This is a genomic window from Stenotrophomonas sp., from assembly GCF_032066555.1.
Lineage (GTDB): Bacteria > Pseudomonadota > Gammaproteobacteria > Xanthomonadales > Xanthomonadaceae > Stenotrophomonas.
The window spans coordinates 1-46,191 of the sequence record NZ_DAMBKV010000026.1; the positions used below are offsets into that span (position 1 = coordinate 1).

The 46,191-nt window shown below is 65.5% G+C and carries 38 protein-coding genes, 1 tRNA gene and 1 pseudogene; 9 read left to right on the top strand and 31 right to left on the bottom strand.

Features of this window, described 5'->3' with window-relative positions; all coding sequences use genetic code 11:
- The coding region (locus RT131_RS18520) for an RQC domain-containing protein (protein WP_313174339.1) at window positions 1–900 on the top strand (900 nt) is incomplete at its 5' end.
- A gap of 24 nt (window positions 901–924) precedes the next feature.
- On the opposite strand, the gene RT131_RS18525 is transcribed toward RT131_RS18520, so the two are convergent.
- A complete protein-coding gene (locus RT131_RS18525) occupies window positions 925–3,684 on the bottom strand; it encodes a protein kinase (protein WP_313174340.1) in 2,760 nt (919 codons plus the stop codon).
- Window positions 3,685–3,707: 23 nt separating this feature from the next.
- Window positions 3,708–4,259, bottom strand: coding sequence for an ECF-type sigma factor (locus tag RT131_RS18530; RefSeq protein ID WP_313174342.1), 552 nt, complete (start codon window positions 4,257–4,259; stop codon window positions 3,708–3,710).
- Window positions 4,260–4,615: 356 nt separating this feature from the next.
- On the opposite strand from RT131_RS18530, the gene RT131_RS18535 reads away from it, so the two are divergent.
- Window positions 4,616–5,692, top strand: coding sequence for a DUF5694 domain-containing protein (locus tag RT131_RS18535; RefSeq protein WP_313174344.1), 1,077 nt, complete (start codon window positions 4,616–4,618; stop codon window positions 5,690–5,692).
- A 219-nt stretch (window positions 5,693–5,911) separates the two neighbouring features.
- On the opposite strand, the gene RT131_RS18540 is transcribed toward RT131_RS18535, so the two are convergent.
- The 17 genes from RT131_RS18540 to RT131_RS18620 all read right to left on the bottom strand — a co-directional run bounded on the left by RT131_RS18540 (window position 5,912) and on the right by RT131_RS18620 (window position 22,132).
- Window positions 5,912–5,987, bottom strand: a tRNA-Lys gene (locus tag RT131_RS18540).
- Window positions 5,988–6,047: 60 nt separating this feature from the next.
- On the bottom strand, window positions 6,048–6,719 hold the full coding sequence (gene queC, locus RT131_RS18545) for a 7-cyano-7-deazaguanine synthase QueC (RefSeq protein WP_313174345.1): 672 nt from the start codon (window positions 6,717–6,719) through the stop codon (window positions 6,048–6,050).
- A 79-nt stretch (window positions 6,720–6,798) separates the two neighbouring features.
- Entirely contained in the window at window positions 6,799–7,488 is a 690-nt protein-coding gene (queE, locus tag RT131_RS18550) for a 7-carboxy-7-deazaguanine synthase QueE (RefSeq protein WP_313174347.1), read from the bottom strand.
- A 33-nt stretch (window positions 7,489–7,521) separates the two neighbouring features.
- Entirely contained in the window at window positions 7,522–8,331 is an 810-nt protein-coding gene (gene ybgF / locus RT131_RS18555; RefSeq protein WP_313174349.1) for a tol-pal system protein YbgF, read from the bottom strand.
- A 3-nt stretch (window positions 8,332–8,334) separates the two neighbouring features.
- The gene (gene pal / locus RT131_RS18560; RefSeq protein WP_057628800.1) at window positions 8,335–8,853 is read right to left on the bottom strand and encodes a peptidoglycan-associated lipoprotein Pal; all 519 of its coding nucleotides are present in this window, start codon (window positions 8,851–8,853) and stop codon (window positions 8,335–8,337) included.
- Between the two features lie 62 nt (window positions 8,854–8,915).
- Window positions 8,916–10,235, bottom strand: coding sequence for a Tol-Pal system beta propeller repeat protein TolB (tolB, locus tag RT131_RS18565; protein ID WP_313174353.1), 1,320 nt, complete (start codon window positions 10,233–10,235; stop codon window positions 8,916–8,918).
- Between the two features lie 157 nt (window positions 10,236–10,392).
- On the bottom strand, window positions 10,393–11,460 hold the full coding sequence (gene tolA, locus RT131_RS18570) for a cell envelope integrity protein TolA (RefSeq protein ID WP_313174354.1): 1,068 nt from the start codon (window positions 11,458–11,460) through the stop codon (window positions 10,393–10,395).
- The gene (tolR, locus tag RT131_RS18575) at window positions 11,450–11,878 is read right to left on the bottom strand and encodes a protein TolR (RefSeq protein ID WP_057628798.1); all 429 of its coding nucleotides are present in this window, start codon (window positions 11,876–11,878) and stop codon (window positions 11,450–11,452) included. The genes tolA and tolR overlap by 11 nt, the downstream gene beginning before the upstream one ends.
- Window positions 11,879–11,916: 38 nt before the next feature.
- A complete protein-coding gene (gene tolQ, locus RT131_RS18580) occupies window positions 11,917–12,699 on the bottom strand; it encodes a protein TolQ (RefSeq protein ID WP_313174356.1) in 783 nt (260 codons plus the stop codon).
- Between the two features lie 20 nt (window positions 12,700–12,719).
- Complete coding sequence (ybgC, locus tag RT131_RS18585; RefSeq protein ID WP_313174358.1) at window positions 12,720–13,145, bottom strand: tol-pal system-associated acyl-CoA thioesterase; 426 nt, start codon at window positions 13,143–13,145, stop codon at window positions 12,720–12,722.
- The gene (gene ruvB / locus RT131_RS18590; protein ID WP_313174360.1) at window positions 13,135–14,181 is read right to left on the bottom strand and encodes a Holliday junction branch migration DNA helicase RuvB; all 1,047 of its coding nucleotides are present in this window, start codon (window positions 14,179–14,181) and stop codon (window positions 13,135–13,137) included. Before ruvB ends, ybgC begins: the two co-directional genes overlap by 11 nt.
- Window positions 14,182–14,402: 221 nt before the next feature.
- Window positions 14,403–16,322 carry a potassium transporter Kup gene (locus RT131_RS18595; protein WP_313174362.1) on the bottom strand — a complete coding sequence of 640 codons (1,920 nt, stop codon included), beginning with the start codon at window positions 16,320–16,322 and terminating at the stop codon, window positions 14,403–14,405.
- A 35-nt stretch (window positions 16,323–16,357) separates the two neighbouring features.
- Window positions 16,358–16,945: a Holliday junction branch migration protein RuvA gene (gene ruvA / locus RT131_RS18600; RefSeq protein ID WP_303747170.1), complete on the bottom strand. Its 588-nt coding sequence runs from the start codon at window positions 16,943–16,945 to the stop codon at window positions 16,358–16,360.
- A gap of 10 nt (window positions 16,946–16,955) precedes the next feature.
- Window positions 16,956–17,477, bottom strand: a complete 522-nt coding sequence (gene ruvC, locus RT131_RS18605; RefSeq protein WP_282269162.1) for a crossover junction endodeoxyribonuclease RuvC — start codon at window positions 17,475–17,477, stop codon at window positions 16,956–16,958.
- A 73-nt stretch (window positions 17,478–17,550) separates the two neighbouring features.
- Entirely contained in the window at window positions 17,551–18,282 is a 732-nt protein-coding gene (locus RT131_RS18610) for a YebC/PmpR family DNA-binding transcriptional regulator (protein ID WP_313174366.1), read from the bottom strand.
- Between the two features lie 64 nt (window positions 18,283–18,346).
- The gene (locus RT131_RS18615; protein ID WP_313174367.1) at window positions 18,347–19,015 is read right to left on the bottom strand and encodes an alpha/beta fold hydrolase; all 669 of its coding nucleotides are present in this window, start codon (window positions 19,013–19,015) and stop codon (window positions 18,347–18,349) included.
- A gap of 36 nt (window positions 19,016–19,051) precedes the next feature.
- Window positions 19,052–22,132 carry a TonB-dependent receptor gene (locus RT131_RS18620; protein ID WP_313174369.1) on the bottom strand — a complete coding sequence of 1,027 codons (3,081 nt, stop codon included), beginning with the start codon at window positions 22,130–22,132 and terminating at the stop codon, window positions 19,052–19,054.
- 195 nt (window positions 22,133–22,327) lie between these two features.
- Between RT131_RS18620 and RT131_RS18625 the strand changes: the two genes are divergently transcribed.
- Together RT131_RS18625 and RT131_RS18630 are read left to right on the top strand one after the other, a co-directional pair.
- Complete coding sequence (locus RT131_RS18625; RefSeq protein WP_313174370.1) at window positions 22,328–22,810, top strand: sigma-70 family RNA polymerase sigma factor; 483 nt, start codon at window positions 22,328–22,330, stop codon at window positions 22,808–22,810.
- Complete coding sequence (locus tag RT131_RS18630; protein WP_313174372.1) at window positions 22,807–23,814, top strand: FecR domain-containing protein; 1,008 nt, start codon at window positions 22,807–22,809, stop codon at window positions 23,812–23,814. The genes RT131_RS18625 and RT131_RS18630 overlap by 4 nt, the downstream gene beginning before the upstream one ends.
- A 41-nt stretch (window positions 23,815–23,855) precedes the next feature.
- Here the strand turns inward: RT131_RS18630 and RT131_RS18635 are convergent, their stop codons facing one another.
- The 3 genes from RT131_RS18635 to aspS form a co-directional block, all read right to left on the bottom strand.
- Entirely contained in the window at window positions 23,856–24,119 is a 264-nt protein-coding gene (locus RT131_RS18635) for a transposase (protein WP_313174374.1), read from the bottom strand.
- Between the two features lie 360 nt (window positions 24,120–24,479).
- Window positions 24,480–25,001 (bottom strand): GNAT family N-acetyltransferase, encoded by a 522-nt coding sequence (locus tag RT131_RS18640; RefSeq protein WP_313174376.1) that lies wholly within the window; start codon window positions 24,999–25,001, stop codon window positions 24,480–24,482.
- Between the two features lie 3 nt (window positions 25,002–25,004).
- Window positions 25,005–26,762, bottom strand: a complete 1,758-nt coding sequence (gene aspS, locus RT131_RS18645) for an aspartate--tRNA ligase (protein WP_313174377.1) — start codon at window positions 26,760–26,762, stop codon at window positions 25,005–25,007.
- 155 nt (window positions 26,763–26,917) lie between these two features.
- On the opposite strand from aspS, the gene RT131_RS18650 reads away from it, so the two are divergent.
- Window positions 26,918–27,901 carry a DUF3011 domain-containing protein gene (locus tag RT131_RS18650; protein WP_313174378.1) on the top strand — a complete coding sequence of 328 codons (984 nt, stop codon included), beginning with the start codon at window positions 26,918–26,920 and terminating at the stop codon, window positions 27,899–27,901.
- 50 nt (window positions 27,902–27,951) lie between these two features.
- Here RT131_RS18650 and RT131_RS18655 read toward each other — a convergent pair whose 3' ends face one another.
- The 4 genes from RT131_RS18655 to bla all read right to left on the bottom strand — a co-directional run bounded on the left by RT131_RS18655 (window position 27,952) and on the right by bla (window position 33,552).
- On the bottom strand, window positions 27,952–28,548 hold the full coding sequence (locus tag RT131_RS18655; RefSeq protein ID WP_313174400.1) for a hypothetical protein: 597 nt from the start codon (window positions 28,546–28,548) through the stop codon (window positions 27,952–27,954).
- Between the two features lie 77 nt (window positions 28,549–28,625).
- Window positions 28,626–31,274, bottom strand: coding sequence for a serine/threonine-protein kinase (locus RT131_RS18660; protein ID WP_313174380.1), 2,649 nt, complete (start codon window positions 31,272–31,274; stop codon window positions 28,626–28,628).
- Window positions 31,275–31,343: 69 nt separating this feature from the next.
- Window positions 31,344–32,588: a cation:proton antiporter gene (locus tag RT131_RS18665; protein WP_313174382.1), complete on the bottom strand. Its 1,245-nt coding sequence runs from the start codon at window positions 32,586–32,588 to the stop codon at window positions 31,344–31,346.
- Between the two features lie 67 nt (window positions 32,589–32,655).
- The gene (gene bla / locus RT131_RS18670; RefSeq protein WP_313174384.1) at window positions 32,656–33,552 is read right to left on the bottom strand and encodes a class A beta-lactamase; all 897 of its coding nucleotides are present in this window, start codon (window positions 33,550–33,552) and stop codon (window positions 32,656–32,658) included.
- Window positions 33,553–33,718: 166 nt separating this feature from the next.
- Here bla and RT131_RS18675 point away from each other — a divergent pair, with 166 nt between their 5' ends.
- Window positions 33,719–34,594, top strand: a complete 876-nt coding sequence (locus RT131_RS18675; protein WP_313174386.1) for a LysR family transcriptional regulator — start codon at window positions 33,719–33,721, stop codon at window positions 34,592–34,594.
- 175 nt (window positions 34,595–34,769) lie between these two features.
- On the opposite strand, the gene RT131_RS18680 is transcribed toward RT131_RS18675, so the two are convergent.
- On the bottom strand, window positions 34,770–36,644 hold the full coding sequence (locus tag RT131_RS18680) for an ATP-binding cassette domain-containing protein (RefSeq protein WP_313174387.1): 1,875 nt from the start codon (window positions 36,642–36,644) through the stop codon (window positions 34,770–34,772).
- Between the two features lie 312 nt (window positions 36,645–36,956).
- Between RT131_RS18680 and RT131_RS18685 the strand changes: the two genes are divergently transcribed.
- Window positions 36,957–39,335 carry a TonB-dependent receptor gene (locus RT131_RS18685; RefSeq protein ID WP_313174389.1) on the top strand — a complete coding sequence of 793 codons (2,379 nt, stop codon included), beginning with the start codon at window positions 36,957–36,959 and terminating at the stop codon, window positions 39,333–39,335.
- A 372-nt stretch (window positions 39,336–39,707) separates the two neighbouring features.
- Entirely contained in the window at window positions 39,708–41,420 is a 1,713-nt protein-coding gene (gene ybaL, locus RT131_RS18690; RefSeq protein ID WP_313174390.1) for a YbaL family putative K(+) efflux transporter, read from the top strand.
- Here ybaL and RT131_RS18695 read toward each other — a convergent pair.
- Both RT131_RS18695 and RT131_RS18700 read right to left on the bottom strand, forming a co-directional pair.
- Complete coding sequence (locus tag RT131_RS18695; protein WP_313174392.1) at window positions 41,396–42,274, bottom strand: GyrI-like domain-containing protein; 879 nt, start codon at window positions 42,272–42,274, stop codon at window positions 41,396–41,398. The genes ybaL and RT131_RS18695 overlap by 25 nt on opposite strands.
- A gap of 43 nt (window positions 42,275–42,317) precedes the next feature.
- On the bottom strand, window positions 42,318–43,244 hold the full coding sequence (locus RT131_RS18700; RefSeq protein ID WP_313174394.1) for a LysR family transcriptional regulator: 927 nt from the start codon (window positions 43,242–43,244) through the stop codon (window positions 42,318–42,320).
- Window positions 43,245–43,364: 120 nt separating this feature from the next.
- Here RT131_RS18700 and RT131_RS18705 point away from each other — a divergent pair, with 120 nt between their 5' ends.
- Window positions 43,365–44,015, top strand: coding sequence for an NAD(P)H-binding protein (locus RT131_RS18705; RefSeq protein WP_313174396.1), 651 nt, complete (start codon window positions 43,365–43,367; stop codon window positions 44,013–44,015).
- 263 nt (window positions 44,016–44,278) lie between these two features.
- On the opposite strand, the gene RT131_RS18710 is transcribed toward RT131_RS18705, so the two are convergent.
- Complete coding sequence (locus RT131_RS18710) at window positions 44,279–45,565, bottom strand: aminotransferase class I/II-fold pyridoxal phosphate-dependent enzyme (RefSeq protein ID WP_313174398.1); 1,287 nt, start codon at window positions 45,563–45,565, stop codon at window positions 44,279–44,281.
- 273 nt (window positions 45,566–45,838) lie between these two features.
- A pseudogene (locus RT131_RS18715) lies at window positions 45,839–46,191 on the bottom strand (type VI secretion system ATPase TssH); the annotation flags it as partial.

Below are 46,191 nucleotides of genomic sequence, written 5' to 3' on the forward strand. Positions count from 1 at the left end.
GCGCATACCGACCTGCCCAAGTCGATGGAAGGCTACTACCAGGAAACCGGCCGCGCCGGTCGCGACGGCGAGGCCGCCGAGGCCTGGCTCTGCTATGGCCTGGGCGACGTGGTGCTGCTCAAGCAGATGATCGAACAATCCGAGGCCGGTGAAGAGCGCAAGCAGCTGGAGCGCGCCAAACTCGACCATCTGCTTGGCTACTGCGAGTCCATGCAATGCCGCCGCCAGGTGCTGCTGGCCGGCTTCGGTGAAACCTATCCCAAGCCCTGTGGCAACTGCGACAACTGCCTCACCCCGCCCGCGGCCTGGGACGCAACCATTCCGGCGCAGAAGGCATTGAGCTGCGTTTATCGCAGCGGCCAGCGTTTCGGCGTCGGCCATCTGATCGACATCCTGCGCGGCAGCGACAACGAGCGCATCCGCCAGCTTGGCCACGACAAGCTCAGCACCTATGCCATCGGCAATGACCTTGACGCACGCGCCTGGCGCGGGGTATTCCGGCAACTGGTAGCCGCCAGCCTGCTGGAGGTCGACCCGGAAAGCCACGGCGGTCTGCGCCTGACCGACGCCAGCCGCGATGTGCTCACCGGCCGCCGGCAGATGATGATGCGCCGCGATGCGGCACCACCCCGCGAACGCGAGCGCGGTGGCCCGCGTACCGGCGTGCCGGTGCAGGCCGGCGATCTGTCGCTGTTCCAGGCCTTGCGCGGCCTGCGTGCGGAACTGGCGCGCGAACAGAACGTGCCCGCCTTCGTGATCTTCCACGACAGCACCCTGCGCAACATTGCCGAACAACGCCCGACCAGCGTCGAGGCGCTGGGCAAGGTCGGTGGTATCGGCGGTAGCAAGCTGGCCCGCTATGGCCAGCGCCTGGTCGAGATCGTCCGCGAACAGGGTTGAACCCGGCGCAGCCGCGTTCGCTCGCTAGCGCCGGGACAGGTTCTGTTCGGCCAGCAGCAGCAGGCCTTCCACCTTGCGACGGTCGGCTGATCCGGCAACCTGCAGCCGACCGATCTGCAGCAGCACCCGCTGCAACTCCTCCTTGGCCAGCTGCGCATGGCCCAACTGCAGCAGGCACTCAGCCAGGGCCAGGCCCGCCGCTGCCACCGCTGCACTGTTGCTACCCTGGTTGGCGCTGGCATATTCCAGCGCGGTCCTGCGCAAGGCCAAGGCATGTGCGCCCTCGCCCATCCGTCCCGCCAGATCGGCGCGGATGGTCAACAGCCGTAGCTGCAGGTCTTCCGATATCGGCAAACGCATTTCTTCCAGCAACTGCCGCGCCTGCGGCAACTCGCCGTTGCGCACATGCCAATCGATCCGGTTCAGGCGTGCCTCCAGCCGCCCCGGCGCGTCCTCCGGCAGACTCAACGCCAACCCCTTGTCCGCGTGCATCAACATCGGACCGGCCTCGCCCATCCGTCCGCTGCGCATGAGCAGCAGGCCCAGCCCGCTCTCCGCACGCAGCGTGGTTGGTGACTCCTCACCCAGCTTCTGCCTGCGGATCAGCCACGCTTGCCGGTACAAGCCCTCCGCTGCACTGAAGTCACCGCGCAGCTCCTTCAACGAGGCGTAGTTGTACAGCCCCATCGAATACTCGACCGAGTCCGGGCCATCCAGCCGCGCGCTCAACGCATTGCGTTTCTGGTACTGAAGTTCAGCCGCGGCGTGTTCGCCCGAGTCGCGGTACAGATCGGCCAGCCCGTCGTGTTGCAGGCGTACGAAACTGCTCTCCGCACCATACAACTCCAAGGCGTGCTGCATGCCTGACTGCAGCAGCGGCAAGGCCTCCTCATACTTGCCCTGCTCCCGGAAAATCTGCGCCAGACGCGTTTCTGCTGCCAGCGCGAGGGTGGTACGCCGACCATGCAGATTGTCCAGCATGTGCCGGAACTCCCGCTCCGCCGATTGCTGCCGACCCCACCGCAGGTATAGCAGGCCCTTGTTGTAGGACAGTTCGCTGATCTCGGCCGTCACATCCACGTCTGTCGCTTGCTGGTACAGCGATACCGCCTGGTTGAACGCGGCCTCACCCAGGTCGAAATGCTGCTGGTTCACCAGAGCCAGGCCTTGCGCGGCGTACAGGCGCGCCTGCACCAGCGCCGGTCCCCTGCGGCCCAGCAGATCCAGGCCCTGGGTCGCCAGTTGCCTTCCCAGCTCGCCGTCGCCATCCAGGGTTTTCTGTACCGACAGATCCGCCAATACGTTCGCCGCATCCACCGGCCGCGCCACGCGTGGGTCCATGAAGCCACCGTAGGCCTGTTGCAGCAGCCTGTCGGCCTGATGCGAAACCCCCGCGTTCTGATAGGCAACGCCCAACACCGCACGCATCCGCGCCAGCTGCGCCGGCGCGTCCGCCAGGTCACGTGCAACCTGCAACGCCGCCTTGTCCAGCAATTGCCGCGAACTCAGCTGTTCGGCGCCGCGCTCGGTACGCAGGAATGGATCAGCGGTCTCGAACATGCCGACCATGAAGTTGCTGACCTGCTGTGCGACTACCGCCTCCTCCTGGGCTTGGCGCCGGGTCTCCCACAGGCCCAGCACGAAGACCGCAAGCAGGCCGGTCACTCCCGCTGCCACCGTGGCTCCCTGCCAGTTCCGGCGCAGGGCCTTGCCAAGGTGATACAGCCGCCCACCGTTGCGGGCCACCACCGGCTGCAGGTCCAGATAGCGGCGCAGATCGGCCATCAAGGCTTCCACCGAGCGATAGCGCAAGCGGGTGTCGGTGGCGCAGGCGCGTGCGGCGATGGCATCCAGATCACCGCGCAGTCGCCGCCGCCAGGGCAGATCCGCAGGCGCGGATGCACTTGCGGTGGGTACGTCCATGGTTTCAGCGGACCCGGTCTGCTCGCGTGTGCACACCCGGGTGGACAGCAGCTCCACCAGCATGACGCCGAGACTGTATACATCGCTGGCCGCACCGACGCTGTGGCCGGCGATCAGTTCCGGACTGGCATAGCCGGGCGTGCAATAGCCGGAGTCGCGTTTTTCGCGTGCCTCGTTCAGCAGCCGCGCCAAACCGAAATCCAGCAGGATTGGCTGACCATTGGCCTGCACGAGGACATTGCGTGGCTTCAGGTCACAATGCAGCACCAGTTGTTCATGCGCCGACTGGACGATGGTGCAGATCTCCAGGAACAGCGCCAACCGTTCCTGCAATCCCAGTTCGCGCTCGCCACACCAACGGTCCAGCGGTAACCCGTCGATGTATTCCATCACCAGATAGGGATGGCCATCGGGCGTGGTGCCACCGTCGTATAGACGCGCAACGTTGGGCAACTGCAGGTCGGCCAGCACCTGCCGCTCGCTACCCAGCAATTCCACCTCGGTTGCACCTGGCATGCCGTGCAACAGTTTGATCGCGACCGTTCGCTGGTACAGGCCATCGGCGCGCTCGGCCTTGAACACGGTACCCATGCCGCCGTGCGCGATGCGCTCGGTCAGCCGCCACGGCCCAAGCCGTTCACCGACGCCAAGCTCGGGCGCCAACGCCCGTGCCAACGCCGTGTCCAGGCGGTTGCTGACCCGGCTCAAGCCCACGGTCTGCGAGCGCAGCAGCTGCAGCACCTCCTCACGTACAAGCGGGTCGCCGCTGCCTGCAGCGATGGCCTGCGGCCATTGTTCGCGCGGCAGCTCGCAGACAGCATCAAACAGCTCGCGGATCTGCTGCCAACGCTCGCTCCCCACTACACCGCCCCCGCCATCACGACTCAGCGCAGTTGCCGGTTCAACCAGGCCCGCGCAAAGCGCAGGTCGCGGTCAACCGTGGGCGCGGACACATCCAGCACCAGGGCGATCTCGTCGCGGCTCATCCCACCGAAATAGGTCAACTCGATGGTGCTCGCGGCGCGTGGTTCCAGCTCGGCCAATTGATTCAATGCCTGGTGCAGGGCCAGCACGTCATAGCCGATATCGGCCTGGTCAGGCACCTGCTCGGCATGCGACAAGGTCAACTGCTCGGCATTGCCGCCGCGCTTGTCCGCGGCACGTGCGCGCAGATGGTCGACCAGCACCGAGCGCATCTTCAATGCGGCGATGGCCACGAAGTGGGTGCGGTCCTTGTAGTCGGCATCGGCGCCGAGCAAACGCATCAGCGACTCATTGACCAGCGCCGCCGGTTGCAGGGTGCCATTGGTCTGTTGCGACAGGCGATTGCGGGCGATCAGCATCAGGTCCGAATACAAGGCTTCGAACAGATGCTCGCGCGCATCCATGTCGCCTTGTTGCCAACGCTGCAGTAGTTGAGTGATCTGCTTGCTCAATCCCGTCCCCAGTGCCTGGACGCCCGTCAAGGCGACCGCCGCTGCATCCGACATATTAGGACCAGACCCCGGGACTTCCAACCACGGTTGCCGTCGCAACGCATTACCGCGCACTTCATTTGCCCTGCCCGGCGCCGCCCACAAATGGAGACAGCGATCACATGCTGCCCGGGTGACTGGCTGTCGGCCGATGCCTTTTGGCGGATGTCGGTCGCGCAACGCTCCGATAACCGGCCAGTTTGACCAGACGGACCCATACGCTTGACAAAGTTCTCGGCCAGACCGGAATCTGCGCGACTTCGCGCCAGACAAGCGCTACATCGGCGGGTTTCATGCAGCAGGGAGTGATGCAGGGCATGTGGGGGAAGAGCATTTTGATCGGCGCGTTGTGGATGTGCGCAACGCAGGCAGCCATCGCACAGGCACAGCCCTTTGATCCGGGCGCACACAAGGGTCCCCGGCAAGGGACGCAGAACGAGGTGGCCGTGCTCGGCACCGCGCATCTGGCCGGATTGCCGGAGACCTTCGACGCCTCCGCCCTCGCTGCACTGATCGACCGGTTGGCCGCATGGCGGCCGCAGGCGATCGCCATCGAGTCGGTTTCAGGGCAGCAATGCGACCTGTTGCGTCGCTACCCGGCCCGCTACGCCTTGACGGTGAACGACTACTGCCCCGATCTGTCGGCGGCGGCAAAGGCGACCGGACTGGATGTGCCGGCAGCCAATGCGGCGGCGGAAACAATGCTGGCGAGCTGGCCTGCACAGCCGAGCGCTGCCCAGCGCCGTGCACTTGCCGCTACCTTCCTGGCCGCGGGAGAGCAGGACTCGGCGCTGGTCCAATGGCTGTACCTGGCCGCAGCCGAGCGGCGGGCCGACGACGCCCTGAACCAGGAACTGGTGAAGGTCCTGGAAACGCTGCGCAGCAGTCGCAATGAAAACACGCTGATCGCCGCAAAACTGGCGGTGCGGCTGGGACATCAACGGCTCTGGCCCATGGACGATCACAGCGCGGATCGGTACGGCCCCAATCCCAAGGCCTACGTGGCGGCGATCAGAAAAGCATGGGACAACCCGGCGTCCAAACAGCGGGCGGCGCAGTCCAGCGCACTGGAGCCGCAGCTCGCCACACCGGAAAAAGTGTTGGCGATGTATCGGCGCGACAATGGCGCGGACGTCGCCCCGGTCGCATTCGCCAGCGATTACGGCGCCGCACTGGAGGAGCCCTCGCCGGAAGGCTACGGGCGCATGTACGTCACCTCCTGGGAAACCCGCAACCTGCGCATGGCAGCGAACATCCGCGACCTGATGGGGCCAACGCCGGGCATGCGCACACTGGTGCTGGTCGGTGCATCGCACAAAGCCTATCTGGATGCCTATCTCGCGCAGATGCACGACGTGCGCATCGTCGATGTCCAGCAGACCTTGTTGAAGTAATACAAAGCCCCGATCTTGCGAGGTCGGCGCAGCCCGGGTACGCGCAGCGCACCCGGCGCTTCTTGCCTACACACTTCAGGATCGCAGGATTCCCGTCTCCCGGGTGCGCGGCACTTGCCCGGGCCAGGTTTGAGCCACCCGTCCAGGCCGCCTGCGGAACAATCGCCTTCCCCGAAGCAACAAAAAAGGCTCCGGATCGCTCCGAAGCCTTGGCAATGCTGGTGGGCCGTGATGGATTCGAACCATCGACCAAAAGATTAAAAGTCTTCTGCTCTACCGACTGAGCTAACGGCCCAAACAAAGACCCGGCCGCAGCCGGGGCGCGTATTCTAACGCAATTGATGCAAAAACAACATCACGCGTAGTGGGTCGGGTCCGCCATGCCGGCGGCAGCAAAACCATCGGCGCGCAACTGGCAGGCATCGCAGTGGCCGCAGGCCTTGCCCTCCATGTCGGCCTGGTAACAGGACACGGTCAGGCCGAAGTCCACGCCCAGGCGCTGCCCTTCCAGCGCGATCTGTGCCTTGCTCAGGTATTGCAGCGGCGCGTGTACGCGGATGCCCGCGCCTTCCACGCCGGCCTTGGTGGCCAGGTTGGCCAATGCCTGGAAGGCAGCGATGAACTCGGGGCGGCAATCCGGGTAACCGGAGTAGTCGACGGCATTGACGCCACAGAAGATGTCGTTGGCGCCCAGTACTTCCGCCCAGCCCAGCGCCAGCGACAACATGATGGTGTTGCGGGCGGGTACGTAGGTGACCGGAATGGCATCACCGGCGCCGGCCTCGGGCACGCTGATGTCGTCGGTCAGGGCCGACCCGCCGATGCTGCGCAGGTCGACCGCGACCACTTTGTGGCCCGCCACGCCCAGCGCAGCAGCCACACGTGCTGCGGCCTCCAGTTCGGAGGTGTGGCGTTGGCCGTAACGCACGCTCATGGCATGCACTTCGAAGCCCTGTTCCTGGGCGATGGCGACGACGGCGGCTGAGTCCATGCCGCCGGAAAGAAGCACGACTGCTTTCTTTTTCATGGTGATGATCCGGTTGGGAGAGGAAAGCCAGCACGCTGTCCCGCGCCGGGGTAAACGATTGACGGGTGACGAAGCCGGCTCAATAGCCCGGCGCGTCGTCCCACAACAACTTGTGCAACTGCATCTGGAAGCGCACCGGCAGGCGGTCCGCGACGATCCAGTCGGCCAGTTCGCGCGGCTTGAGCTGCGACTTGCTCGGCGAGAACAACACCATGCAGCGTTCGGCCAGGCGATGCTCAGCCAGCATGGACTTGGCCCATTCGTAGTCGCCGCGGCTGCAGATCACGAACTTGAGCTGGTCGCGGGCTGTCAGCAGCGGGATGTTCTCCAGCCGGTTGCGCGCCATCTCACGTGAGTCCGGCGTCTTCAGGTCGACCACCCGCGATACACGCGGGTCCACCGCGGCGATGTCCAACGCGCCGGAGGTTTCCAGCGACGCATCCAGGCCGGCATCGCACAGCTTCTGCAGCAGGATCAGGCAGCGTTTCTGCGCCAGCGGCTCACCGCCGGTCACGCAGACATGGCGCACGCCCTGCTTGAGCACCTCGGCGACGATGTCGTCTATGTCCCACCAGTCGCCGCCATGGAAGGCGTACTCGGTGTCGCAGTATTGGCAGCGCAGCGGGCAGCCGGTCAGGCGCACGAACACGGTTGGCCAGCCGGCGGTATCGGCCTCGCCCTGCAGGGACAGGAAAATTTCAGTGATCTTCAGCCGCGGCAACGGCGACTGCACGATCTCGCTGGGAACAGCGGCACTGGGAGAGTTCATATTCAATGGCCGCACCCTCGGTGCGGCACCACATCAGCGCAGCTGCTGGCCGAGCCGGATCGACTGCAGTCGGTCCTGGGCGGTACGGGCCGCATCACTGCCGGGAAAACGGGAAATCACCTGCTCCAGGGTCTTCTGCGCCTGGGCGCTGTTGCCTTCGCCAAACTGCGACAGGCCGAGCTTCAGCAAACCGCCGGCGGCCTTGTCGTGGGTCGGATAACGGGCAACCAGATCGCTGAACTGTGCCTCAGCCATCTTGAAATTACGCGTCGCATAAAAGCTCTCACCCAGCCAATACAGGGCATTGGGGGTGTAAGCGGCATTCGGGTACAACTCGAGGAAGCTCTGGAACAACTGCGCCGAGTCGGCGTAGTTGCCGGCCTTCAGCGCGTCGAATGCGACGTTGTAGGCAGCGCGCTCATCACCGGCCGAGGCCAGCGAACCCGCGTCACCGCGCACCGTCGGCGGGCGCTCGGCAGCAGCCGCTGTCGGCTTTGCGGCCGCAGCGGCGGGCGTCACCGCGCCAGTGCCCGGAGCGGCCGGGGCGCCAGCACCGCCTTCAAGGCGATTGAGGCGACCGTCCAGGTCCAGGTATTGATCGCGACTACGCTGCTTCAGCTGTTCGTTCTCGTGCTGAAGCTGCTCGATCGTGCCCTGCAACGCCTGCATTTCAGTACGCAGCTGCTGCAGCTGGTTGAGCATGTCGGTATTGGCCTGGCTGTTGTTGACCTGCGTTTCCAGCACGCCAACACGGTCCGCCAGACTTGCCCGCTGTGCATACGCGGGCGCGGCAGCCCCAAGGGCTGCCGCGGCCACGAGCATCAGTTTGAGGCTGATGCGCATCGATTACTGCGCGGTGTAGACGATTTCGACGCGACGGTTCTGCGACCAGCAGGACTCGTTCGAATCGGTGCAGACCGGACGCTCTTCGCCGTAGGACACGACGGTCAGCTGCGAAGCCGAGCCACCGTTGGCCTGCAGAGCCGAGTTCACGCCGTTGCCACGACGCTCGCCCAGGGCCTGGTTGTAAGCGCGGCTGCCGCGTTCGTCGGTGTTGCCCTGCAGGGTGATGCGCGAGGACGGACGGTCACGCAGGTACTTGGCGTGGCAAGCCATGATGGCCTGGAATTCCGGCTTGACCGAATCCTGGTCCAGGTCGAAGTAAACAACGCGCTGACGCAGGCAGGCGTCGGTATCCAGGTCGCCCGGGCCGTACAGGCCGGAGGTCGACGGAGCGGTCGGCTGGGTGGTCGAACCGGTATCAACCGGCGGCTGTGCCGGCTGTTCCTTGACCTTCTTCGAGCAACCAGCGAGCGCGGCTACCGACAGCAGCGAAACGAGCAAAACACGAGTTGACTTGTTCATGGCTATACCTAGTGGCTCCTGGCCAATGTTGGGGATTAATGCGTGGAGAGATTAACATTTTATCAACGCGCAGTGCGGTACGGACCCCATGCTGGTTCGCGTACATCGCCATCGGCCAATACCAAGCGCTGACGCACCCGGCCGTCGGCGGATACTTCATACAGCACACCACGCCCACCTTCACGAGCGGCGTACAGCACCATGCTCGCATTGGGCGCAAAACTCGGCGATTCGTCCAGCGAACCCGGCGACAGCGTGCTCCAGCGCGCCGCCCCCAGGCTGCTGTCCATCACCGCGATCTTGTAGCTGCTGCCCGCGCCCTGGGCGACGGCAATCTTCTTGCCATCGAAGGAGACGCTGGCCTTGGCATTGTAGTTGCCCTGGAAGGTCACGCGGCTGGCGCTACCACCCGAGGCCGGCACCTGGTAGATCTGCGGGCGACCGCCGCGATCGGAGGTGAAGTAGACCGAGCTGCCATCGGCGGCCCAGGTCGGCTCGGTATCGATGCCGAAATGGTTGGTGAGCTGGGTCAGCTGCTTGCTGCCCAGGTCCATCACGTAGATTTCCGGGTTGCCGCTGCGCGACAGGGCCAGCGCCAGGCGACGGCCGTCCGGAGAGAACGACGGCGCGCTGTTGATGCCACGGAAGCTGGTCAGCAGCTCACGGCCACCGGTAGCGATGTCCTGCACATAGATCGAGGAATTGCCGCGCTCGAAGCTGACATAGGCCAGCTTGCGGCCGTCCGGGCTCCAGCTCGGCGACAGCAGCGGCTCGGCCGAGCGCACGATGGTCTGCGGGCTGTAACCGTCGGAATCGGCCACCATCAACGCGTAGCGCATGTTGGCGCCGCTGCCGCTGGCGGTGATGTAGGCGATGCGGGTCCAGAACGCACCACGCACACCGGTGATCTTCTCGTAGATCGCATCGGCCATCTGGTGGGCGACATCACGCATGGCGCTGGAACGTGCGGTCATCGCCAGGCCGAGCAGGCGCTCGCCCTTGGCCACGTCGAACAATTCGTATTCCACGCGATAGGCGCCGGCACCGGCGTCCTGCACCCGGCCAACGACCAGGAAATCCTGCTTCAGCGCGCGCCAGGTCGGGTACTGGACCTCGCTGCCGCGGCTGGGACGTTCGACGATCTGCGCTTCGGGCAGGTTGCGGAACTGGCCGGAGCGGTCCAGATCGGCGCGCACCACGGCAGCCACATCGGTCTGCGGCGCACCGGCCGAGCCCTGGTAGGCCATCGGTACAACCGCGATCGGCGTGGCCGAGGCGTTGCCACCGGTGATTTCGATTTCCAATGCCCCCTGCTGTGCCGCAGCCATGAAAGGCAACAGCAGAACGGTGAGGGCGACCAGCCAGCGTGACAGATTCTTCATGAGGCGCTCAGCAGTACGAGTGAATATGAAAGAGGGATAGCAGCAGGCAGATGAACATTTTCGCAATCGTGAACGAAAGTCATGTGAAATCTGCCTGCGTTTTCCCCAAATAATAAATTTCCAGTGAAACCAACAGCATGCCCGGCGGAGCTACCGCTCAATTCTGGGCGGTGAACGTAAACATCAGCTCGCGCCGGAATACCGTTTCGTAGCCACGGAAAGGCAGCGGCTGCGCCCTTAGCACGGCCCGCTCGATCGAATCCCGTGCGGCCGCGTCCATGGCGCAACCCGATTGCACCTCGGCACTCATCACCTCGCCGCCCGGCAGCTGCTTGATCAGGATCCGGCAGCGCGTGCCATTGGCGACATTGTCCGGCCGGTTCCACTGCGCAACCACGGCCTGCTGGATGGCAGCAGCATACTTGGCGGTCAGGTCATTGCTGGTGCCGCCCTGCCCCGGCGACGGCGTGCTCGGCCCGCTGTTGCCACTGCTGGTGGAGGTAGCCTGCGCGCGGGCGCGGGCATCGGCCACCTGACGCAGGCGCTGCTCGGCCAGCTTGGCCTCGCGCTCGGCCTGCTCGCGCTTGCGGCGGATCTCGGCGATCTTCTGCTGGCGCTCCTGCTCGGCCTGGGCCTCACTGGCCTGGCGTTGCTGGTCGGCTATCTTCTTGCGGTCGGCCTCTTCCTGCTGCTTGGCCAAGCGCAGCTTCTGCTCAGCCTCTTCCACGCGCTTGCGCTCGGTCAGGTCGATCTGCTCCTGGCGGCGCTTGGCTTCCTGCTCCTGCCTGGCCTTTTCCTGGGAAATGGCCAAGGCACTGACGCGCTCCTGGTCCACCGTATCCGGCTGGGCGATGCGCTCCTGGGCGTTGTGCTGTTGCGGGGTCGGCGCGTCCTGCGGCTTGGGCTCGGGGATGGGCTGCGGCGGCGGCACGGTGTCTTCCGGCACCGGCTCGGGCTGGGCTTCTTCCACCGGCTCAGGCAGGTCCGGCAGCTTCTCCGAGGCCTGCAGGGCCTGCCGCGCCGCCGAAGCTTCGGCGGCGGACAGCTGCATGTTGGCTTCCAGCGCAGGGTCGCCAGCGGCCGCCTCGGTGTTGCGCGAAGGCGACCACAGCCAGGCAAAGATGAAGATCGCCGCCACCAACAGGTGCACCAGCAGGGCCAATACGACTGGCAGGCCCCACTCGTTGCGGTTGTCGTGCGGCGGTGGCAGTACGTCAGCGTGCATCGGTCGCCAGACCCACCTTTTCAATCTTCGCAGCCTTGATCACGTCCATGGCATCCATGACCTTTTCATAGGCCACGCTCTTGTCGGCGGCCACGATCACGCGAAGTTCCTTGTCCTGCGAGGCCAAGGCGCCCAATTGCGCCTGCAGCGCAGCGGCGTCCATCGCCTGCGGATCCTTGGCTTCGGGCAGCTTCAGGCTCATCTGGCCATCGGCGCGCACCGAGACCACGATCGGGTCCTGCTTGCTTTCCAGCGCCTTGGCGGTGGAACTGGGCAGGTCGACCTCGAAACTGAGGGTCAGCAGCGGCGCGGTCACCATGAAGATGATCAGCAGCACGAGCATCACGTCGATATACGGCACGACGTTTATCTCGGACTTGAGCTTGCGGCGCTTGCGGCGGGGAATGGCGGCGGTCATGGTTGGGCTCCTGCGGTCAGAGGAAGGCGCTGGCGCACTTACTCGTCGCTGCCGCTCTGCTGGCGCTGCAGGATGGAGCTGAACTCCTCGGCGAAGGTTTCATAGCGCACCGACAACCGCTCGACGCGGGTGGTGAAGCGGTTGTAGGCCCACACCGCCGGGATCGCAACGAACAGGCCGATCGCGGTGGCGAACAGGGCTTCGGAAATACCCGGCGCAACCGAGGCAATACCGGCCTGCTCACCGCTGCTGATCATGTCGTGCATCGTCACCATGATGCCGAACACGGTGCCGACCAGACCCACGTACGGGGCGGTGGAACCGATATTGGCCAGCAATTCCAGGTTGCGCTCCAACCCGTCCACTTCGCGGGCGTAGGTGGTGCGCATGGCGCGCTGCGCGCCTTCCAGCTGGGTGCGGCCGTCGAAGGCGCGGCGGCCCTGCAGGCGGGTGTATTCGCGGAATCCGGACTCGAAGATGGCTTCCAGGCCATCCACCTGGCGGTTGCGGTCGGTCGCCGAGGCATACAGCTTGCCCAGGTCGGCGCCGGACCAGAAGCGGTTCTCGAACTCGCTGGCCTCGTTGTCGGCGGCCTTGAACACGCGTGCCTTGCGGAAAATGATCACCCAGCTGATGAACGAGCCGGCCAGCAGCAGCAGCACGATCAGCTTGACCGGGATACTGGCCTTGAGCATCAGGTCCAGGTAATTGATGCCGCCGCCATGGCTGGCCTGCGCCACGGTCTGCGCGGCAGCGGCGCTGACATCGGCCGGCAGGGCCTCGGTCACGGTGGCCTGCAGGGCCAGAAGCAAAGCGATCATCCGATCTTCCTCAGTGTTGCTTAAGCGGGTTGTGTTTGAAGGGGTTTCAATACTGCGTAAAGCGTGTCATCGAGCGCCTGCGGACGGAAGTCGCGGGCACCGACGGCGGCAAGGCGGACCTGCGCCGTCGCCAGCACCTGGTCATCGCGCATCACCGCCTGCGCCATCAGCAGGCTGGCCCGCCGGCATTGCAGCAGTTCCACCGTGGTGGTCAGCGCATCGTCCAGCTTGGCCGGCTTCAGGAAATCCAGGCTTATGGCACGGACCACGAATACCTGGCCGTCACCGCAACGCATGGCTTCCTGACCATAGCCGAGGGCGCGCATCCATTCGGTCCTTGCCCTCTCCATGAAGGCCACGTAGCGGGCGTGGTACACCACGCCGCCAGCGTCGGTATCTTCCCAGTAAATGCGTGTCGGCCAACTGAACCGAGACTCATTCGTCATCGCGTTGCTCCGCGAACAGGTCCACAGGCGCCGGTGCCGCCTTGGGTTTGAGGCCCAGATGGCGGTAGGCCTTGCTGGTGGCCATGCGCCCGCGGGCGGTACGCACCAGGAAGCCCTGCTGGATCAGGAACGGCTCGACCACGTCTTCCAGGGTGCCGCGCTCCTCGGAAAGCGCCGCGGCCATCGATTCGACCCCGACCGGGCCGCCATCGAAGTACTCCACCAGGGTCCGCAGCATGCGCCGGTCCAGCTCATCGAAGCCTTCCGGATCGACCTTGAGCATCTGCATCGCCGCCTGCGCCACCGTCTGGTCGATATGCCCACCGGCCTTGACCTGGGCATAGTCACGCACGCGTCGCAGCAGGCGGTTGGCGATACGCGGGGTGCCGCGCGAACGGCGGGCGATCTCGCCGGCACCTTCGGCGCTGCAATCAATGCCAAGGATGCCTGCCGAACGCCGCACGATGCGGGTCAGCTCCTCGGCCGAATAGAACTCGAGCCGCTGCACGATGCCGAAGCGGTCGCGCAGCGGCGCGGTCAGCAGGCCGGCGCGGGTGGTGGCGCCAATCAGGGTGAACGGTGGCAGATCGAGCTTGATCGAGCGCGCGGCCGGGCCGTCGCCGATCATGATGTCGATCTGGAAATCCTCCATCGCCGGGTACAGCACTTCCTCGACCACCGGCGAAAGACGGTGGATTTCATCGATGAACAACACGTCATGCGGCTGCAGGTTGGTCAGCAGCGCGGCCAGATCGCCGGCTTTTTCGATCACCGGGCCCGAGGTGACGCGCAGCGCCACGCCCAGCTCGTTGGCGATCACGTGGCTCAGCGTGGTCTTGCCCAGCCCGGGCGGGCCGAAGATCAGCACATGGTCCAACGCCTCGCGACGGGCCTTGGCGGCCTGGATGTAGATATCCATCTGCTCGCGCACCGGGGCCTGGCCGAGGTAGTCGGTCAGGCTGCGCGGGCGGATGCTGGCGTCGGCGGCGTCATCCTCACGGGTGGCGCCGGCGCCGATGATGCGGTCGTCAGTCATCCGACTATGTTACGTCCAGCCATACGGAAATAGGAGTTTGTTTGGGAGGGAGAGACGAGAAGTGAGTGAAGAGGAGTGAGAAGCAAGAGAAAGCGGGCTGCAATGGTCTGCCCATGCTTTCCAAGGCGTTGTCGCCAACCTGCGCGACAACCCAGCGGCAACAGAAAGGGCGTGCTTCAGCCCTTTCTCGCTGCTCACTCCTCTTCACTCACTACTGCCCTTCAGATTTCCACCTGCGCCCCCAGCTCGACAAGGCGGTTACCGGGGATCCGGAAGAAGCCGGTGGCAGGCGCCGCGTTGCGATGCATGAAGGCGAACAGCTTGTCGCGCCAGATCGGCATGCCACGGTTGGCGCTGGCCACGATGGTCTCGCGGCTGGCGAAGAAGGTGGTATCCATCGGGTCGAAATAGATGCCGCCATGGTCGCAGGAGCGCATCAGTGCGAGCGGGATATCCGGGGTTTCCATGAAGCCATAGCGCACATGGACGCGGTAGAACTCATCGCCGACCGAATCGATGCGCAGGCGCTGGCCTTCGGCCGCGTATGGCATGGGCAGCGTTTCCACGTGCAGGAACACGTTGCGCTCGTGCAGCACCTTGTTGTGCTTGAGGTTGTGCATCAGCGCATGTGGCACCACGCTTGGGTCGGCGGTCAGGAACACCGCCGTACCCGGCACCCGCACTGGCGGCGCCAGCATCAGGCCCGGCAGGAACGTGTCCAGACGAATACCGTCCTTGCGGATCTCGTCACGCAGCAGCTCACGACCACGGCGCCAGGTGCGCATCATCGTGAACAGCACCAGGCCAAGCACCAGCGGGAACCAGGCGCCCTGCAGCAGCTTGGCGCCGTTGGCGATCACGAAGCCCAGGTCGATCACCAGGAACACCACGCACAGGGCAATGATGGCGTGGCGCGCACGCGGCCACAGCACACGCGCCACCAGCGCCAGCAGCAAGGTGTCGATCAGCATCGTGCCCGACACCGAGATGCCGTAGGCCACCGCCAGGTTGCTCGAGCTGCGGAAGGCCAGCACCAGCCCGAACACCATCACCGCCAGGCCCCAGTTGATGCCGGGGATATAGATCTGGCCGATGGTGTCGTGCGAGGTATGCAGGATGCGCATGCGCGGGATGTAACCCAGCTGCATGGCCTGGCGCGAGACCGAGAACGCACCGGTGATCACCGACTGGCTGGCGATCACCGCTGCCGCCGTCGCCAGCAGGATCATCGGGATCAACGCCCACTGTGGCACCGCCTCGAAGAACGGATTGGCCACCGCGTCGGGCCGCTGCAGCACCAGCGCCCCCTGCCCGAGGTAGTTGAGCACCAGGCACGGCAGCACGAAGAAATACCAGGCATGACGGATCGGCGGCGCACCGAAGTGGCCCATGTCCGCGTAAAGCGCCTCGCCGCCGGTCACCGCCAGCACCACCGCACCGAGGATGAAGACGCCGTGCCAGCCATGTTCCATGAAGAAGCGTGCCGCCCACAGCGGGTTGAAGGCCTTCAGCACTTCCGGCGCGGCGATCACGTTCCAGATGCCGATGGCGGCCAGCGACAGGAACCAGATGGTCATCACCGGCCCGAACACCTTGCCCACTTTCTCGGTACCAAAGCGCTGCGCGGCGAACACCGCCGCCAGCACCACCAGGGTGATAGGCACCACGAAATGACTGAGGCCCGGCGCGGCGACCTCCAGGCCCTCTACGGCACCGAGCACGGAAATAGCCGGGGTAATCACGCCATCGCCGAAGAACAGCGAGGCACCGAAAATACCGAGGATGCCCACCACATACGCCGAGCGCGACCCGTTCCGCAGGGTGCGCTGGGCCAGCGCCATCAAGGCCATGATGCCGCCTTCGCCATCGTTGTCGGCGCGCATGATGATGGTCACGTACTTGAGCGTGACCACCATGTTCAAGGCCCAGAACGCCAGCGACAGCACGCCCAGCACGGTGTCGTGGTCACTGTTGAGCCCGTAATGCGGCGAGAACGCTTCCTTCAGGGTGTACAGCGGGCTGGTGCCGATATCGCCGAACACCACGCCGATGGCGCCGACGACCAGCGCCAGACCACCGGCAGCACCGCCGTGGCCATGGCCTTGAGTAGAAGATTCAGACGTGGAAGAAGCGTGGGACATGGCGATCTCAGGTTGGCGTCATGTTGCCGAGGAAGTTAACGCAGCGCTGCCTGCAGCGCCTTGCGGATGACCGTGGCGACATCATCGCCCTCGGCACCGGCATCGCGCGCCATCTTGGCGGCCTCTGCCGGTTTATAGCCCAGTTGCTGCAATGCCACCGTCGCCTCGGACACCGCATCGGCGCCCAGCTGGCCGGCAATGGGGGCGCCGCCGCCGGTAAAGTTGGCTGCGCGGTCACGCAGTTCGACCACCATACGCTCGGCGGTCTTCTTGCCTATACCCGGAATGCGGGTCAGCGCGGTGACATCGCCGGTCTGGATCAGCCGCGCGAACTCGTCGACGCTGGCCCCGGACAGCACCGCCAGCGCGATCTTGGCACCGATACCCGACACCTTCTGCACGTCGCGGAACAGCCGGCGCTCGCCCTCGCGCAGGAAGCCGTACAGCGAGACGCTGTCTTCCTTCTGTGCGTAATGGGTGAACAGGATCACCTCGCGACCGACATCGGGCAGGTCATAGAAGGTGCTCATAGGCGCCTCCAGCTCATAACCGACGCCATTGACGTCAATCACCAGCCACGGCGGGGCCTTGTAGGCGAGGATGCCGCGCAGGCGACCGATCATGCGAAATACCTCATTTACGACTCCAAGCCTGGCGCACATCCACTCCCAGCCGGTTGGCCGTGGCGCGGACATGCGCATGGGTGATGGCCACCGCCAGTGCATCGGCGGCGTCTGCCTGTAATTTGCCCTGCAGGTTCAGCATCAAACCCACCATATGCTGCACCTGCTGCTTTTCCGCGCCGCCGCGGCCAACCACGGCCAGCTTGATCTCGGTGGCGGCATATTCGCTGACCGGCAGGTCGCGCATCACCACCGCACACACCGCGGCGCCGCGCGCCTGGCCCAGCTTCAATGCCGAGTCGGCGTTCTTGGCCATGAACACCTTCTCGATCGCCACTTCCTGCGGCTGGAACTCCTCGATCAAGGCATGCAGCCCGTGCGCCAGCAAGCGCAAGCGCTGCGGGAAATCCGCCGCACCCAGCAGCACCAGCGGTGCGTGATGGACATGGCGGGCGCGGCCGTTGGCGTCGATGTCGATGATGCCGACACCGGTGCGTTGCGAACCCGGGTCAATGCCAAGGATGCGGGTCATGCTGCCTCTATCAGTAAAAAACGGCGCCCAGCATGGCCGGACGCCGTCTCACCCGGTGGGACCGGGCGGGTCGTCAGACCCGCTCCAGGCCTGCCTGGTCGACGTTGGAATACACGTCCTGCACATCGTCCAGGTCTTCGAGCATGTCCAGCAGCTTCTTCACCTGCACGGCGGTATCGGCATCGACGGCAACGTCGTTGTCGGCACGGAAGGTGATCTCACTGTGATCCGGCACCAGCTTGGCGGCGATCATCGCATCCTTGACCGACTGGAACGCCTCCGGCGCGGTGATCACATCGATCGAACCATCGTCCGGATAGACCGCGATATCGTCGGCACCAGCCTCGATCGCCGCCTCGGTGATGGCCTCCTCGTCCGCGCCCGGCGCGAAGCTCAGCACGCCCAGCCGCTTGAACATGAACGACACCGAGCCTTCGGTGCCCATGTTGCCGCCGCACTTGCTGAAGGCATGGCGGACGTCGGCCACGGTGCGCACGCGGTTGTCGGTCAGGCAGTCGACTATCACGGCGATGCCGCCCGGGGCATAGCCCTCGTAGCGCACCTCTTCGTACTCGACGCCTTCCAGCTCACCGGTGGCCTTCTTGATCGCGCGCTCGATGACGTCCTTGGTCATGTTCGCGGCCAGGCCCTTGTCCATCGCCACGCGCAGGCGCGGGTTGTTGTTTGGGTCGCCTCCGCCACCGCGGGCAGCAACGCTGATCTCCCGGATGATTTTGGTGAAAATCTTGCCGCGCTTCGCGTCATTCGCGTTTTTGCGGCCTTCGATGGAAGGACCTCGACCCATGGGAATACCGTACATCTGTCAGGAACAGGACGGTAATTCTACCTGATCCCCTGCCCCAGCCCCGTCATCCGCCGGTTGCGGCGGCAACTGCGGGGAAACGCCCCTGGCGCAGGAAACCGGCGGTCAGCGTGGCCACCTCCGGCGACAGCACCAGCCCGCTATGGCTGACCGGCACCACGCAGTGGTCGGCCAGCCCTGGCAGACGGGTCTCGGCCAGGCCCACGGTGCCATCGGATTCGCCTTCCAGCGCACCCATCATTGCGCCCAGGCCGTGCGCCACCGAGCCGGCGATCAGGCCGACCTCGGCCTGCCCCTGCCAATCCGGCAGCCCGTGCAACAGCAGGTCGCCACTGCGCCCCAACGCCGCCAGCCAGCCGTGCTCGGCCATGGAACGGGCCGTGCCACTGCCGCATAGCGGCGAGCCCAGGCAGACCACCCGTGGCACGTCCAGGCCCGGTGCCTGCCGCAATGCCTCCAATGCAACCAGGCCTCCAAGGCTGTGCCCGACCACCGACACCGGTCCGCGCGCGCGCAGGCGCTGCACCAACTGCGGCACCGCCCGTTCGGGGCCCCCAAACACGCTGGCATAACCAAACGTATCCACCGCGAAACCGTGTGTGCGCAACCGCCAGGCCAGCGGCAACAGCCAGGAGCGGGTGTTCCAGATGCCGTGCAGGATCAGCACACGGGGACGCGGGGAGTTCTGCCATGACATGCGCGCAGTGTCCGTCATCGCCCTTGTCCACCACAACGGGCAACGACACGGTCTTTAGTCGAAGTTGTAATCCAGCTGTACCGCCAGTTGCCGCCCCACCGCGCTGTAGACCGCGTCGTAGTAGTAGGGAAACGCATCGTTGCTGCTGTCCCGCGGCGGTGCCGTGTCGAAGAGATTGTTGATGAACAAGGTCACGGCCGTGCGCGGGCTGATCTGTCTTGCAACATTCGCGTTCCACAACAGCAGCGGCTTTATGCTTCCCTGTCCATCAACGCGCGGCAAGCGACCCTGGCGGGTGCCGGACACATTGACCGACCACCCCCCCTGCCCCTGCCAACCCAGCGTACTGCGCAGGTAGCTGCGGAAAGCCGGGTTTTCCGCCGACGTCCACTGCGCCTCACGCCATTGTTCATGCAAGGTACCCGGTGCACGCACACGACGTTCGCCGCGCAAGGTGCGCGACCACGCGGCATGCAGGTTGAAGTCGCCGATGCTGCTGCCGAATCGCCAGTCCAACACCGTGTCGATGCCGCGGACACGTTGCTCGGACTGGTTGGCGGCGGTCGATTCGACCATGACAACGCGCCCCTCTCCCTGGGCACCGCTACGCACGACCCGCTGGCGTGCCCTGCGGCACTCCCAGGAGCGCAGATCCAGCGGACTCGGGCTCCCGTCCAGGCGCAGGCCGGTGGCGCATTCGGCTTCGTCTCGCAGCAACAACGCCGGTGAGATCCGGCCGATGCCGCCCTGGTTGCTGACATCCCAGTAGTCCACGCTGATCGACAGCGCATCACTGGCATCCCAGACCAGGCCTGCGGTTGTTGATGTGCCGGTCTCCGCGTCCAGTTCCGGATTCCGATAGGTCCGCGTCAGGAACGCCGACTCATAGCCGCTGCAATCAGGAGCAGCCCCCGCCACGATGCAACGCCGTGCATCGATCGCCGTCCCATAGCTGCCGCCACCATCGGTGAAGACCCAGTGCATGTCCGGCATCTTGAAACTGGTGGCATGGCTGGCCCGCAGCAGCACGCGGCGCAGCGGCCGCCACTCCAGCCCCGCACTCCAGGTGCGGGCGGTGGCGGCGGCGGTGGCATCGTCATAGCGATCCATGCGACCCGCGGCGCTGGCCCTGATGGTCGCGGTCAGCGGCATCCCCAGCTCGGCCCCAACCGCGTAACGATCACGCACGCCCTCACCCACGCTACCGGTAAGGTTGTAGGTTTCCATCTGCAACGGCAGCAGCGAGGGCGTGTTCCGCAGCCGATAGCGCTGGCGGCTGGCTTCCAGCACCACTGCCATGTCCAGCGCGCCAGCGGGAAGGTCAGCGACGCCACCGGACACGACATAGGACACTCCCTCCACCCGGGTCAGCGCGTCGTAATGCACCTTGCCGGACATGGCTGAATATTCGGCGGGCGTGATCGGGCGGTACCAATGCTGCAGGTCCAGCGGCTGGATGATGACGCCATCATCGGTCATGCCCATCGGCTCGCCAAAGAAGAAGGCGTTGACGGCTTCGCCCAGCAGGCGTCGTCGGTCGCGCTGTACGCGATAGTCCGAACGCCCACCCACCAGGCTCCAATCCAGCCGCTGGCCGTACTGCCCTTGCAGCCCCAGGGCCAGGTCCCACATCCGCTCGCCATAGCGATCGTTCATCGCGTCCAGGCCACCGGTTTCCTGCGGGGTCAGCAGTCGCTGCGGGGCGACGTATCCAAACCGCGGATCGTAAACCTCGCCGACGCTGCCGGTACTGGCGGAAAATGGCCCGCTGATCAGCTCCAGGCCGCTGGCCAGTTCGCTGCGCGCATCCCATACCTGCAACGCCGCCCACGCCTGCGTGCGTGTCGACACCCTCCAGTGCGCGCGCATCTGTCCCGACAGCACCTGCACGCCATCCCGCAGCGACGCGTAGCCGGCGTTGCGCCAGCTACCACAGCCATGTCCCCGCAGGGCCGGTCCGGGACTGGACGCTGCGGCAAAGTCCCAGTCCACGAACTCACCCTTCCAGCGTTCGCAGACAGTATCCGGCACCGGCACCAGCGTGCCCTTGGCAGCCCCGGCTGCCTGAACGAAGCCCAGTCCGAGAGCGGGCTGGAACGGGTTGGCAGCATCACCGTTGCGCGGAGGTTGCAGGTTCCGCTGTGAACCCCGCAGCAACTCGGCACTGGAAAACTGCAGGGCGTAGCTCAGCCCCCAATCATCGCCACCGTGGCCGCTGAACCATTGCAGGTCAACATGGTCACCGCCTCCCAGGCTGCTGGTGCCGGTACGTAGCGTGGCCTGCGAACCAACATGCGCCTGCTTGAGCACGATGTTGACCACCCCGGCAATCGCATCTGCGCCATAGATGGCCGAGGCGCCGCCCGTCATCAGCTCCACCCGCTCCACGCTGGCCAGGGGAATGCTGCCAAGACTCTGGAAATTGCTACGGCCATTCGAAGGAAACGGGTAATCCGGCACCCGTCGGCCGTCCACCAGGATCAGTGACCGTCCCGGCCCCAGCCCACGCAGGTTCAAGGGCTGTGCGTTGGCCGAAAAGCGCCCACCTGCGCCCTGTGATTCGGCACCGTAGGTGCTCGTGCCGTTCATTGCCAGCGCCTCGCTCAAGCTGAAATGGCCCTCACGCCGCATCTGTTCGGCGGTGATGACAGTTACCGGCGCGGGGCCTTCAACGCTGCTGCGTGCGATCCGCGAACCGGTAACCTGCAGCGTGGCAAGCGAACTGGCCACGGCCGGCATTGTCAGCGGCGGGGTCGCGGCAATCGGCCTGACGGCATCCGCTGCCACTGCCGGGACAATGGTCACCACCCCGCTGCCGGTCAGCCGATAGCTCAGACCGCTGCCGGCAAGCAGTTCCTGCAGGGCCTGTAGCGGGCGATAGCGCCCGCTCAAAGCCGGCGCCACCTTGCCGGCCAACATCTGCGGGGCCATCAGTATCTGCAGCCCGGAGCTGGACGCCAACTGCGCCAGCGCCCGCTGCATGGGTTGCGCCGGCAGGCTGTAATAGCGCGCAGCTGCATCGTCTCGTGCCCAGGCGGGGGCAGCCAACAGAATCAGGCACAGCAACCAGCGGCGCAGCACATCGGGTCGACCTCGCTGTACCTGCCGTTGTCCGCTGTCCGCGCTGGCAATCATCCGCCCTCCAGTGACAAGCGTGCCGCCGTCCAGCCGACACCCGTGTACAGACGCAGCATCGACCGAATCCCTCATCTGGCAGAATTACTGGCACTGGCTCAAGCTGCGCGTGTCGCTCCAGACTGTCAACGCCAGCCAATGACCGCCGCCCTTCCGCCTGTCCAACCACCCGACACCGTCCGGGACGCAGGTGTCATGGCGCAACAGTACCGCCCCCGCCTGATGCGTTACTTCAGGAATCATCTGGGTTCGGTTGAAGACGCCGAAGATCTCACCCAGGAGACCCTGGTGCGGATGATGCGCGATCCCCAGGCGGACAAGGTCAACAACGTCGAAGCCTATCTGATGACAATTGCCGGCAATCTGCTGCGCGATCGTTATCGACGCGACCGTACCCGCCATGTGGGCCAACATGTACCCATCGACGAGAACACCGAGGGCTGGCCGACCGAATCGGTATGTGGCGAACGCGTCTACCAGGACCGCGAACGCCTGCAGGCCTTCCTCAAGGTACTGGATGACCTGCCCCCGCGTTGCCAGCAGGTTTTCCTGTTGCATCGTTACGAGGGCCTGACCTATGGCGCGATTGCCAGCCAGTTGGGAATCAGTGTCAGTGCCGTCGAAAAACAAATGATGCGTGCCCTGCTCCACTTCGGCACGCGGCTGGAGCAACCATGAAAGATACCAGGCTGGACGTCGTCGAAGATGCGGACCCGATCGGCACCCAGGCAGCGAGCTGGTTCGCACGCCTGCACGCCGATGAGGTGAGCGAGGAGGAACAGGCCCGGCATCAGGCCTGGCTGGATGCCGCCCCCGCCCACCGGCTTGCCTACGACCGGCTCGAGCGCATGTGGATGATGCTGGGCGGCTTCGCCGCCACGCCCGAAGTGGAGCAGCGCCTGGCGTCGCTTCCGGCACCAGCGACGCAACCCGCCCGCCAGCCGCCGCAACGCCGACCGCGGCGCATGCGCTGGCTGGCGGCCTGCGCGGCAGCATTGACTGCCGTTGTCATCGGCTGGCGGCTGTTCGCCCCCGCGCCGACCAGCGAGCTGCGCGTTGCCAGCGCAGTCGGCGAGCAGCGCAACATCACCCTTGAGGATGGCACCGAAGTGGCGCTCGACACCGGCACCACGCTGCGTGTGCGCTACAGCGCACGACAACGTCGCATCGTGCTGGACCAGGGCCGCGCGTTCTTCAAGGTGGCGGCGGACCGCGCGCGTCCGCTGACCGTGGATACCGCGCAGGGCAGCGTACGCGCCGTCGGCACCCAGTTCGAGGTCTATCGTCTGGACAATGGCCTCGATGTAACCCTGTTCGAAGGCAAGGTACAGCTACGCGCTGCCGACGGCAGCGCCGCAGCCGTGGCCACGCTCACTCCCGGGCAGCGCGCGCACATGACCACCGGCAAGACGCCACAAGTACAGAACTTCCAAGGCGGCAGCGCACCGGCATGGATCAACGGCCAACTGGTGTTTGAAGACCTGCCATTGCGGGCGGCGGTGGACGAGTTCAATCGCTATGGTGGCAGCCCGTTGCGGGTCAAGGATGCGGCGCTGGGCGAACTGCGTGTATCCGGGGTGTTCCGCAGCAATGACAGCACTGGCTTCGTTGAAGCCTTGAACGCCCTGCACAAGGTTTCGGCACATACCAACGCCGCAGGCGAGACCGAGCTCAGCCGCTGATCACCGTGCGCCGTAGGAAGCCTGCGGCGCACGATGTCACCTCACAATGGATGCAGCAATGCCTGCCTGATCCGCTCGCGCTCCAGCACCTGCAGGTGCAACAAATCCTTGAGCCGTTGGTTCTCCGCCTGCAGCCGCCGCAGGTGGCTTGAGGAAGGCGCGCGCCGACCAGCGCAGATGCGCTGCAACTGCACACGCGACGCATCACTGAAGCCGTGCTTCCTGCAGAGCTCCTGCAGGGTCTGACCGGCATCAAGCTCGCGCAGGAAGCCGATCACCTGCGCCTCGTCAAAATGCTTTCTCATGCTTGCTTCGCCTTGCCGGCAACTGCATCAACGCCAGTCTTGCCGTCCATACCAACGCCCAGACAATCCGCACCGTGGCCGCAGCAACAAGGCTCAGCTACCAGGTCCGATACTCAGAGGACTGCGCACGTATGAGCACGCAAACCACTCCCTTTCCTGTCTAGACGCAGCAGCCAAACATACCCACAGCGATGCAGCGCACACTTTGATGCATGCAGGGAGGTTATCGGCACGTTGCTGGATTACCAGCTTCGCGGCTCACGCCGCTCCCGCAAATGCACGCATACAACTGTAGTGCCGAGCCATGCTCGGCAAGGCGCCCTCCCGGCAATGCCTGGAATCGGCGTTGCCGAGCGTCAATCAGCCAGCAAGCCGCCGCAGGATGAACTCATTGTCGCGCACGCTGCCGACCGGGAATTCATAGGCCCCTACGTGCTCGAAGCCATGCCGTGCATAGAAACGCTGCGCGCCGAAGTTCTCCGACCACACGCCAATCCACAATGTACGCCCCGGGGTCTGCAGCCACTGCAGGGCCGCCGCGAACAGCTGCCCCCCCTGACCGCCACCTTGATGCTGGCGCAGCACGTACAGACGTTTCAATTCACCGTCGCCAGCCGCTGCATCCGCATGCGGCAAGCCACAGGGGCCGGCAAAGGCGAAGCCGATGGCCTCGCCGTCCGCTTCCAGCAACCACGCCGCGTAATCGCCGGACTGCAGCTGTTGCCGCTGCAGTTCGACCGGATAGGCCGTGGCCAGGTAATCGGCCAGGTCCTGCGGCGGGTACAGATGACCGAACGTCTCGACAAAAGTACGTTCGGCCAGTGCGCACAGCACGCCGGCATCCTCGGGCGTGGCACGGCGGATGCTGGCGGCTGCAACCAAGGCTCAGGCCTTGTCGGCGCGCGGACGCACCTGCACGTGCACTTCAGCCAGCTGCGCATCGGCGATCGGCGACGGCGCATCGGTCATCAGGCACTGCGCGCCAGTGGTCTTCGGGAACGGAATCACGTCGCGGATCGACTCGGTGCCGGCCATCAGCGCGGCGATGCGGTCGATGCCGAAGGCGATGCCGCCGTGCGGCGGTGCGCCGTAGTTCAGTGCATCCAGCAGGAAGCCGAACTTGGCGCGCGCCTCTTCGGCACCAATGCCGAGCAGCTCGAACACCGCGCTCTGCATTTCCGGACGGTGGATACGGATGGAGCCACCACCGATCTCGTTGCCGTTGAGCACCATGTCATAACCACGCGATACCGCGGTCTTGGCGTGCGCGCGCAGCTCGGCGACGTCGTCCACCGCCGGTGCGGTGAAGGGATGGTGCAGGGCCACGTAGCGCTGCTCTTCCTCGTCCCATTCGAACATCGGGAAGTCGGTGACCCACAGCGGTGCCCAGGTGTTGGCGACCAGGCCGAAGTCCTTGCCGGCCTTCAGGCGCAGCGCGCCCATGAAGTCGGAAACCTTGTTGTAGCCACCGGCACCGAAGAACACGATGTCGCCATTGCCGGCACCAATGTGCTTGAGCAGCGCGGCAAAGGCGTCTTCGCCGAAGAACTTCTGGATCGGCGAGCTGACCTCGCCGTTGTCGGCGATCTTGATGTAGGCCAGGCCCTTGGCGCCGTACTTGGCGGCGTGGGCGGCGTATTCGTCGATCTGCTTGCGGCTGAGGCTGGCGCCGCCCGGGATGCGCAGTGCGGCCACGCGGCCGTCGGCGTCATTGGCCGCGGCAGTGAACACCGGGAACTCGCTGGTCTTGACCAGCTCGGCCACGTCCACCAGTTCCAGCGCGATGCGCAGGTCCGGCTTGTCCGAGCCGTAGCGACGCATCGCCTCGGCCCAGGTCATGCGCGGGAACTGTGCGGCCAGGTCAACGTCCACCACTTCCTTGAAGATGGCGCGGATCATGTTCTCGACGAAATCCTGGATGTCGCGCTCGCGGACGAAGGCGAACTCCATGTCCAGCTGGGTGAACTCCAGCTGGCGGTCGGCACGCAGGGCCTCGTCGCGGAAGCAACGTGCGACCTGGTAGTAGCGGTCAAAGCCGGCCACCATCAGGATCTGCTTGAACAGCTGCGGGCTCTGCGGCAGCGCGTAGAACTCACCCGGGTGCATGCGCGCCGGCACCAGGAAGTCGCGGGCGCCTTCCGGGGTGGCCTTGGTCAGGATCGGGGTTTCGATGTCCTGGAAGCCGCGCTCGTCCAGGTGACGGCGCAGGGCCTGCACCAGCTTGATGCGGGTGCGCTGCATGCGCTGCATCTCCGGGCGGCGCAGATCCAGGTAACGGTACTTCAGGCGGGTGTCTTCGCCCGGGTTCTCGTGCGCGTGGAACGGCAGCGGTGCAGCCTTGTTGAGGATGGTGATGCGGGTGGCGATCACTTCCACCTTGCCGCTGCGGATCTTGTCATTGACCGCATGGCGGGCACGCACCACGCCTTCCACCTGCAGCACGTCCTCGTAACCCAGGCTGGCGGCAACGGCAAAGACCTCGGCGTTGTCGGGCTCGACGGTGACCTGGACGATGCCTTCGTGGTCGCGCAGATCGATGAAGCAGACGCCGCCGAGGTTACGGGCAACGTCGGTCCAGCCGGCGAGGGTCACGGTTTGGCCGATCAGGGTCTCATCGACCAGGCCGCAGAAATGGGTACGCATGGAAAGCTCCGCAGGGGGCCCGGTACGAAACGGTGCCGGGTAGCCCCGTATTTTGGCGCTGAGCGCGGGCTGGAGCAAATCCGCCCATCAGTCACGCGGCCTTAAGTGGGACTGCGCCTATAGTTCGGCCACCCAACCTGAACAGGGAAGCCGCCATGAACCGACCCCTCCTGCTCGCCGGCCTGGCGACCCTGCTGGCACTGGCGTTGAGCCCCTCCCCGGCCCCGGCCCAAACGGCCTTCCCCGGTGCGCACAACGGCACCATCCGCTGCGACAGCAACAGCAACCGCCAACAGGTCTGCAATACCGGTTGGCGCAGCGCGGTGCTGGTCCGCCAGGTTTCCGATACACGCTGCGTGGAAGGCCGCAACTGGGGCAGCAACAACGGCAGCGTCTGGGTCAATGGCGGCTGCCGCGCCGAATTCGCCGAAGGCCGTGGCGGCTGGGGCGGCGGCCCCGGCAACGGCAATGGCCAGGGCGGCTGGAATGGCAACCGAACCATCCGCTGCGACAGCAACAGCAACCGCCAACAGGTCTGCAATACCGGTTGGCGCAGCGCGGTGCTGGTCCGCCAGATCTCCGATACCCGCTGCGTGGAAGGCCGCAACTGGGGCAGCAACAACGGTAGTGTCTGGGTCAATGGCGGCTGCCGTGCCGAATTCGCCGAAGGCCGCGGCGGCTGGGGCGGCGGTCCCGGCAACGGCAATGGCCAGGGCGGCTGGAACGGCAACCGCACCATCCGCTGCGACAGCAACAGCAACCGCCATGTGGTCTGCAACACCGGCTGGCGCAGCGCGGTACTCGTGCGGCAGATCTCCGACACGCGCTGCGTGGAAGGCCGCAACTGGGGCAGCAACAATGGCACTGTCTGGGTCAATGGCGGCTGCCGCGCCGAGTTCGCCGAAGGTCGCGGTGGCGGCTGGGGCAATGGTGGCGGCTGGGGCGGCAACGATTACTTCGTCGATTGCCATAGCAACAGCAACCGCCTGAACACCTGTGCCTGGGACCGCCGCCAGGGACGTCCGGTGATCATCCAGCAGGTCTCCGATACCCGCTGCGTCGAAGGCCGCAACTGGGGCTACAACGGCAACAGCATCTGGGTGAACGGTGGTTGCCGCGCCCGTTTCGGCGGGCGCTGAACCTCAACGCAAGCGGTTTGGAGGGCGCCGGCAACGGCGCCCTCCGCATTTCAGGCTTCGCTGCCCCATGGCGCGGGCGGCAATTGCACCGGCGTGCCCAGGTCGAACTCGACCTGGAACAGACGTCCATCCGGGCGCGCAAGTTCGTAGACAAAGCGCTTGCCCGGCACCAGCTCCATCGCCCAGGTATTGCGCAGGGAGGCGGTCATGCCATGTGCGGTGAACATCGCCACCGATGCCGCATCCACCGGAAACTCCTGCCGCTCGGCACTACCGGCCTGCGCAGTGTCGCCGCCGTACATCGTCACTGCGTCCGGGCTGCCGTCGGCGTGGCGGTGATCGTGCTTCAGGCGCAGGCCGCGATCGGTCCGGGTGATCACCCAGGTCCGCGAATGGTCCGTCCCCACATGGAACGGCACCCGCAGCTCCTGTTGCGGACTGTCGCAGCCACGTACATGCATCACCAGGGTTTTGCCATCGAACGGATCCGGCGTAGCGGATTGCGGGTGATTGGCGATGATGCGCCCGGCAAAAGCCTGCCCGCAGTACTGCGCCAGCTCGGCAAGGAACTGGTCGGCTGGGGTGGCTGCCGCCGTTGCTGACGGGGCGTTGCTGGCAGCAAGCACCGAAGCGGGAAGGACGACCATGCCGGCCATGGCCAGCGCGCGGATCAGATTCGGGAACGATGAGGTTTTCATGCCCCGATCCTCGCCCAGCTGCCAGCTCAAGGCAACGCGGCACCGCCGTGGGTTGCGTGTTGGGCTGCCTGCAATGCATTTCGCCATTGCGTGGTTACCGCCGATTGCCTGCCATACAAAGGCTCGGCGGCCGCTACGGCGGCCTGCCAGTAGCGCACAGCCTCCTCGCCCTTGCCACGTCGTTCGGCCAAACGCGCGCGCAATACCTGTTGGTGCACCGCTGCATAGGGACTGCCCGACAGCAGGGACTGCACGCTATCCAGCACCTGTGCCGCCGCATCCAGCCGCTGTTTGCTGATCAGCCATTCGGCCCAGCCCTGCTGCAGGCGAATGGCGTTGGCGCTGCCGGCGGGAATACGCGGCAGCCACAGGTCACGCGCCCGCTGCAGCATGGCATCGCCCGCATCGTCACCCTGGCGGGCCAACAGCAGACCGAGCTGGAACTCCAGGTCCAGGCTATCCGGGTGATCCCTGCCGATCGCCGCGGCACGTATTGCCAGCGCCTGCCGATAGGCGGACTCAGCGGCGGGCATGTCGCCCTGCGCCTGCGCAAGCAGTGCGGCAGTTTCGGTGACCACCGAATAGTTGTAGCTGTCCTTGCCCAGCACCTGCGCCGACAACCGCAGTGCGGTTTCAACATGCGGCCGCGCGCGTTCCAGTTCGCCTTTGCGTATCAGCGCCTGCGCCAGCCGGTTGTTCTCGCTGACCACATAGACACTGCGCTCCCCGAAGATGGCGGGTGCGCGCGCCAGGTTGGCTTCGAAGGTGGCGATGGCCTCATCCAGGTCACCCCGATCCATCACCATCAACGCACGTTCGGTATTGCTGGCCCAATAGTCGTAGGACGATTCGCCGAGAATGCGCAGGAACAAGGGCGTGGACTGGTCGAATGCCGCCGCCGATGCAACCAGGTCACCCTTGCGCCGATACGTCATGCCCAGGTTGTCCAGGGTCACGCCGATGTACTGCTCGCGTTTGCCGGCCTGATGCCGCAGCAGCGCCTGTTTGAACGCGTGTTCGGCATCGTCATAGCGCTGCTCCGACAACAGCGACAGGCCCAGTGAATTGTAGGACTGGGCAACGCGGAAACTGTCCGCGGGCTGCTTGCCCAGCAGCGCCAGCGCGCGCCGCGCCATCGCCGCGCCCTCCGTGCCGTTGCGATTGTTGGCATACGTTCCCGCCAACAGGTTGAACAGACGCGCAGCTTCGTCCAGGTTCCTTTCTCCGCCTGCCGCCGCCAGCGCTTCAGCCGCCTGCAGCATCATCGGATCGGCACGGCGCAGATCACCGGCATTGCGATATGCCAAGCCAATTACACCCTTCAGGCGTGCCTGCACTTCGGCCGATGCATCCAGCTCCTTGTCGATGCGCGAGGCAGCCCGATCCAGCACCTCGCGGGCGCTGATGTTCTCGCCGCCGCGTACGCCTTTCTCGCGCGGATCAGCCGCCTGGAACATTTCCACCAGGAAGCCGCTGACCTGCTCGGCGACCTTGGCTTCACGCTCGGCAGCGGCGCGTTCGGCTGCCAGCCGCCACACGAACCAGGCGGCAAACAGCAGTGCCAGCAGCAACAGCCCTGCCCCTTTCCAATTGCGGCGCAGCCAGCGTCCACCGCGATAGAACCGGCTGCCATTACGTGCCTGTACCGGCCGATGCTGCAGGTAACTGCGCACGTCGGCGGCCAGGGCTTCCACCGATGGATAGCGCTGCCCAGGCGACAAGGCACCGGCACGCACCACGATCGCATCCAGGTCGCCGCGCAGAGCGCGCGCCCAGCGACAATCGGCCTTGGCCAGCCCACTGGGCGCAGCCACCGCAGCCTGGTGGTCGCTTGCGCCGCGCCTGCCGCCCTTGCCTGCCAGCAGTTCGCTCAACACCGCAGCCAGGCTGAAGACATCGCTGCTCACCCCCACCTCACGCCCCGACTGCAGCTCAGGAGCGGCATACGCCGCAGTGAAGAACTGCGCACCCGCGTCGCCGCCTTCATCGCCCAGCAGCCGCGACACGCCGAAGTCCAGCAATACCGGCTCACCATCCTCGCGCACCAGGATATTGGAAGGCTTCAGGTCGCAATGCAGTACCAGTCGCGCATGCGCGGCCTGCACGGCGTTGCATACCTGCAGGAACAGCTGCAAACGCTGGCGAAGATCCAGCTGCCGCCGTGTGCAGTACACATCCAGCGGTTCGCCAGGCACGTACTCCATTACCAGATACGGTTGCCCGCCCGGGGTCGTGCCACCGTCGTACAGGCGCGCGATGTTCGGATGCTGCAGGCTGGCAAGAATGCGCCGCTCGGCGGCCAGGCGTTCGGCCACCCGTGCGCCTGGCTGCCCCTGCAGGACCTTGATCGCCACGTCCTGTGCGTACAGTCCGTCCGCACGTTCGGCGCGGAACACGATACCCATGCCGCCACTGGCCAATCGTTGACATAGCCGCCACGGGCCGATGACATCGCCTTCACTCAACTCCGAAGGAACGGCGGCGGCAAACATTTTTTCGATCGGGTCACGCGCACGCCCCAGATCGCAGGTCTGCGCCTGCAGAAGTTCCAGGGTTTCGGCGATGACCTGGGGATCGGCACTCAATCGCGCAAGCTCGGTCCGCCATCGCGACGGCTCCAGCTCACACACCGCATCAAACAACTCGCGCACCTGCTGCCAGCTTTCCCGATCCACGCACATCCCCTTTGCCACACGCCCGCCTCGCTGCGAGGTCGTGCCGGTTGTGAGGATGATAAGCGGCGCTCAGCGCTGTGGTTCGTAAGAATCAGAGCCGGAGCTCGCATCCGTTGCCGGTGCAGCAGCATCTCCACCTTCTCTTACGACCTGCTCGTCGATGGGCTGGGCGTCTTCCTTGCTCAGCGGGTCCACGTCCATCGGCCGGCGGAATACCAACGATGGCAGCAGCGTGGTCAGCGCCGCATACAACAGCAAGGCACCAAACAGCACCGGCGAGATCGCAAACCGTTCGCGCATGATCGCCGCCAGCACCAGGGTGAAGATCAGTGTAGGTGACAGCGCCAGCGCAACCCGCAGGCTGGTGCGGAAACTTTCCCCGAACAACACCCGTCGCTGCAGCCAGATCACCGCGATGCGCAACGGCAGCACCACCAGGGTGATCACCAGGCCCAGGCCCAAGGCCTCGAAACTCAAGGCCTCGGCCGGCACCTTGGTACCGGCGTTGAAGAAATAGAACGGCACGAAGAACGAAGCAAACAGACGCAGCGCATGCAGGTTTTCGTGCGAGGCCAAGGTTGGCATGCGCTGCTGCAGCAACCGCGCCACCAGGCCGGCGATGAACGCACCCACCAGGTAATACACACCCAGGCCATAGGTGATGTACGCCGCCAGCATGCCGACCATCACCAACAAGGAGAACTCCGAACCCGGCGCATGCGGTGCCACCCAACGACCAAGCGCCACGAACAACAGCGGCAGCCCCACCATCATCGCCAGCAAGGCCATGCTCGACAGCGCCATATGCACCGGATCGCCCGCCTGCAGCACCACGAACAAGGCCGCCAGCGCCAGCAGTTCACCGGCAATGGCCTTGCTGCTGACCCAGAAGCGCTCGGCATCATCCAGCCCCAGCTGCGACAGCGAATCCATGATGAAGCCGGTCGACGGCGTCAGCAGGGCCAGCGCCAGCAGCGCAGCCGCCTGCCATGGCAGGCCAGCGTAATGCCAGGCCAGCCACGCCACCCCGGCCAAGGTGCCACTGCGGATCAGCAGATGCGCCAGCAGCGGCCACATCCCCTTGCGCAGGTCGGCCACATCCACTTCCAGACCGGCGAACAGGAACAAGGAAGAGATGCCCAGCGTGGCCAGCAGGCTGACGACCGGATCATGCGAGCCGTCGCCCAGCCATAGCATCGCGCCGATGCCAAACACCAGGCAGGTCAGCGGCGCCGGCAGGTTGAAGCGCTGCAACGCGCGCGGGATGACCAGCAACGCGAAGATCAGCAGCAGATAGATCAGTTCCTTGCTCATGACACCTGTTTCCTCTGGACCGGTTGTGCAAAGGCGACACCGGCCAGCCTGCGCCGACGGCTATCGGTCAGCGCAGCCGGGCACTGGCAAGCTCCCCCACGCCGCGCAGGATGCCATTGCGGCCGTCATCATCCAGTGCAGAACCCTGCAGGTAGCTCACCAGCAGCCACGGCGTCCCGCCTTGCAGGGGCCACAACACCGCGATGTCATTGGTGGTGTCGCTGCCATTGCTGCCGGTCTTGTCACCCACCCGCCAGCCCTGCGGCAGGCCGGCACGCAGGCGCGCATCGCCGGTCTGGTTGTCGATCAGCCAATCGGCCAGCTGCTGGCGCGCGGCCGCGCCCAGCACATCGCCGAGCACGAAACGCTGCAGATTGCCGGCCATCGCCGCCGGGCTGGTGGTGTCGCGCGGATCGCCCTCGGCATAGCGGTTGAGTTCGGGCTCGTTGCGCGCGCTCACGGTGATGTGGTCGCCGTGTGCACGCAGGAAGGCAGTGAGCCCGGCCGGCCCGCCGAGCAGCGGCAGCAGCAGGTTGGCTGCGGCATTGTCGCTGACGATCATCGTGGCCCGGCACAGGTCGCGCACGGTCATGTCCTTGCCCACGTGGCGCTCAGTGAACGGCGAATGGTCAAGGATGTCGCTCGCCCGCACCGGCACGCGCTGGTCCAGCGACAACTGGCCGGTCTCGGCGCGCTGCAGGATGGCCGCTGCCAGCGGGAACTTGACGGTGCTGCACATCGGGAAGCGCTCATCCATGCGGTGGCCATGGCGCTCGCCGGTCGCCGGGTTCCACAGGCAGATACCCAGACGGCCACCGCTGCGCTGCTCCAGCGCGGCAAAGTCGGCATTGCTGACTACGCTGCCGGTCGCTGGCGGCGCGGCGTTGCGGGCCAGCGCCGTCGGCAACAAGGCCGTGGCCAAGGCAGCGGAACCGAGGGCGAGAAACTGGCGGCGGGCAAGCATGGCGACTCTCCAGAAAGGTGGTTCCGCCGATCTTGCCGATCACGAAGGGCCCAGACCAACGCAAAGAATCAGCGGGAGACATTAGTTTTTCTTGTGCCTGAAGCCGCAATTTCCGCCCGATAAGGGAAATAATGCCGGCGACCATCAACTTTCATCATGACTGCGCATGATCCGCCCGCAACTGCCGCTCAATGCCCTGCGTGCCTTCGAGGCCGCAGCCCGGCACCTGAACTTCACCCGCGCGGCGCTGGAACTGTGTGTCAGCCAAGCCGCGCTGAGCCACCAGATCCGCGGCCTGGAGGACCGCCTGCAGGTCAGCCTGTTCCATCGGCTGCCGCGCGGTGTTGCCCTCACCGATGAAGGCGCGGCGCTGTATCCGGTGCTGACGGAGAGTTTCGACCGCATGGCGATCGCGCTGGACCGCTTCACCGGCGGCCGCTTCCGCGAGGTGCTGACGGTGGGCGTGGTCGGCACCTTTGCCACCGGTTGGCTGTTGCCGCGCCTACCCGGTTTCGAGGCCGCCCATCCGGATATCGAGTTGCGCGTGCAGACCCACAACAACCGCATCGACCTGGCCGGCGAAGGACTGGATCTGGCCATCCGTTTCGGTGATGGCGACTGGCAGGGCCAGGACTGCACCGCCATTGTCGATACCTTGTTCGCACCGCTGTGCGCACCAGCGGTGGCGCGCAAGCTGCGGCAGCCGCGTGATCTTGGCAACGTGGCGTTGCTGCGTTCCTACCGCAATGACGAGTGGCCCCGCTGGCTGCAACTGGCCGGGGTCAGTGGCGTGGAGGCGCGCGGGGCGGTATTTGATTCCTCACTGACCCTGGCCAGCGCGGCGGCGGCAGGTGCAGGGGTGGCATTATTGCCGCTGCGCATGTTCGAGCAGGACTTGGCCGAAGGGCGGCTGCTGCAGCCGTTCGCGCCGACCCTGTCGCTGGGACGCTATTGGCTGACGCGGCTGCGCTCGCGGCAGGAGCGCGAACCGCTACGGCGCTTCCGCCTATGGTTGCTGGCACAGGAAGGATTGGACCTGTAGTGCCGAGCCATGCTCGGCAAGGGGCATCACCTGTAGTGCCGAGCCATGCTCGGCAAGCGCACCACCTGTAGTGCCGAGCCATGCTCGGCAAGGGGCATCACCGATAAAACCCCAGCCGAGCATGGCTCGGCGCTACAGCAGCATCACTGCACGGCTTGTGCCGCGCCCACAACGCTCAGTCCTCCAGCATTTCCATCCACGCTGCCTCGGCCTGCTCCAGCTGCTGCGCCAGCACTTCACGCTCGCTGCCCAGCTTGGCCATTTTGGCCGCGTCGGCGTAGTTGGCCGAATCCGCCAGTTGCGCGTCCACCGCCGCCAGCGATGCACCCAACTGCTCGACCTTGTTCTCGGCCGCTTCCAGCTTGTGCGGGTTGACCGGCTTCTTGTTGGAAGCCGGTTTGGCCGGGGCAACCTGCGCAACCGGTGCGGCCGCTGGCTTTTCCTGGCGATCACTCTTGTTGCGTGAACCCTGCGCACTGGCGCGCGTACGCAGCCACTGCGCGTATTCGTCCAGGTCACCGGCAAACGGCTCGACCACGCCATCGGCCACGCGCCAGAACGTGTCGCAGACCAGGCCGATCAGGTGGCGATCATGCGACACCATCACGATGGCGCCTTCAAACAAGGCCAGCGCTTCGGCCAGCGCTTCGCGCATTTCCAGGTCAAGGTGGTTGGTCGGTTCGTCGAGCAGCAACACATTGGGCTGCTGCCAGGCGATCAGCGCCAGCGCCAGACGCGCACGCTCGCCACCGGAGAAACCATCCACGGTCTCGAACGCACGGTCGCCCGGGAAATTCCACTTGCCGAGGAAGTCGCGGAACGACTGGTTGACGCCGTCCGGCGAGATCTCACGGAAGTGATCCATCGGCGTCATGCCGGCGTGCAGCGATTCCACCGTGTGCTGGGCGAAGTAACCGATCTGCAGGTCCGGATGGGCCATGCGGTCACCGCCGAGCAACGGCAGGTCACCGACCAGTGACTTCACCAACGTGGTTTTACCCGCACCGTTCGGCCCGAGCAGGCCGACGCGCTGGCCGGCTTCCAGGCCGAAGCCGACGTTGTCCAGGATCACCGCGTCCGGGCCGTAACCGGCAGTGACGTCGTTGAGGCGGATCAGCGAGAACGGCAGCTTGGCCGGCGGCGAGAACTCGATGCGGAACTCGCGCTCGGCGCGCACCGCTTCGGTGCCGGCCATCTTGGCCAGGCGCTTCATCCGGCTCTGCGCCTGGGTGGCCTTGCTGGCCTGCGCCTTGAAGCGGTCAATGAAGCTCTGCAGGTGGGCGCGCTCGGCCTGTTCCTTCTCGTGCGCGATCTGCTGCTGGCGCAGGTGCTCGGCACGCTGGCGCTCGAAATCGGTATAGCCGCCCGGATAGAGCTTGGCACCGCCACCGTGCAGGTGCAGGGTGTGGGTGGCGACGTTGTCGAGGAACTCGCGGTCATGCGAGATCAGCAGCAAGGTGCCCGGATACTTCAGCAGCCATTGCTCCAGCCAGTAGACCGCGTCCAGATCCAGGTGGTTGGTCGGTTCGTCGAGCAGCAGCAGGTCGCTGGGCATCATCAGTGCGCGGGCAAGGTTCAAGCGTGCGCGCCAGCCACCGGAGAACGCCGACACCGGGCGATCATGCGTCTCGGCCGGGAAGCCCAGGCCGTGCAGCAGCTTGCCGGCACGGGCTTCGGCGTCGTACGCACCCAGCTCGGCCATCTTCTGGTGCGCATTGGCGACCGCTTCCCAATCCTCGCGCTCGGCGGCGGCGGCTTCTTCAGCCAGCACGGCGGCGACCACGTCGTCACCACCGAGCACGAAGTCGATGGCGCGGTCGGGCAGCGCCGGGGTTTCCTGGGCCACATCGGCGATGCGGATCTTGCCGGGCAGCGACACGTCGCCCTTGTCGGCTTCCAGTTCACCGCGCACGGCGGCGAACAGGCTGGATTTGCCTGCGCCATTACGCCCCACCACGCCTACGCGATAGCCGGCATGCAGGGTGAGGTCTACGTTGGACAACAGCAGGCGCTCGCCCCGGCGGAGGGCGAAATTACGAAGGGAAATCATGAATGGGTCCGTTATAACGAAACGGAATGTGCATGTGAGCAGCATTCCTGCGACGTAATTCTAACGTTAACCAATACTTGACTCACGTCCTGTTATCGCACGCGCCTGAACGGCATTGCCTGACAAGGGCCAAGTACTCGCATTGCCAAATCGCCTTTGCTGAACTGAAAAAGCTTTCAAAAGCAACAATTTAGCTGCGTCATCCGGTTTGACACGAGGTAAAAATTCCATTAATTCGTTGATGGCGCACCGCAACAGCCGCGAACCCCACGCGCCGCCGATGCCGCCACTCAATACCGGAGCTGCAACCTGATGAATCGCACGTCCAGCACCCTCGCCGTCGCCATTGCCATCGCCCTTGGCGCCCCGGCCCTCCCCGCCTTCGCCCAGACCGCTGCCAACACCCTGGATACCGTGATCGTCACCGGTACCCGCGTGGCCGACCGCACCGTGGCCGAGTCGCAGTCACCGATCGACATCATCACCCCGGAGGCGCTGCAGTCCACCGGCACCGGCGAGTTGGCCACCGCGCTGTCGCGCGCCCTGCCCTCACTGAACTTCCCGCGCCCGGCCCTGACCGACGGCACCAGCGGCATCCGCCCGGCGCAGCTGCGCGGGCTCTCGCCTGACCAGGTGCTGGTGCTGGTCAACGGCAAGCGCCGCCACACCTCGGCGATGATCAACGTCAACGGCAGCATCGGCCGTGGCTCCTCCGCGGTGGACATCAACGCGATTCCGATCGCCGCCATCGAACGCGTCGAAGTACTGCGCGACGGCGCCTCGGCCCAATACGGCTCCGATGCCATCGCTGGCGTGGTCAACATCGTGCTCAAGGGCAGCGGCAAGGGCGGCAGCCTGGCCGTGGATTACGGCCAGTACTCGGCCGGTGACGGCAACAAGTACCAGCTCTCCGGCGACACCGGCGTCAGCTTCGCCGATGGCCGTGGCAGCGTGCATTTCGCCGGCCAGGTCAGCCAGCAGGACGAAAGCAACCGCGCAGGCCCTTATCAGGGCACCACCCCGAATACCGGCAACTTCCCGTCCATCGGTGAGAAGACCTTCGTGGTCGGCGACCCGCGCGTGGACGCCACCGCCGCCTCGGCCAACGCCAGCTTCAACTTCAGCGACAACATCAGTGCCTACGCCAGCGCCCTGCTGAGCAACCGCGACATCACCTCGTTCGCGTTCTACCGCTCGCCCAACCACAGCGGCCAGACCGCGCTGTTGGCGCAGACCTACCCGGACGGCTATGTGCCGCAGATCAACCAGTACTCCAAGGACCGCTCGCTGGTGGCCGGCGTCAAGGGCAATACCGAGAGTGGCTGGACCTGGGACGTCAGCCTCAACCACGGTGAAAACACCCTGGATTTCCACACCCGCAACAGCATCAACTACAGCCTGGGCGTGAACAGCCCGACCTCTTTCTACGACGGCACGCTGAAGTACCAGCAGGACATCTTCAACGCCGACCTCACCAAGGCGCTGGACTGGGGCCTGGCCTACCCGGTCACGCTGTCCTTCGGCGGTGAATACCGTCGTGAGAAGTGGGAGCAGAACGCCGGTGAGCTGAACTCCTATACCGGTAGCGGCGCGCAGGGCTTCGGTGGTTTCACCCCGACCAACGAAGTGCACAACGATCGCCACAATTACGCCGTCTATGCCGGCCTGGAAGCCGACCTGACCGAGAAGTTCTCCGCCGGCCTGACCGGTCGCTACGAGGACTACTCGGACTTCGGCGACAAGTTCTCGGGCAAGTTGTCGGCGCGCTACGCCTTCACCGACAAGGTCGCGCTGCGTGCCACCGCGTCCAGCGGCTTCCGCGCCCCGTCGCTGGCCCAGCAGAGCTACCAGGCGGTCACCAGCACCATCATCAACGGCAGCTTCGTCGACCGCGGCACCTTCCCGACCACCAGCGCTGCCGCACAGGCGCTGGGTGCCAGCCCGCTGAAGGCCGAAAGCTCCACCTCCTACAGCCTTGGCCTGGTGCTGCAGCCGGTTGATCGCCTGTACCTGACCGTCGATGCCTACCAGATCGACATCGATGACCGCATCGTGCTGTCCACCAACATCACCACCAATGCCGCCGCCAATGCGTTGTTGGCCGGGCTGGGGCTGCCGCAGGTCACCGCGTTCTCCTACTTCACCAATGGTGTGGACACCCGCACCCGCGGTGTCGATGCAGTATCCAGCTACACCCTCCCGTTCAGCGCCAGCAGCCTGGAACTGACCGCTGCCTACAGCTACAACGAGACCGAAGTGAAGAAGTTCATCGCTTCGCCGGCGGTGTTCGGCAGCTTGGGCATCACCCAGTCGCTGATCGGCCGCGACGAGATCGGCCGCATCGAGGACAGCTTCCCGCGTGACAAGGCCATCGTCAGCGGCACCTGGCGCTCGGACCGCTGGGAGCTGGGTCTGTCGGCGACCCGCTACGGCAGCTTCACCGTGCGCAACTCGGCCACCGCTGCCCGCGACCAGACCTATGACGCCAGTTGGGTAGTGGACGCCTCGGCCAGCTTCAAGCCCAGCGAGAACTGGAAGCTGACCCTGGGTGCGGACAACCTGCTGGACCAGTACCCGGATCGCACCGCGGACCTGCAGAACTCGACCTGGGGCATGCTGCCGTACAGCAACTACTCCCCGTACGGCTTCAACGGCGCTTACGTATACGGCCGTATCAGCTACACCTGGTAAGACTGTTTTGACGTCGTGAAAGGAAGATGCCCCGGGGCGACCCGGGGCATTTTCTTTTGCCGGCTCGGCAGAGGCTTACCCCTCCCCAGCCCTCCCCAGCCCTCCCCTTCGCTGCGCGAAAGGGAGGGGGCAGTTCATGCGGGCTGCAGGGTTCACCCAGCTTTTGCTTTGGCGCCCTCCCTTTCGCGCAGCGAAGGGGAGGGTTGGGGAGGGATGCCCTGGCGTTTGCTGTTGTCCTCACCAGCAAGCACCACAAACCCACAGCCCCACCTCGCTCCTTAAAAAAAAACCCAGATTTTTCATGCATTTCCCCTCACCAAACCGCGCATCACCTTTAGAATCGAAGCACCCCACCCCCTGCTGCGAGCCCTGATGCACCATGACACCGCCCTGATCAACATGATTGCCATCGGTCTGGGCCTGGCCTTCGTGCTTGGCGCCCTGGCCAACAAACTGCGGCTGTCGCCGCTGGTGGGCTATCTGATTGCCGGTGTCATCGTGGGGCCGTTCACCCCGGGCTTTGTCGCCGACCAGGCGCTGGCCAACCAGTTGGCCGAGATCGGGGTGATGCTGCTGATGTTCGGCGTCGGCCTGCACTTCTCCTTGAAGGACCTGATGGCGGTCAAGGCCATCGCCATCCCCGGTGCCATCGGCCAGATCCTGGTCGCCACCCTGCTGGGCTGGGGCGTGGCTACGCTGATGGGCTGGCCGGCGCTGCACGGGGTGATCTTCGGCTTCTCGTTGGCCACCGCGTCCACCGTGGTGCTGTTGCGTGCCATGGAGGAACGCCGCCTGCTGGAAACCACGCGCGGCAAGATCGCGGTGGGCTGGCTGATCGTCGAAGACCTGGCCTGTGTGCTGGCGCTGGTGATGATGCCGGTGATTGCCGAGGTGTTCGGCCCCGAGGCCAGTGGCAAGGCACTTTCGATTGGCGGCCTGCTGGCCTCGATCGGCTGGACCTTCGTTCAGTTGGGCCTGTTCGTGGCAGTGATGCTGGTGGTTGGCCGGCGGGTGATTCCGTGGGTGCTGGAGAAAGTGGCCGGCACCGGCTCGCGCGAGCTGTTCACCCTGTGCGTGCTGGCTATCGCGCTGGGCGTGGCGTTTGGTGCGGCGGCGCTGTTCGGCGTCTCGTTCGCGCTGGGCGCGTTCTTCGCCGGCATGATGCTCAACGAGTCCGAGCTCAGCCACAAGGCCGCGCATGATTCGCTGCCGCTGCGCGATGCGTTCGCGGTGCTGTTCTTCGTTTCGGTCGGCATGTTGTTCAACCCGCTGATCATCGTCGAGCACCCCTGGCAGGTGCTGGCGACGGTGGTGATCATCATGTTCGGCAAGTCGGCCGCCGCCTTCTTCATCGTGCGCGCCTTCGGCCACTCCAAGAGCACCGCGCTGACCATCTCCGCCTCGTTGGCGCAGATCGGCGAGTTCGCCTTCATCATCGCCGGGCTGGGCGTTGCGCTGAAGATCCTGCCGCCTACCGGGCAATCGCTGGTATTGGCCGGTGCACTGGTGTCGATCATGCTCAACCCGGTGGTGTTCGGCCTGCTCGACCGCTGGCAGGCACGCCACAAGGAAACCGCGCCGGTGCCGGAAGTGCCGGACATCCCGCCCGGTCCGTCGCTGGACCTGCACGACCACGCCATCGTGGTCGGCTATGGCCGGGTCGGCAGCGAGCTGGCGCAGGTGCTGCGTGACCGCGGCGTGCCGGTGCTGGTGATCGACGACAACCGCGAGCACGTGGAACGCGCGCACGCCGCCGGCATCCCCGGCATCCGCGGCAGTGCCGCCTCGGACAAGGTACTGGCCGAGGCACACCCCGAGCGCGCCACCATCGCCGTGCTGGCCATCCCGCAGCCGCTGGAATCCGGCGAGGTGCTGGCCAAGCTGCGCGCCATCAACCCCAACCTGACCCTGTTGGCGCGTGCCCACAGCGATGCCGAGGTCAAGCATCTGCTGGAGCATGGCGCCGACGGCACGGTGATGGCCGAGCGCGAGCTGGCCTACTCGCTGGCGGAAATGATCATGTCCACCCCGCCCTACCGCAGCCTGCGCCGCAACGTGCCTCAGCCGGCGGCCAGCGGCACGTAGATGTCGGCGCGCAGGATGGCCTCGGGAACGTCCTCGGGGTCGTCCAGGAAGTGATAGTGCAGCGGCGCGTCGCGCAGCGCATGGCCGCTGCCCGGCAACCAGTCACGCAGCAACTGGTCGGTGGCGTCCTCAAGCAGGGAGTAGCTGCCGACATGATGCAGGCGCGCCATGCGCCCGCCCCCCAGCTGCAGGCGCTGCAGTGATGCCGGCAAGGCCGGCAGCGCGGCATCCAGCGCCAGCGCGCAGTCGAACAGCAGCTCGTCGGCAGGCAGCTCGCGGTGGTCACCCAGCGGCAGACCGATCAACTGCTGCAGCTGTTCGATCAGGCCCTGCTCGGCCGCCCAGCCGAACAGTTCGCCGAACACACCATCCAGATCGTCGAAGGCACCCCGGGCACGCAACGCGACCACCTCGAACGGCTCCAGGGTGATCACTTCCACGCTCAGCGGCGCGGGAGTTTCAGCCACCGGCAGCGGGCGCGACAGCTGGGCGATGCAGGCGGCCAGTCGCTGCGGATCGCCGCGCAGTTCGCTGGCACTGGCATCCACGCTTTCGCGCAGCACCCGGGCCAAGGCCTGCGGGGTGTCGTAACCGGCCAGCAGGGCGATCTCGGTGACACTGGCCGCGCTATGCGCCAGACGCTGCAGCGCCTTGACCACCCGCAGCCGCTGCACCGTGCGGCCTATCGTTTCACCGGTCAGCGCGCGGTAAACGCGATGGAAGTGGAAAGGCGAGTAATGGGCGATGGCCGCCAGCGCCTCCAGGTCGGGCAAGGGGCCGCCGGTATCGACGGCCTGCTGCAGACAGGCAATGACCCGGTCCAGGCGTGGCAGCTGTGCGGCATTGGCTTTCATTGCATCGTCTCCGTGGAAGTGGCGGCTATTGCAGCGCGCCTGCTCAGCGCTGGCGTTTCCGATCTTGCGCAGGCGTCGGCCCGGCAGCAGGCATTCGCGCCAGATAGTCCTGCAGCAAGGCGATGGCCTGGCGCACCTTGGCCGGTTGGGTCTGGCGATGTGGTGTCACCGCCCAGGCCGGCAACGCTGGCACTTCCCAATCCGGCAACAGGCGCTGCAGGTGGCCGTCAGCCAACAGCGGCGCCGCATCCAGGCTGGTCAGCACCGCCACCCCCAAGCCGGCCTGGCATAGCTGCAGGACCGCCGGCTGGTTCTGGCTGGCGATGCGCGGATGCGCCGGCACCAGCCGTTCCTCGCCGCTGTCACGGTGTTGCCAGACCAAGCCGGGCACCTGCGGCACACCCAGCCAATCGGCGGCGGGTACCTGCAGCGGATCGGTGGGCATGCCGTGGGCCTGCAGCCACTGCGGCGACGCGCAGGGCCAACGCTGCAGGCTGCCCAGACGCTGCGCCATCCAATCGCTGTCCGGCAGCTGGCCGAAGCGCAGGGCCAGGTCGATGCGCGCCTGCAACAGGTCGGTCCAGCCGTCGTCGAAGAACAGGTGCAGGCGCAGCTGCGGGTTTTCCTGCAACCACGCACCCAGCGCCGGCCCGATATGCGCGGCCATGCCCAGCGGCGCCGACAATCGCAGTTCGCCGCTGGGGGCCTGGCGGGCAGCCGACAGTTCTGCCGCCGCCTCCCCGGCCGCATCCAGCAAACGCGCGCAGGCCGCGTAGTAACGGCTGCCCACATCGGTGAGGGCCAGCCGTCGGGTAGAGCGGTGCAACAGCGCCACCCCGGCTTCCTGCTCCAACGCACGCAGCTGCTGGCTCACCGCCGAGGTGCTCATGCCCAGCGCCCGCGCCGCCGCACTCATCGAGCCGTGCTGCACCACCTGGGCAAACAGGGCCATCCGCTTGAAGCTGTCCATGGGTCACCTCCTACCGGGCCATTGTGAAGCACAGCTTCAAGGTGATTGTGATTTTTTGCGACTGCCGCGACGGCGCGCAGAGGCGGAAACTGGCGCCATTCCCACTTGCAAGGATTTCCCATGAAAGTCGCATTGATTGGTGCCACCGGCTTCGTCGGCAAGGCTCTGCTGGACGAACTGCTGGCGCGCGGCCATGACGTCACCGCCCTGGTGCGTGACCCGGCCAAGCTGGCAAGCCGCGCGCGCTTGCATGTGGTCAAGGCCGATGTGCTCAATGCCGAGGAGGTACGCGCCGGGGTCAGCGGTGCCGACACGGTGATCAGTGCCTACAACGCCGGCTGGGCGAATCCGGATCTATACAACGAGTTCATGCGTGGCACCCGCGCGATTGTGGCCGGCACCAAGGCAGCAGGCGTCAAGCGCTACATCGTGATTGGCGGTGCCGGCAGCCTGTATGCGGCGGACGGCACCCAACTGGTGGATTCCCCCGACTTCCCGGCGGCTATCTATCCCGGCGCCAGCGCCGCGCGTGATGCGCTGAACGAGTTGCGTAATGAGACCTCGCTGGCCTGGACCCAGTTGAGCCCGCCGGTGGCCTTCCATCCGGGCAGCGCAACCGAGCGCACCGGCAAGTACCGCGTGGGCAGCGACACCCCGCTGAGCACGGGCGATGGCCCGGGTACGATCAGTGCGGCCGATCTGGCGGTGGCAGTGGTGGATGAGCTGGAAACGCCGAAGCACGTGGGCAAGCGGTTTACGGTTGCCTGGTAAAAGCTAGGAGCTGAGAGCTGCCCTCACCCCAACCCCTGCTCCGCGCCCCGGCCCTTGCGCTGACGCAAGCGCGTTCAAATGGCTGCGAACCTTTGGTTCGCAAACAGCCCTTCTCACCCCGCATGCGGGAGAGGGGCCAGGATTGCGGCGGCTCGTAGTGCGTTAGCCCCTCTCCCGCTTGCGGGAGAGGGGTTGGGGTGAGGGGAAGCTTCTAACAAGCGAACCCCGCCCTTGATTCTCCTCTGCAGCGTCCAAGCTGGGACTCAAGCCCCAGCCAACGCCTGCTCGAGATCCGCCAGCAGGTCATCGATATGCTCGATGCCCACCGACAGGCGCACGGTGTCCAGCGTTACCCCGGCCTTTTCCAGCTCGGCCTCATCCAACTGCCGATGGGTGGTGGATGCCGGATGCGTGGCCAGTGACTTGGCATCGCCCAGGTTCACCAGTCGCGTGAACAGCTGCAAGGCATCCAGGAAGCGCGCGCCGGCTTCGCGCCCACCCGGCAAACCGAAGGTCAGCACGCCCGAGCCGTGGCCACGCAGGTACTTCTGCACCAGCGCGTGTTCCGGATGGTCCGGCAGCGCCGCGTAGTTCACCCAGGCGACCTTTGCATGCTTCTGCAGGTAGTTGGCCACCGCCAGCGTATTGCTGTTGATGCGATCCATGCGCAGCGCCAGCGTCTCGATCCCCTGCAGGATCTGGAAGGCGTTGAACGGCGAAATCGCCGCGCCCATGTTGCGCAATGGCACCACGCGGGCACGGCCAATGAAGGCCGCAGGCCCCAATGCCTCGGTATAGACCACGCCGTGGTAACTCACGTCTGGCGTATTGAGGCGCGGGAAGCGCGCCTTGTGCTCGGCCCACGGGAAGCGGCCGGAATCGACGATGGCGCCGCCCAGACTGGTGCCGTGGCCGCCGAGATACTTGGTCAAGGAGTGCACCACGATATCCGCACCAAAATCGAAGGAGCGCTGCAGATACGGCGTGGCCACGGTGTTGTCGACGATCACCGGCACGCCATGCGCATGGGCGATTTTGGCGATGGCCTCGATATCGGTGATGTTGCCACGCGGGTTGCCGATGGATTCGACGAACACCGCCTTGGTGCGCTCATCGATCAGCGCCGCAAATGCCTGCGGATCACGGTAATCGGCAAAGCGGGTCTGGATGCCGAACTGCGGCAGCGTGTGTGCGAACAGATTGTAGGTGCCGCCATACAGCGCGCTGGAGGCGAGGATGTTGTCGCCGGCCTCGGCAATGGTCTGGATCGCGTAGGTGATCGCGGCTTGGCCCGAGGCCAGCGCCAATGCACCGATGCCGCCTTCCAATGCAGCGATGCGCTTTTCCAGCACATCGGTGGTCGGGTTCATGATGCGTGTGTAGATATTGCCCTGCACCTTGAGATCGAACAGATCGGCACCGTGCTGGGTATCGTCGAAGGCGTAGGCAACGGTCTGGTAGATCGGCACCGCGACGGCGCGGGTGGTCGGATCGGGGGAATAGCCGCCATGCACGGCGATGGTTTCAGGCTTCCACTGCGGATCGGTCATCGGGGTGCTCGCCAAGGAGTGACCGCTGACGATAGCCGAGGATGGATGGCAACCGGTGGACGGTTGCAGGGGTTACTTGTGAGGGGGCGTTATTTGCTGATGCCTTTTTGAAGCGTGCATCTCTAGCTAGAAGCTTCCCCTCACCCCAACCCCTCTCCCGTAAACGGGAGAGGGGCTAATGCACTAGCCGCCGACACGATCCAAGCCCCTCTCCCGTTTACGGGAGAGGGGTTGGGGTGAGGGCAGCTTTTAAAGCACTTGAAGCTCCGGCGCTCAGCCCTTGCCAAACTGCAGCTGCCCGCCACCACCGGCTTCCACCTTGATGGTGTCGCCGCTGGCGAACTCGCCGGCCAGGATCTTCTGCGCCAGCGGGTTTTCCAGCTGCGCCTGGATGGCACGCTTCAACGGACGCGCGCCATAGATCGGGTCGAAGCCGACATTGCCCAGCACATCGAAGGCCGAATCCGACACCCCCAGGCGCAAACCACGCTCGCCCAGGCGCTTCTCCAGCCCACGCATCTGGATGCGTGCGATCTGCTTGATCTGCTCCTTGTCCAGCGGATGGAAGACGACGATGTCGTCCAGGCGGTTGATGAACTCCGGACGGAAGTGCGCCTGCACCACGC

Bases quoted from the DNA above. Each gene is read 5' to 3' on its own strand.
- RT131_RS18710 (WP_313174398.1), bottom strand. From the start codon at position 45,565: ATGACCGATCCGCAGTGGAAGCCTGAAACCATCGCCGTGCATGGCGGC.
- aspS (WP_313174377.1), bottom strand. From the start codon at position 26,762: ATGCGTACCCATTTCTGCGGCCTGGTCGATGAGACCCTGATCGGCCAA.
- bla (WP_313174384.1), bottom strand. From the start codon at position 33,552: ATGCTTGCCCGCCGCCAGTTTCTCGCCCTCGGTTCCGCTGCCTTGGCC.
- RT131_RS18535 (WP_313174344.1), top strand. From the start codon at position 4,616: ATGTGGGGGAAGAGCATTTTGATCGGCGCGTTGTGGATGTGCGCAACG.
- RT131_RS18610 (WP_313174366.1), bottom strand. From the start codon at position 18,282: ATGGGTCGAGGTCCTTCCATCGAAGGCCGCAAAAACGCGAATGACGCG.
- RT131_RS18685 (WP_313174389.1), top strand. From the start codon at position 36,957: ATGAATCGCACGTCCAGCACCCTCGCCGTCGCCATTGCCATCGCCCTT.
- ruvB (WP_313174360.1), bottom strand. From the start codon at position 14,181: ATGACTGACGACCGCATCATCGGCGCCGGCGCCACCCGTGAGGATGAC.
- RT131_RS18655 (WP_313174400.1), bottom strand. From the start codon at position 28,548: ATGGTCGTCCTTCCCGCTTCGGTGCTTGCTGCCAGCAACGCCCCGTCA.
- ruvC (WP_282269162.1), bottom strand. From the start codon at position 17,477: ATGACCCGCATCCTTGGCATTGACCCGGGTTCGCAACGCACCGGTGTC.
- pal (WP_057628800.1), bottom strand. From the start codon at position 8,853: ATGAACAAGTCAACTCGTGTTTTGCTCGTTTCGCTGCTGTCGGTAGCC.
- queC (WP_313174345.1), bottom strand. From the start codon at position 6,719: ATGAAAAAGAAAGCAGTCGTGCTTCTTTCCGGCGGCATGGACTCAGCC.
- ybaL (WP_313174390.1), top strand. From the start codon at position 39,708: ATGCACCATGACACCGCCCTGATCAACATGATTGCCATCGGTCTGGGC.
- ybgF (WP_313174349.1), bottom strand. From the start codon at position 8,331: ATGCGCATCAGCCTCAAACTGATGCTCGTGGCCGCGGCAGCCCTTGGG.
- RT131_RS18620 (WP_313174369.1), bottom strand. From the start codon at position 22,132: ATGATTGCCAGCGCGGACAGCGGACAACGGCAGGTACAGCGAGGTCGA.
- RT131_RS18635 (WP_313174374.1), bottom strand. From the start codon at position 24,119: ATGAGAAAGCATTTTGACGAGGCGCAGGTGATCGGCTTCCTGCGCGAG.
- RT131_RS18615 (WP_313174367.1), bottom strand. From the start codon at position 19,015: ATGACGGACACTGCGCGCATGTCATGGCAGAACTCCCCGCGTCCCCGT.
- tolQ (WP_313174356.1), bottom strand. From the start codon at position 12,699: ATGATCGCTTTGCTTCTGGCCCTGCAGGCCACCGTGACCGAGGCCCTG.
- queE (WP_313174347.1), bottom strand. From the start codon at position 7,488: ATGAACTCTCCCAGTGCCGCTGTTCCCAGCGAGATCGTGCAGTCGCCG.
- RT131_RS18675 (WP_313174386.1), top strand. From the start codon at position 33,719: ATGATCCGCCCGCAACTGCCGCTCAATGCCCTGCGTGCCTTCGAGGCC.
- tolA (WP_313174354.1), bottom strand. From the start codon at position 11,460: ATGCACGCTGACGTACTGCCACCGCCGCACGACAACCGCAACGAGTGG.
- tolR (WP_057628798.1), bottom strand. From the start codon at position 11,878: ATGACCGCCGCCATTCCCCGCCGCAAGCGCCGCAAGCTCAAGTCCGAG.
- RT131_RS18625 (WP_313174370.1), top strand. From the start codon at position 22,328: ATGGCGCAACAGTACCGCCCCCGCCTGATGCGTTACTTCAGGAATCAT.
- RT131_RS18695 (WP_313174392.1), bottom strand. From the start codon at position 42,274: ATGAAAGCCAATGCCGCACAGCTGCCACGCCTGGACCGGGTCATTGCC.
- RT131_RS18665 (WP_313174382.1), bottom strand. From the start codon at position 32,588: ATGAGCAAGGAACTGATCTATCTGCTGCTGATCTTCGCGTTGCTGGTC.
- ruvA (WP_303747170.1), bottom strand. From the start codon at position 16,945: ATGATCGGTCGCCTGCGCGGCATCCTCGCCTACAAGGCCCCGCCGTGG.
- tolB (WP_313174353.1), bottom strand. From the start codon at position 10,235: ATGAAGAATCTGTCACGCTGGCTGGTCGCCCTCACCGTTCTGCTGTTG.
- RT131_RS18650 (WP_313174378.1), top strand. From the start codon at position 26,918: ATGAACCGACCCCTCCTGCTCGCCGGCCTGGCGACCCTGCTGGCACTG.
- ybgC (WP_313174358.1), bottom strand. From the start codon at position 13,145: ATGACGAATGAGTCTCGGTTCAGTTGGCCGACACGCATTTACTGGGAA.
- RT131_RS18705 (WP_313174396.1), top strand. From the start codon at position 43,365: ATGAAAGTCGCATTGATTGGTGCCACCGGCTTCGTCGGCAAGGCTCTG.
- RT131_RS18680 (WP_313174387.1), bottom strand. From the start codon at position 36,644: ATGATTTCCCTTCGTAATTTCGCCCTCCGCCGGGGCGAGCGCCTGCTG.
- RT131_RS18630 (WP_313174372.1), top strand. From the start codon at position 22,807: ATGAAAGATACCAGGCTGGACGTCGTCGAAGATGCGGACCCGATCGGC.
- RT131_RS18595 (WP_313174362.1), bottom strand. From the start codon at position 16,322: ATGTCCCACGCTTCTTCCACGTCTGAATCTTCTACTCAAGGCCATGGC.
- RT131_RS18700 (WP_313174394.1), bottom strand. From the start codon at position 43,244: ATGGACAGCTTCAAGCGGATGGCCCTGTTTGCCCAGGTGGTGCAGCAC.